The organism is Actinoallomurus sp. NPDC052274, from assembly GCF_040679475.1.
GTDB classification, from domain to species: Bacteria; Actinomycetota; Actinomycetes; order Streptosporangiales; family Streptosporangiaceae; genus Actinoallomurus; species Actinoallomurus liliacearum.
The window spans coordinates 1-56354 of sequence record NZ_JBFAUT010000021.1; the positions used below are offsets into that span (position 1 = coordinate 1).

53 protein-coding genes and 1 pseudogene (1 of these 54 running past the window's edge) are annotated in these 56354 nt (G+C 69.9%); 30 read left to right on the top strand and 24 right to left on the bottom strand.

All coding sequences use genetic code 11. The annotated features are described in order from the left end of the window. The first annotated feature begins 91 nt into the window (after window positions 1–91). The 9 genes from AB0K82_RS19365 to AB0K82_RS19405 all read left to right on the top strand — a co-directional run bounded on the left by AB0K82_RS19365 (window position 92) and on the right by AB0K82_RS19405 (window position 10302). Window positions 92–913 carry a sugar ABC transporter permease gene (locus AB0K82_RS19365; RefSeq protein WP_364398808.1) on the top strand — a complete coding sequence of 274 codons (822 nt, stop codon included), beginning with the start codon at window positions 92–94 and terminating at the stop codon, window positions 911–913. Between the two features lie 4 nt (window positions 914–917). Then, window positions 918–1805, top strand: coding sequence for a carbohydrate ABC transporter permease (locus AB0K82_RS19370; RefSeq protein WP_364398607.1), 888 nt, complete (start codon window positions 918–920; stop codon window positions 1803–1805). A 10-nt stretch (window positions 1806–1815) separates the two neighbouring features. Further along, window positions 1816–3237, top strand: a complete 1422-nt coding sequence (locus AB0K82_RS19375) for a glycoside hydrolase (protein ID WP_364398609.1) — start codon at window positions 1816–1818, stop codon at window positions 3235–3237. Then, a complete protein-coding gene (locus tag AB0K82_RS19380) occupies window positions 3237–4310 on the top strand; it encodes a Gfo/Idh/MocA family oxidoreductase (protein ID WP_364398810.1) in 1074 nt (357 codons plus the stop codon). Before AB0K82_RS19375 ends, AB0K82_RS19380 begins: the two co-directional genes overlap by 1 nt. Then, on the top strand, window positions 4307–5176 hold the full coding sequence (locus AB0K82_RS19385; protein ID WP_364398611.1) for a PmoA family protein: 870 nt from the start codon (window positions 4307–4309) through the stop codon (window positions 5174–5176). Before AB0K82_RS19380 ends, AB0K82_RS19385 begins: the two co-directional genes overlap by 4 nt. Beyond that, on the top strand, window positions 5170–5871 hold the full coding sequence (locus tag AB0K82_RS19390; RefSeq protein ID WP_364398613.1) for a cupin: 702 nt from the start codon (window positions 5170–5172) through the stop codon (window positions 5869–5871). The genes AB0K82_RS19385 and AB0K82_RS19390 overlap by 7 nt, the downstream gene beginning before the upstream one ends. 689 nt (window positions 5872–6560) lie before the next feature. Beyond that, on the top strand, window positions 6561–7457 hold the full coding sequence (locus AB0K82_RS19395; RefSeq protein WP_364398615.1) for a hypothetical protein: 897 nt from the start codon (window positions 6561–6563) through the stop codon (window positions 7455–7457). A 276-nt stretch (window positions 7458–7733) separates the two neighbouring features. Beyond that, window positions 7734–8777, top strand: a complete 1044-nt coding sequence (locus AB0K82_RS19400) for a lytic polysaccharide monooxygenase (RefSeq protein ID WP_364398617.1) — start codon at window positions 7734–7736, stop codon at window positions 8775–8777. Window positions 8778–8904: 127 nt separating this feature from the next. Beyond that, window positions 8905–10302, top strand: coding sequence for an endo-1,4-beta-xylanase (locus AB0K82_RS19405; protein ID WP_364398618.1), 1398 nt, complete (start codon window positions 8905–8907; stop codon window positions 10300–10302). A 131-nt stretch (window positions 10303–10433) separates the two neighbouring features. Here AB0K82_RS19405 and AB0K82_RS19410 read toward each other — a convergent pair whose 3' ends face one another. Beyond that, window positions 10434–10628 (bottom strand): hypothetical protein, encoded by a 195-nt coding sequence (locus AB0K82_RS19410; RefSeq protein ID WP_364398817.1) that lies wholly within the window; start codon window positions 10626–10628, stop codon window positions 10434–10436. Between AB0K82_RS19410 and AB0K82_RS19415 the strand changes: the two genes are divergently transcribed. Genes AB0K82_RS19415 through AB0K82_RS19425 form a run of 3 tightly spaced genes read left to right on the top strand, consistent with a single transcriptional unit; the run spans window position 10540 to window position 13606 of the window. Next, the gene (locus AB0K82_RS19415; RefSeq protein WP_364398811.1) at window positions 10540–10902 is read left to right on the top strand and encodes an AMP-binding protein; all 363 of its coding nucleotides are present in this window, start codon (window positions 10540–10542) and stop codon (window positions 10900–10902) included. The two genes, AB0K82_RS19410 and AB0K82_RS19415, sit on opposite strands and share 89 nt — an antisense overlap. Then, complete coding sequence (locus AB0K82_RS19420) at window positions 10899–12107, top strand: AMP-binding protein (RefSeq protein WP_364398620.1); 1209 nt, start codon at window positions 10899–10901, stop codon at window positions 12105–12107. Before AB0K82_RS19415 ends, AB0K82_RS19420 begins: the two co-directional genes overlap by 4 nt. A 50-nt stretch (window positions 12108–12157) precedes the next feature. After that, window positions 12158–13606, top strand: a complete 1449-nt coding sequence (locus AB0K82_RS19425) for a hypothetical protein (protein WP_364398622.1) — start codon at window positions 12158–12160, stop codon at window positions 13604–13606. 219 nt (window positions 13607–13825) lie between these two features. On the opposite strand, the gene AB0K82_RS19430 is transcribed toward AB0K82_RS19425, so the two are convergent. From AB0K82_RS19430 to AB0K82_RS19440, 3 genes are all read right to left on the bottom strand, one after another. After that, entirely contained in the window at window positions 13826–15838 is a 2013-nt protein-coding gene (locus AB0K82_RS19430; protein ID WP_364398623.1) for a hypothetical protein, read from the bottom strand. A gap of 88 nt (window positions 15839–15926) precedes the next feature. Continuing rightward, window positions 15927–17123, bottom strand: coding sequence for a HAMP domain-containing sensor histidine kinase (locus AB0K82_RS19435; RefSeq protein ID WP_364398624.1), 1197 nt, complete (start codon window positions 17121–17123; stop codon window positions 15927–15929). 8 nt (window positions 17124–17131) lie between these two features. Then, window positions 17132–17785, bottom strand: coding sequence for a response regulator transcription factor (locus AB0K82_RS19440; RefSeq protein WP_364398626.1), 654 nt, complete (start codon window positions 17783–17785; stop codon window positions 17132–17134). Between the two features lie 188 nt (window positions 17786–17973). Between AB0K82_RS19440 and AB0K82_RS19445 the strand changes: the two genes are divergently transcribed. From AB0K82_RS19445 to AB0K82_RS19465, 5 genes are all read left to right on the top strand, one after another. Continuing rightward, on the top strand, window positions 17974–18537 hold the full coding sequence (locus AB0K82_RS19445; RefSeq protein WP_364398627.1) for a hypothetical protein: 564 nt from the start codon (window positions 17974–17976) through the stop codon (window positions 18535–18537). Then, window positions 18534–19844 carry a peptidoglycan-binding protein gene (locus AB0K82_RS19450; protein ID WP_364398629.1) on the top strand — a complete coding sequence of 437 codons (1311 nt, stop codon included), beginning with the start codon at window positions 18534–18536 and terminating at the stop codon, window positions 19842–19844. The genes AB0K82_RS19445 and AB0K82_RS19450 overlap by 4 nt, the downstream gene beginning before the upstream one ends. Continuing rightward, entirely contained in the window at window positions 19841–20611 is a 771-nt protein-coding gene (locus AB0K82_RS19455; protein ID WP_364398631.1) for an ABC transporter ATP-binding protein, read from the top strand. Before AB0K82_RS19450 ends, AB0K82_RS19455 begins: the two co-directional genes overlap by 4 nt. After that, complete coding sequence (locus AB0K82_RS19460; protein WP_364398632.1) at window positions 20608–21834, top strand: ABC transporter permease; 1227 nt, start codon at window positions 20608–20610, stop codon at window positions 21832–21834. The genes AB0K82_RS19455 and AB0K82_RS19460 overlap by 4 nt, the downstream gene beginning before the upstream one ends. Window positions 21835–21974: 140 nt before the next feature. Next, window positions 21975–22454, top strand: a complete 480-nt coding sequence (locus tag AB0K82_RS19465) for an RICIN domain-containing protein (RefSeq protein WP_364398634.1) — start codon at window positions 21975–21977, stop codon at window positions 22452–22454. A 60-nt stretch (window positions 22455–22514) separates the two neighbouring features. Here AB0K82_RS19465 and AB0K82_RS19470 read toward each other — a convergent pair whose 3' ends face one another. Continuing rightward, window positions 22515–24827, bottom strand: coding sequence for a xyloglucanase (locus AB0K82_RS19470; protein ID WP_364398636.1), 2313 nt, complete (start codon window positions 24825–24827; stop codon window positions 22515–22517). A gap of 225 nt (window positions 24828–25052) precedes the next feature. Continuing rightward, window positions 25053–25640, bottom strand: a complete 588-nt coding sequence (locus AB0K82_RS19475) for an SLATT domain-containing protein (RefSeq protein WP_364398637.1) — start codon at window positions 25638–25640, stop codon at window positions 25053–25055. Window positions 25641–25789: 149 nt separating this feature from the next. Between AB0K82_RS19475 and AB0K82_RS19480 the strand changes: the two genes are divergently transcribed. Continuing rightward, a complete protein-coding gene (locus AB0K82_RS19480; protein WP_364398639.1) occupies window positions 25790–26212 on the top strand; it encodes an SDR family oxidoreductase in 423 nt (140 codons plus the stop codon). On the opposite strand, the gene AB0K82_RS19485 is transcribed toward AB0K82_RS19480, so the two are convergent. From AB0K82_RS19485 to AB0K82_RS19495, 3 genes are all read right to left on the bottom strand, one after another. Continuing rightward, the gene (locus AB0K82_RS19485; protein ID WP_364398641.1) at window positions 26181–27341 is read right to left on the bottom strand and encodes a glycosyltransferase family 4 protein; all 1161 of its coding nucleotides are present in this window, start codon (window positions 27339–27341) and stop codon (window positions 26181–26183) included. The two genes, AB0K82_RS19480 and AB0K82_RS19485, sit on opposite strands and share 32 nt — an antisense overlap. Beyond that, the gene (locus AB0K82_RS19490; RefSeq protein ID WP_364398642.1) at window positions 27338–28075 is read right to left on the bottom strand and encodes a hypothetical protein; all 738 of its coding nucleotides are present in this window, start codon (window positions 28073–28075) and stop codon (window positions 27338–27340) included. The genes AB0K82_RS19485 and AB0K82_RS19490 overlap by 4 nt, the downstream gene beginning before the upstream one ends. A 145-nt stretch (window positions 28076–28220) precedes the next feature. Further along, the gene (locus tag AB0K82_RS19495) at window positions 28221–28670 is read right to left on the bottom strand and encodes a GNAT family N-acetyltransferase (RefSeq protein ID WP_364398644.1); all 450 of its coding nucleotides are present in this window, start codon (window positions 28668–28670) and stop codon (window positions 28221–28223) included. A gap of 92 nt (window positions 28671–28762) precedes the next feature. On the opposite strand from AB0K82_RS19495, the gene AB0K82_RS19500 reads away from it, so the two are divergent. From AB0K82_RS19500 to AB0K82_RS19510, 3 genes are all read left to right on the top strand, one after another. Then, on the top strand, window positions 28763–29002 hold the full coding sequence (locus AB0K82_RS19500; RefSeq protein WP_364398646.1) for a hypothetical protein: 240 nt from the start codon (window positions 28763–28765) through the stop codon (window positions 29000–29002). 328 nt (window positions 29003–29330) lie between these two features. Further along, window positions 29331–29588, top strand: coding sequence for a WhiB family transcriptional regulator (locus AB0K82_RS19505; RefSeq protein WP_364398647.1), 258 nt, complete (start codon window positions 29331–29333; stop codon window positions 29586–29588). A 78-nt stretch (window positions 29589–29666) separates the two neighbouring features. Next, on the top strand, window positions 29667–30290 hold the full coding sequence (locus AB0K82_RS19510; RefSeq protein WP_364398649.1) for a rhomboid family intramembrane serine protease: 624 nt from the start codon (window positions 29667–29669) through the stop codon (window positions 30288–30290). A 77-nt stretch (window positions 30291–30367) separates the two neighbouring features. Here AB0K82_RS19510 and AB0K82_RS19515 read toward each other — a convergent pair whose 3' ends face one another. After that, window positions 30368–31102, bottom strand: coding sequence for an SDR family oxidoreductase (locus AB0K82_RS19515; RefSeq protein ID WP_364398650.1), 735 nt, complete (start codon window positions 31100–31102; stop codon window positions 30368–30370). Between the two features lie 15 nt (window positions 31103–31117). Next, on the bottom strand, window positions 31118–32608 hold the full coding sequence (locus AB0K82_RS19520; RefSeq protein WP_364398652.1) for a hypothetical protein: 1491 nt from the start codon (window positions 32606–32608) through the stop codon (window positions 31118–31120). 226 nt (window positions 32609–32834) lie between these two features. On the opposite strand from AB0K82_RS19520, the gene AB0K82_RS19525 reads away from it, so the two are divergent. Then, the gene (locus AB0K82_RS19525) at window positions 32835–34667 is read left to right on the top strand and encodes an acyl-CoA dehydrogenase (RefSeq protein ID WP_364398654.1); all 1833 of its coding nucleotides are present in this window, start codon (window positions 32835–32837) and stop codon (window positions 34665–34667) included. Window positions 34668–35247: 580 nt separating this feature from the next. Here the strand turns inward: AB0K82_RS19525 and AB0K82_RS19530 are convergent. Continuing rightward, window positions 35248–35586 (bottom strand): hypothetical protein, encoded by a 339-nt coding sequence (locus AB0K82_RS19530; protein ID WP_364398656.1) that lies wholly within the window; start codon window positions 35584–35586, stop codon window positions 35248–35250. 186 nt (window positions 35587–35772) lie between these two features. Between AB0K82_RS19530 and AB0K82_RS19535 the strand changes: the two genes are divergently transcribed. From AB0K82_RS19535 to AB0K82_RS19555, 5 genes and pseudogenes are all read left to right on the top strand, one after another. Then, window positions 35773–37068, top strand: coding sequence for a helix-turn-helix transcriptional regulator (locus AB0K82_RS19535; RefSeq protein ID WP_364398657.1), 1296 nt, complete (start codon window positions 35773–35775; stop codon window positions 37066–37068). Between the two features lie 17 nt (window positions 37069–37085). Beyond that, window positions 37086–37694: a 2'-5' RNA ligase family protein gene (locus AB0K82_RS19540; protein ID WP_364398812.1), complete on the top strand. Its 609-nt coding sequence runs from the start codon at window positions 37086–37088 to the stop codon at window positions 37692–37694. A gap of 42 nt (window positions 37695–37736) precedes the next feature. Next, window positions 37737–38270, top strand: a pseudogene (locus AB0K82_RS19545) (zinc-binding dehydrogenase); the annotation flags it as partial. A gap of 213 nt (window positions 38271–38483) precedes the next feature. Beyond that, window positions 38484–38762, top strand: a complete 279-nt coding sequence (locus AB0K82_RS19550) for a DUF6210 family protein (protein ID WP_364398659.1) — start codon at window positions 38484–38486, stop codon at window positions 38760–38762. A 147-nt stretch (window positions 38763–38909) separates the two neighbouring features. After that, window positions 38910–40265, top strand: a complete 1356-nt coding sequence (locus tag AB0K82_RS19555; RefSeq protein WP_364398661.1) for a cytochrome P450 — start codon at window positions 38910–38912, stop codon at window positions 40263–40265. Window positions 40266–40289: 24 nt separating this feature from the next. Here the strand turns inward: AB0K82_RS19555 and AB0K82_RS19560 are convergent, their stop codons facing one another. From AB0K82_RS19560 to AB0K82_RS19575, 4 genes are all read right to left on the bottom strand, one after another. Then, entirely contained in the window at window positions 40290–41384 is a 1095-nt protein-coding gene (locus tag AB0K82_RS19560) for an ABC transporter ATP-binding protein (RefSeq protein WP_364398662.1), read from the bottom strand. After that, window positions 41381–42205, bottom strand: coding sequence for a carbohydrate ABC transporter permease (locus AB0K82_RS19565; RefSeq protein WP_364398664.1), 825 nt, complete (start codon window positions 42203–42205; stop codon window positions 41381–41383). Before AB0K82_RS19565 ends, AB0K82_RS19560 begins: the two co-directional genes overlap by 4 nt. Window positions 42206–42269: 64 nt before the next feature. Next, window positions 42270–43139 (bottom strand): sugar ABC transporter permease, encoded by an 870-nt coding sequence (locus AB0K82_RS19570; RefSeq protein WP_364398665.1) that lies wholly within the window; start codon window positions 43137–43139, stop codon window positions 42270–42272. Then, a complete protein-coding gene (locus AB0K82_RS19575; protein WP_364398667.1) occupies window positions 43117–44493 on the bottom strand; it encodes an extracellular solute-binding protein in 1377 nt (458 codons plus the stop codon). The genes AB0K82_RS19570 and AB0K82_RS19575 overlap by 23 nt, the downstream gene beginning before the upstream one ends. A gap of 180 nt (window positions 44494–44673) precedes the next feature. Between AB0K82_RS19575 and AB0K82_RS19580 the strand changes: the two genes are divergently transcribed. Next, window positions 44674–45504, top strand: coding sequence for an endo alpha-1,4 polygalactosaminidase (locus tag AB0K82_RS19580; protein ID WP_364398668.1), 831 nt, complete (start codon window positions 44674–44676; stop codon window positions 45502–45504). A 339-nt stretch (window positions 45505–45843) separates the two neighbouring features. Here the strand turns inward: AB0K82_RS19580 and AB0K82_RS19585 are convergent, their stop codons facing one another. After that, window positions 45844–46032, bottom strand: coding sequence for a hypothetical protein (locus AB0K82_RS19585; RefSeq protein ID WP_364398669.1), 189 nt, complete (start codon window positions 46030–46032; stop codon window positions 45844–45846). Window positions 46033–46129: 97 nt separating this feature from the next. Next, window positions 46130–46585 (bottom strand): hypothetical protein, encoded by a 456-nt coding sequence (locus tag AB0K82_RS19590; protein ID WP_364398671.1) that lies wholly within the window; start codon window positions 46583–46585, stop codon window positions 46130–46132. Between the two features lie 381 nt (window positions 46586–46966). On the opposite strand from AB0K82_RS19590, the gene AB0K82_RS19595 reads away from it, so the two are divergent. Continuing rightward, window positions 46967–48403: an alpha/beta fold hydrolase gene (locus tag AB0K82_RS19595; protein ID WP_364398814.1), complete on the top strand. Its 1437-nt coding sequence runs from the start codon at window positions 46967–46969 to the stop codon at window positions 48401–48403. A 225-nt stretch (window positions 48404–48628) separates the two neighbouring features. On the opposite strand, the gene AB0K82_RS19600 is transcribed toward AB0K82_RS19595, so the two are convergent. Further along, window positions 48629–49825 (bottom strand): histidine kinase, encoded by a 1197-nt coding sequence (locus tag AB0K82_RS19600; RefSeq protein ID WP_364398672.1) that lies wholly within the window; start codon window positions 49823–49825, stop codon window positions 48629–48631. Window positions 49826–49953: 128 nt separating this feature from the next. Between AB0K82_RS19600 and AB0K82_RS19605 the strand changes: the two genes are divergently transcribed. Then, window positions 49954–50811: an endo alpha-1,4 polygalactosaminidase gene (locus AB0K82_RS19605; RefSeq protein ID WP_364398674.1), complete on the top strand. Its 858-nt coding sequence runs from the start codon at window positions 49954–49956 to the stop codon at window positions 50809–50811. A gap of 58 nt (window positions 50812–50869) precedes the next feature. On the opposite strand, the gene AB0K82_RS19610 is transcribed toward AB0K82_RS19605, so the two are convergent. The 5 genes from AB0K82_RS19610 to AB0K82_RS19630 form a co-directional block, all read right to left on the bottom strand. Beyond that, window positions 50870–52264 (bottom strand): dihydrolipoamide acetyltransferase family protein, encoded by a 1395-nt coding sequence (locus AB0K82_RS19610; protein ID WP_364398675.1) that lies wholly within the window; start codon window positions 52262–52264, stop codon window positions 50870–50872. 2 nt (window positions 52265–52266) lie between these two features. Further along, window positions 52267–53244: an alpha-ketoacid dehydrogenase subunit beta gene (locus AB0K82_RS19615; protein WP_364398677.1), complete on the bottom strand. Its 978-nt coding sequence runs from the start codon at window positions 53242–53244 to the stop codon at window positions 52267–52269. A 48-nt stretch (window positions 53245–53292) separates the two neighbouring features. Then, complete coding sequence (gene pdhA / locus AB0K82_RS19620; protein WP_364398679.1) at window positions 53293–54414, bottom strand: pyruvate dehydrogenase (acetyl-transferring) E1 component subunit alpha; 1122 nt, start codon at window positions 54412–54414, stop codon at window positions 53293–53295. A gap of 218 nt (window positions 54415–54632) precedes the next feature. Further along, window positions 54633–56243 (bottom strand): hypothetical protein, encoded by a 1611-nt coding sequence (locus tag AB0K82_RS19625; protein WP_364398681.1) that lies wholly within the window; start codon window positions 56241–56243, stop codon window positions 54633–54635. A 67-nt stretch (window positions 56244–56310) separates the two neighbouring features. Then, window positions 56311–56354, bottom strand: the 3' end of a protein-coding gene (locus tag AB0K82_RS19630; RefSeq protein ID WP_364398683.1) for a DNA-binding protein. It continues 370 nt past the right edge of the window; 44 of the gene's 414 nt are visible here — the last part of the coding sequence; the start codon falls outside the window, past its right edge; its stop codon occupies window positions 56311–56313.

A 56354-nucleotide genomic window follows, 5' to 3' on the forward strand; every position in this document is an offset into this window, starting at 1 on the left:
GGGGGGGCGGCGGCCGTCGGCCGCCGCCGGCGCGGACCGGGCGGCGCGGCCGGGCGCCGTGTGGATCCTCCCCGCCGCGCTGTTCTTCGGCGTGTTCGCGGGGGTGCCCCTGCTCCTGACGGCCGTGCTGTCCTTCACCGACTGGAACGGCCTCGGCACGCCGAACTTCAACGGCCTGGCCAACTGGAGCCGCGCGCTGTCGGACAGCGCGATCTGGGAGTCGATGCGGATCAGCCTGGTCTTCATGGTGCTGTGCTGGGTGGTGCAGACCCCGCTCGCCCTGCTGATCGGCGTCTGGGCGGCGGGCCGGGAGCTGAACCGCGCGGTGCTGTCCTCGATCTTCTTCCTGCCGCTGCTGATGTCGACCGCCGCGATCGCCATCACCTGGCGGGTGCTGCTCGACCCGAACTTCGGGCTCGCCGCGAAGGTCGGCCCCTGGATCGGATTCCCGGACGGGAACATCGCCGGCGACCAGCACGGCGCCCTGGGCGCCGTGGTCGTCGTCATCGCCTGGCAGTTCGTGCCGTTCCACTCGCTGATGTACCAGGCCGCGGCGCGGCAGATCCCGAAGATGCTGTACGACGCCGCGCTCATCGACGGCGCGGGCCGGTTCCAGCAGTTCTGGCACATCACGCTGCCGCAGCTCCGGAACACCGTCATCACCTCGTCGGTGCTGATGCTGGTCGGGTCGCTGACCTACTTCGAGACCATCCTGATCGTCACCAACGGCGGGCCGGGCACCGCCACGATGGTCCTGCCGCAGCGCATGTACAACAGCGCCTTCCAGAGCTTCCAGATGGGGTACGCGAGCGTGATCGCGCTGGTCCTGGCCGCGCTCGGCACCGCGCTGTCGCTGCTCATCGTCCGCTTCTCCGGTTACGGGAAGATGCGCAGCACCCTGGAGGGGATCTGACGCCATGACGGCACTCCGGGAAGAGACGTCGGTGCCGGTCGCGCGCCACCGGCGCGGCGACCGGCCACGGCGGAGGCGGCAGCGGCCGAACTGGGGCGCCGGACTGGCGGCGCTCGCCTGGCTCGTGTTCGTGGGCGTCCCGATCTACCTGATGATCAAGGACAGCATCCAGCCGACGGACGGCTACCTCGACGGCGGCCCGCTGTCCCTGCCGCACAAGCTGACCTTGGGCAACTTCGCCGAGGTCTTCCGCAGCGGGTACACCCGCTACCTGGTCAACACGGCGATCGTCACCGTGGGCAGCGTCGCGCTGACCGTGCTGCTCGCCTTCCCCGCGGCGTACGCGATCGTGCGGTCGCGCAGCCGGGTCGTGTCCGGGACGTTCCGGATCTTCCTGGCCGGACTCGCGGTGCCCGCGCAGGCCACGATCATCCCCGTCTACCTGATGATCACCCGGATGCACCTGTACGACTCGCTGACGGCGATCATCCTGCCGACCGTGGCGTTCGGCCTGCCGCTCAGCGTGCTGGTGCTGTCGTCGGCGCTGCGGGACGTCCCCCGCGAGCTGTACGAGGCGATGACCATCGACGGCGGCGGGTCGTTCCGGCTGATGTGGAGCCTGGCGCTGCCGCTCAGCCGCGCGTCGCTGACCACGGTCGCCGTCTACAGCGCGCTGAACGCCTGGAACGGCTTCCTGTTCCCGCTGATCCTCACCCAGTCTCCCGAGCAGCGGGTCCAGACGCTCGGCCTGTGGAACTTCCAGAACCAGTTCGGCTCGAACGTGCCCGGCCTGATGGCGGCCGTGCTGCTGTCGGCCCTCCCCGTGTTCGTCGTCTACCTGTTCGCGCGCCGCTGGCTCATCGCGGGCCTGGCCGGCGCGGGCGGAAAGTAGCGGATCCCCCATGCGTCCCCTCACGCGTCCCTCTGGGCGCAGATCACTCGCCCTCGCCCTCACTGTGGCGACCGCGTGCTCCCTGGGCGTGCCCGCGCGCGCCCAGGAACCACCCCGCGGCCGCGTCGACTTCCGCGCGAACCTGCAGCCCATCGACGGGTTCGGGTTCTCCGAGGCGTTCCAGCGGGCCGCCGTGATCCACGGGCTGAACGGGCTGTCGGCGCCGAAGCAGAAGGAGGTCGTCGACCTGCTGTTCGGCCGGCGCGCCGGCGCGGGCGCGTCCATCCTGCGGCTCGGCATCGGCTCGTCCGCCGACAAGGTGTACGACCACATGCCGTCCATCGAGCCCGCCGACCCGGGCGGGCCGACCGCACCGCCGAAGTACGTCTGGGACGGCGACGACGGCGGCCAGGTCTGGCTGGCGACACAGGCGAAGGCGTACGGCGTGCGGCGGTTCTACGCCGACGCGTGGAGCGCCCCGGGCTTCATGAAGACCAACGGCACCGACGCGAACGGCGGCACCCTCTGCGGCCTGCAAGGCACCGACTGCGCGAGCGGCGACTGGCGGAAGGCGTACGCGAACTACCTCGTCCAGTACGCGAGGTTTTACCGCCGTGAGGGCATCCGGATCACCGACCTGGGCTTCACCAACGAGCCGGACATCACCGTCTCGTACGCCTCGATGAACTTCACCCCGGCCCAGGCCGTCGAGTTCGTCAAGGTGCTGGGCCCGCTGGCGAAGAAGGCCGGGCTGAAGCTGTCCTGCTGCGACCACACGGGCTGGGACGGGCAAAAGGACTACACCCGGGCCATCGAGGCCGACCCGCGGGCGGCGAAGTGGGTCACGACCGTCACCGGCCACGCCTACTCCAGCCCGGTCACCTCGCCGCAGCCGACCCGGAAGCGCACCTGGATGTCGGAGTGGGGACCGGGCGGCAGCACCTGGAACGAGAACTGGGACGACGGCACCGAGTCCTCCGGCTTCGCGGTCGCGGAGAACATCCACCGCACCATGACGGACGGGAGCGCCGGCGCGTACGTCTACTGGCTCGCCGCCTCCATCGGGGCGACCCGCGCGCTGATCCAGCTCGACGGCGACGCCTACCACGTGTCCAAGCGGTTCTGGGCGTTCGCGGCGTACAGCCGGTTCATCCGGCCGGGCGCGACCCGCGTCGCGGTGAGCGCCGCCGACCCGGCGCTGGAGATCTCGGCCTACCGGAACGCCGACGGCACCAAGGTCGTCGAGATCCTCAACACCGGCACCACCGCGGCGACGACGGACCTGGCCCTCGGCTCCCCGGCCGGGCACGCCCAGGCGTACCTGACCGACGCCGACCACTCGGTGACCCCCGTCGCCGCCGCGCGCGTCCACGGCCGTGACCTGTCGGTCGACCTCGCCCCCCGCTCGCTGACCACGGTCGTCCTGCGGTGATCCGGGCCGCGATCGTCGGTACGGGCGGGATCGCGGGCATCTGCCATCTGCCCGCGCTGCGGGCGGAGGCGCACCGCGTCCGGGTCGTGGCCGCCGTCGACGTCGACGCCGAGCGCGCGAAGGACTTCTGCGCCGCGCACGACATCCCCGCGGCGTACACCGACCTGGGGGAGATGCTCGCCGAGGCCCGCCCCGACCTGGTGCACGTCTGCACGCCGCCGCACGTGCACGCCGCCCAGGTCAGGGCATGCCTGGAAGCGGGCGCGTGGGTGCTGTGCGAGAAACCGCCGGCCCTCTCGCTCGCCGAGTACGACGCCATGACGGCCGCCGAGCGCGACGACGGCCCGTACGCGGCCGTCGTCTACCAGCACCGGTTCGGCTCCGGCGCCCGCCACCTGCGCCGACTCGTCACCGACGGGGAGCTGGGCCGGCCCCTGGTCGCGGTCTGCCTGACCACCTGGCACCGCGACCAGGCCTACTTCAACGTCCCCTGGCGCGGCCGGTGGGACACCGAGGGCGGCGGCCCGACCATGGGCCACGGCATCCACCAGATGGACCTGCTGCTGGCGACGCTCGGCGACTGGGCCGAGGTCCGTGCCATGGCGGGCCGCCTCGCCCGGGACGTCGCCACCGAGGACGTGTCCGTGGCCTCGGTCCGCTTCGAGAACGGCGCGCTCGCGTCGGTGGTCAACAGCGTGCTGTCGCCGCGCGAGGAGAGCCGGCTGCGGTTCGACTTCACCGAGGCGACGGTGGAGCTGTCGCACCTGTACGGCTACGCGAACGCGGACTGGACCTACACCCCCGCGCCGCACGTCACCGACGAGGCGCGCGTCGCCGCCTGGCGGACCCAGGACCAGGACCTGCCGAGCTCGCACGCCGCGCTGCTGGCCGACCTGCTCGACGCGTACGAACGCGGCGACCGGCCGCAGACGAGCGGCGCGGGCGGCCGGCAGACCCTCGAACTCATCGCCGCGCTGTACAAGTCGGCGCTCACCGGCCGTCCCGTACGCCGGGGCGACATCGACGGCACGGACCCCTTCTACCGGGAGATGAACGGCGGGATGGACCTGTGAGGATCGAGCACATCGGCGACCACACGCTCGCCGTGCACGCGCGGGACGTGGAGCTGTTCCGGTACGTCTACCGGCCGACCACGCCGGCGTTCGAGGGCCCGAAGCCGTACCTGCATCCGGTCCGTACGCTCGCCGGGGACGTCGTCACCGCGTACCGGCCGCACGATCACCGCTGGCACAAGGGCGTGCAGCTGACCGCGTCGCACCTGTCGGGGGAGAACTTCTGGGGCGGCGGCAGCTACGTCCGCGACCAAGGCTACGTCGACCTGCCGAACGTCGGCGTCATGCGGCACGAGGAGTTCACCGAGGTCGGCGCGGGACGGATCGCCGAGCGCCTCACCTGGCACACCCGGGCGGGCGAGCACTGGGTCGACGAGCGGCGCGCGCTGACCGTGCGCGACGTCACCGGCGACTCGTGGGCGCTGGAGTTCGCGACCGCGCTGACCAACGTACGGGGGGAGGCGCTCGTCTTCGGCAGCCCGACCACGAACGGCCGGCCGGCCGCCGGGTACAGCGGGCTGTTCTGGCGAGGGCCGCGCGCGTTCACCGACGGAGAGATCATCGCGGCGGACGGGCAGGGCGGCCCGGAGCTGATGGGCCGGCCCGCGGCGTGGCTCGCGTACGTCGGCCGGCACGACGAGGTGGACCGCGCCTCCACGCTGATGTTCTTCGACGACCCCGAGTACGGCAGCGACTGGTTCGTCCGGAACACGCCGTTCCCGGCGGTCAACCCCTCGCTCGCCTTCGCCGAGGAGTTCGCGCTGCCGCCCGGCGAGACGCTGCGCCTGCGGTACCGGATCGTCGTCGCCGACGGCGCGTGGGACCGCGCCCGCCTGGACGCCTACGCCAAGGACCACCCGTGTTGAGCCCGCTGCCCGGCGCGGTCGGGATCTCCGGGCTGCGCGTGTACGACTGGCCGACGGCCGACGGCCTGTGCGGCGGCTCGCCGCACGTCCACCTGACCTGCGCGGAGGCGTACGTCGTCGTCGTGGGCCGGGGCAGCGTGCAGACGCTGACCTGCGACGGTTTCGCCGAGACGCCGCTGACCCCCGGTACCGTCGCCTGGTTCACGCCCGGGACCGTGCACCGGCTCGTCAACGGCGACGGCGGGCTGCACATCGTCGTCGTCATGCAGAACAGCGGACTGCCCGAGGCGGGCGACGCCGTCTTCACCTTCCCACCGGAGACCCTGAACGACCCGGAGGCGTACGGGCGGGCGGCGGCCCTGGACCCCGGCGCGCGGGAGCACACCGCCCGCGGCCGTCGCGACCTGGCCCTGGCGGGCTTCACCGCGTTGCGCGCCCGGTTGGACGCCGGCGACCCGACGGCGCTGCACGACTTCTACCGGTCGGCCGTACGGCTCAAGGCGCACCTGTTCCCCGAGTGGGAGAAGCGCTGGCAGGCCGGCGCGTTCGCCGAGGCGCTGCGGACCGGTGCGCAGTTGAGCCGCCTGGGCGCGGGCGACATCGGCCCCCTGACGGAGGCCGCCGTCCACCGCCTCGACCCGCCGCCCGAGCGCGCGTTCGGCATGTGCGGCCGCCTCGACACGTACGTGCCCTGACCCTGCCCGGCCGGTCAGGGCCGGGTCTGCGGGTGGCAGGGGACGAGGTCCTGGACGAGGTGATCGGACCGGCGATGCCGCCGACCACCTTCAGGCGTCGCGGACGTGCAGGAGCAGGCCGCCGACCACGAGCGACACGGCGGCCCACCCGGCGGTCACGCCGAGGCCGGCCCAGGGCACCATTTGGTGATGAGCGACCGCCGCGTTGTGGCGTGATCGGTTCGTTCGGCATGGGCGGGGGCCCGTCCGCCCATGCCCTGCTGTGTTGCGAGAGGGTGGGCAAAGGTTGGCAGCATGCGTACGGGATGTCGCGAGTATGGGGCGCGAGACCACCGACGTGGTGGGGGCTCGTACCAACAATCTGCGGGACGTGTCGGTGAGTATCCCCAAGGGGCAGCTCGTCGCCTTCACCGGAGTGAGCGGCAGCGGCCAGACCTCGCTGGCCATCGACACCCTGCACAACGAGGCCCAACTGCGGTATCTGGAGGGGCTTTCGCCGTTCGTACGGCAGTACATCACCCAGCGCAATCGCCCGAAGGTCGACCGCATCCTGGGACTCGGCGCGACACTCGCAGTCGACCAGCGTCGTCTGAACCGCAACCCCCCGCTCCACGGTCGCGACGATCACCGGCATCGATGGGCACCTGGGACTGCTGTACTCGCGCCTTCCGGGAATCGGCGCAGGCCCGGTGGCGGAGAGCGGAGACGGGCATCTGACGACCGCTCACTTCGACCGCAATACGCCGGAAGGGGGCTGTGCGGACTGCCACGGGGTGGGCGGACGCTGGCAGGCGCAAGAGGACCTGGTCATCACCCACCCGGAGCTTCCGCTCTTCGAGGGGGCTTCACCCTGGTATGCGAAGTGGCGGTCGGGGGAGCACGCGTTCGTACCGGCACTCGCCGAAAAGCGGGGCGTGGACCTCGGCCGGCCGTGGCAGTCGCTGCCTGAGGAGTTCCGTCACTGCGTGCTGTACGGCACGGGTGAGGAGAAGATCGAGGCGACCGTCGACATGCCGAACAAGAATGAGACGGCCCTGATGACCTACACCTCGAGCCAGCCGCTGCGGGGCGCGCTCGCCGAGGTGGAGCGGGTGTTCATGAACGCCCAGACCTCCAGTGCCAAGCAGCGTTACCTGCCGTACATGCGCAAGCAGCCCTGCGTCACCTGCGGCGGCAGCGGGTACGACCAGGTGGCCAGGTCCGTGCGGATCGGCGGGCTGACGTTCCCCGACCTGCTCGAGGTGGAAGTACGGGAAGTGCGCAGCTGGGCGAAACGTGTGGTGAATGACCTGGGCGCCCGGCAGCGCGAGGTGGGTGAGCCACTACTGCAGGACCTGAGCCGCAGGCTCGGAGTCCTTGACCGGCTCGGCCTGGCCCATCTCCAGCTATCCCGGAGCGCGGCGACGCTGTCCGGGGGTGAGTTGCAGCGGACCCGGCTCGCCGCGCAGCTCAGCACCGAGCTGAGTGGCATCATCTTCGTCCTGGACGAGCCCGGGACCGGGCTGCATCCGGCGGACAAGGCGCACCTGCTCGACATCGCCCTGGAAGTGCGTGCGGCCGGCAACACCGCCGCCGGCTGTCGCTGACAGCGGGCGCCATGTCGCAGGCGTACATCGTACGCTGTTAAGCGACGTCCGGGAGGCGTCCGACGTCTGTAACCCCTTGCTTTCAGCTGCTTTCACGCCCGCTCTTCTCACCGGCGGAAGAACCCGCAGGTCGGCTCGGTATGCCCGGCCTCCGGAGCGGCCGTCGTTGACCCCGCCGAGACGGCGGTCCGATCCTGACAAGGCGCTCCCACCGCGCCCGAACTCCCTGCGGGTCCGCATGCCCGGCCCGCGGGCGGATCGAAGGGAAACGGTGTCGTGAGAAAGCGACGGAGAAGCGCGCTCGCCGCGGCCCTCGGAATGGTGTCGATCCTGGTGATGAGCGTGTTCACGGGGACCCCGGCGTGGGCCCACGGGGCGTTCATGCAGCCGGGCAGCCGTACGTTCCTGTGCTGGAAGGACGGCCTCACCTCCACTGGAGAGATCAAGCCGCAGAACCCGGCGTGCGCGGCGGCGGTCGCACAGAGCGGGACCAACTCGCTCTACAACTGGTTCTCCGTGCTCCGGTCCGACGGCGCCGGCCGTACGCGGGGCTTCATCCCCGACGGGCAGCTGTGCAGCGGCGGGAACCCGAACTACACCGGCTTCGACCTGCCGAACGCGAACTGGCCGGTCACGCACCTGACCAGCGGCGCGAACTTCCAGTTCCGTTACAACAAGTGGGCGGCGCACCCCGGCTCGTTCTACCTGTACGTCACCAAGGATGGCTGGGACCCGACCAAGCCGCTCACCTGGGACGAGATGGAGACCACTCCGTTCCTCGTCGCGGACCACCCGGCCGACACCGGCCCGGTCGGCAGCGTCGACGGCTACTACTACTGGTCCGGCAACCTGCCGGCCAACAAGACCGGCCGCCACATCATCTACTCGGTCTGGAGTCGCTCCGACAGCACCGAGACGTTCTACGGCTGCTCCGACGTGGTCTTCGACGGCGGCAACGGTGAGGTCACCGGCGTCGGCGACAGCAGCGGCGGCGGCACCGGCGGTGGCGGTGGAACCCCGAGCACGCCGTGCACCGCGACGTTCAAGACGACCGGTAGCTGGTCGGGCGGCTTCCAGGGCGAGGTCACGGTGAGCAACCCCGGGACCACGGCCCTCAACGGCTGGACCGTGAGCTGGATGCCGTCCAGCGGCCAGACCATCAACAGCGTGTGGAACGGCACGCTCACCCTCAGCGGGGACATGGCGACCGTACGGAACGCCGACTGGAACCGCACCGTGAACGGCGGCGCGTCGACCAGCTTCGGATTCGTCGCCAACGGCTCGCCGGGCGCGTCGATGATCACCTGTTCGAGCCCCTGACCCACCCGTCCGGCGCGGCGACCGCGTCGGCCTCTGACCCACCGACCCGGCGCGGGGGAGCCCCGCTCTCCCCCGCGCCTCGTCATGGGCACGGAACATCTCACGCACACCCCTGGAGGAACTCAGCATGTCCTCGCCACTCCGGCCGAGACTCGCGGCCGTCCTGGCGCTGGCACTCGGCGTTCTCCTGGCGCTCACCGCCGTGGTGATGCGCCCCGCGTCCGCCGCGTCAACGCTCGACCAGCTCGCCAAGGCCAAGGGCAGGTACTTCGGCTCGGCGACCGACAACCCCGAGCTGTCCAACAGCGCCTACACGGCGATCCTGGGCGGCGGCGAATTCGGGGCGACCACCCCGGGCAACTCGATGAAGTGGGACACCACCGAGCCTTCGAGGGGATCGTTCAACTTCAGCGGAGGCGACACCATCGTCTCCTTCGCTAAGAGCCACAACATGATCGTCCGCGGTCACAACCTCGTCTGGCACAGCCAACTGCCGAGCTGGGTGTCGAGCCTGCCGAGCAACCAGGTGCAGGCCGCCATGGAGAACCACATCACCACCGAGGTGACCCACTACAAGGGCCAGCTCTACGCCTGGGACGTGGTCAACGAGCCGTTCAACGAGGACGGCACCCTTCGCGCGGACGCCTTCTACAACGCGATGGGCAGCGGCTACATCGCCGACGCGCTCCGCACGGCGCACGCCGCAGACCCCAACGCCAAGCTCTACCTGAACGACTACAACATCGAGGGCACCGGCGCGAAGAGCGACGGCATGTACAACCTCGTCAAGTCGCTCAAGCAGCAGGGCGTGCCGATCGACGGCGTCGGCTTCGAGAGCCACTTGGCGGTCCAATATGGATTTCCTGCGAACATGCAGCAGAACCTGCAGCGCTTCGCCGACCTCGGCGTCGACGTCGCCGTCACCGAGCTCGACGTGCGGATGCAGCTCCCCGCCGACACCACCAAGGTCAACACTCAGGCGCAGTACTACACGAACGTCGTGAAGGCGTGCCTCGCCGTGACCCGCTGCGTCGGCATCACGATCTGGGACTACACCGACAAGTACTCCTGGATCCCCGGCACCTTCAGCGGTGAGGGCTCGGCCCTGCCCTGGGACGAGAACCTCAACAAGAAGCCGCAGATCTACGGCGCGATCAGCACCGCGCTCGGTGGCACGGACGACGGCGGCGGCACGCCGACGCCCACACCGACGCCTGGTAGCTGCAAGGTCGCCTACTCGGCCAACGACTGGGGGACCGGCTTCACCGCGAACATCACGATCACCAACGGCAGCTCGGCGATCAACGGCTGGACGCTGAAGTTCTCCTACGCCGGCAACCAGCAGCTCTCCCAGGGCTGGAGCGGTACCTGGTCGCAGTCGGGCAACACCGTCACCGTGATCAACGCGAGCTGGAACGGCAGCCTCGCCGCGGGCGCGTCCACCTCGGTCGGCGCGAACTTCACCTACAGCGGCTCCAACACGGCGCCCGGCTCGTTCTCCCTGAACGGCACGGCCTGTAGCTGAGGGCCGGCCCACCGCCACCCGGGGGCCCCGCGTGCGGAGGACCGAGGCCCCCGGGTGATCCATGGCGCCGAGCGCACCGCACGCCACGGTCGTCACCACGAACGTCGCGCGGACGCCCGGCCCGCGTCGTCTCAGCGGTGGTGCGGTAGGGCGGCGATGCCGTCGAGCAGGCGGTCCAGCGCGAACTCGAACCGGGTGCCGAGGTCCGGGGCGGTGAGGTCGCCGGCCAGCGCGACGATGTGCGGGAACTCCCCGGCGGGCAGCGCGGCGAGCCGGTCGCGCAGGTCCGAGCAGCCCGTCCCGGTACGGGCCCAGGAGGGCGACATCGCCCGCATCCTCTACACCGGCGGCACCACCGGCCGACCGAAAGGCGTGCCCACCACGTTCGCGGGCCTCGGAGCGTCCACGAAGGCGTGGGCCGCGTCGGCGGGTTCCACCGGATCGATGCCGGAGGGCACCCGGTTCCTGCTGGCGACGCCGTTCGCCCACGGCTCCGGTGACGCCGCGCTGAACATGCTGTGCCTCGGGGTCACGGTGGAGATCCTGGACGGGTTCGACCCGGCTTCGTCGCCGCGCTGCGGTCCGCTCCGGCGGCGATGACCTACCTGTACCCCTCATGGCTGTACCGCCTGCTCGACCACGCCGAGGCGACCGGCGCCGACCTGACCCCCTTGAAGTTCGTCATGTACGGCAGCTCTCCCGTCGCCCCCGCCCGGCTGCGCCAGGCGCTGGAACGGTTCGGCCCCGGACTCATGCAGACGTACGCGACCACCGAGGCGCCGGCCATCGCGACGCTGCAACCGGCCGACCACGCCGCCGCCCTCGCAGGCCGTCCCGAACTCCTCGCCTCGGTCGGCCACCCGATGCCGGGCGTCACCGTCACGCTGCGGCGCACCGACGGCACGACCGCGTCGCCCGGTGAGATCGGGGAGGTCTGCGTCCAGGGGCCGGGCGTGCTGACCGAGTACTGGAACCGCCCGGACGACCTCGGCCGGACCGTACTGCCGGACGGCCGGCTGCGCACCGGCGACCTCGGCCGATTCGACGAGGACGGCTACCTCTACCTGGTGGGCCGGCTGAAGGACATGCTCATCGTTGACGGCTACAACCACTACGCCGGCCCGATCGAGGACGTGCTCACCGAGCATCCCGCGGTCCGGGAGGCCGCCGTGGTCGGCGTGCCGGACGAATGTACGGGCGAGGCCGTCCACGCCTTCGTGACGATCCGGCCGCCCGGGATCACCCCGGACGCCCTCCGCTCCTGGGCGGCGGATCGCCTGACCGCCGACGCGGTCCCCGTCACGATCAAGACCTGGTGTACGGGCCGAACCAGATCGGCGTCCCCGGGAACCTCCGGCTCAGGACGGCCAGCGCGTCGGCGTTCACGGACGATCGTCCGGCACTTCGAGTCGCTCGCCGAGGTACGTCGTGATCTCGGCGGCTGCTCCGGCCGGATCCTCGACGGCATGACGTACCTTTTCGCTGCGACGCCACACGAAGGCGTCATCCTCGATGCCGATCCAGATCCGGTCGCCGGTAAGAGAGGCGCGGACCGACAAGGCCGGCCGGGCATCGCTCAAACCGAGATGCAGTCCGGATCCAGCGAGGGCCTGGCACAGGTCGGTCAGTGCGCGGATCTTTCGCTCGCTGTCCATCTGACTCCCTTCTCGAATGCGGAATCGACGCTTTCCACGATTCGGCATCGAGCATCGAGAAATGGCCTCAGATCCGGCGCGGCAGGTGCGGTCCTGTGCGGATCGGTGTGTTCGGTGTGCTTCCGGTTCCGGCATAACCTAAGTGGTTAGAGTTGTTGCCCATTGTTCCCTTACGGCACTCTCCCCCGGGTGGACACCTCATGACGGCCATCGCCAACGAGAGAAACGGCAGAGCCGGCGTGCCGAATGAAAAGTTGAAGGAGCTACTCGAAGAGGTCGGGTGGCGTCCGGAAAGCCTTGCGCGCCGCGTCAATGCAGCAATATTCGCTATTCGCCGAGAAAACCGCCAAATCCACCATAAGACCCCGTATCGTTGGTTGAACCGGGGCGAGGTCCCTCATGCGCCGGTCCCCGAGGTCGTTGTATGGCTTCTTGCCGACGCCACCGGGCGTGACCTGACCTTCGATCAGGTGTGGCCTGGTAGCGCACCCCGTTCTTCGCTGCTCTTGCCCGCCGACCACCGCCTCGATCTACCCTGGGATGCGGGCGGATTGCTGCGTCTCCTGGAGGAGTGGTCGCATCCGATGCTGACCCGGCGGACGTTCATGGTGGTCTCCGGTACGACGCTGACACGCCATGCGTGGCAGTGGTCCCAAGCGCCGGTCCCGGTCCTCGCTTCGGCCGCGCGGGAGGGGGATCGCGTCACCGAGCCGATGCTCGAACTCGTCGAGGACATCGCCGCGCGATGCCGCCGACTGGATGAACGGCACGGCGCCGCGGGTGCCGCCTTCGTCGCCGACCAGTTCGCCTGCGTGTCGCGGTTACTACGGCGGTCCCGATACGACGCGCGAACGGGCCGTCGCCTCACCTCGGCTCTTGCCCAACTTGCCCAGACCTCCGGTTTCATGGCGTTCGACTCCGCCCGGGACGGCGAGGCACAGCGTTGGTACCTGACCGGTCTTCGTGCGGCGCACGCCGCCGGTGACCGCGCGCTGGCCGCGAGCGTCCTGGGCCTGATGAGCAATCAGGCGATGGAGATTGGCGAAACGGGGGACGCGCTGCAACTCGCCACGGCCGCGCAGGAGGCGGCCTCGCAGGGGCCGTCGACGGTGCGGGCGCTCATCGCCGCGCGCAGCGGTCTCGCCAGCGCGGCGGCCGGGGATCTGGCGACCTTCCAGCGATTGCGGGCGCAGACGCTGGACCTGCTCGAGCGCGCGCAGGACCGTGGGGAGGCCGCTCCGGACTGGGCCGGTTACGTCACCCGGACCGAACTCGACGCCATCGCCGGGCGAGGCATGGTCGTCCTGGCAGGACAGATGCTCACGCATCGGAGCCGTCTGCTGGCGGAGGCCGAAGACCTGCTGCGCGGCCGGGCGCGGACCGATCCGTCCGGCGAGCCACAGCGGTCGGCGTTCCGGCACGGCGCGTGGCTCGGGCTGGCCCATGCCCAGGCCGGCGACCTGGACCAGGCCGTGGCGGCGGCGCGCCGTGCCGTCGACCGGCTGCCCGGTGTCACCTCGGCGCGCAGCGTCGGCCTCCTCCAGCGGCTCGGCCGTGAACTGGCGCACGCACGCCGATCGCCTGAGGTGAAGAGCCTCCTCCGCGACCTCGAACGAAGACTGCCGCACGCGGAACCGCCGGGCGTGTGACCGTACACAGCCGTGCGAAAGGCTCGGCGATCGGCGTCCCGGTGGGGCGATTCGCCCCGGTTCGTCAGTCGGCGGCTTGGCTTTTGCCGAGCTTTTCGCACGGCGGTCAGTGCTGGGGACGGGTGAACGAACTCGCACCTTCGGCCGAGCGTGAGAACGCGCCTTCTTCCGGCCCCGACGGGGCGGAAGAAGGCGCGTGGTCGCGTTGGCGGGGCGGGTCTACCAGTGCGGGACCTCCTTCTGGGTCCAGCGCAGGGTCTTCCTGTCGACGATGTCGATCTTCTTGCCGACGATCGAGGGGGCCTCGTCGAAGGAGCACCGGTCGCCCGAGTTCACGTCCTTGCACTCCACCTTGTTGCCGTAGGCGACCAGGAAGGGGTCGCCGGAGTGGGTGACGGCCTTCACGGTCACCTTCACCTTCGACGTGCCCTTGGCGTGGTCGGTGTCGATGGAGACGACGGTGGGAGGCAGGAGCTTCTCCCAGTCGAAGGTCGCGTCGGCCTTCGAGTACTTCCACTGCGGGTCGAGGAATTCCTTCCTCAGGTGCGCGACCGCCGCCGGGTCCTCGATGAAGTAGCCGTCGTCCTGTAGGAAGGCCGGGTAGGCGTTCTTCGAGCCGAGGTAGAAGACGCGGTCGTCGACCACGATCAGCTTGGTGTGCTGGGCGTAGGTGCAGGCCTCCTTCGGGTCGTCGCAGTTGATGACCTTGCCCTCGTCGTTCTTCTCCTTGCCCTCCCAGCGGGGCTTGTCGCTGCTGCGCAGTGAGGCGTACTGGAAGGTGTCCTGCATGACCTGGTCGGCCTTCTTGTCACCGCCCGCCTGCAGCGCGATCCGCTTGCGCAGCAAGTCCGAGAGCTGCCGCATGTTCTTCATGGTGGAGTAGGCGTCCTCGTTGCCGGGCGTGGAGATGACGATGCGGACCTTGACCCCGTGGATCATCTTGGCGGCGACGTTGTCGAGCAGCCGCAGGTCGGCCAGTGGCTGGACGGCCTTGATGGGGCCGCCGATGCTCGCGCACCAGCCGTAGAGGTCCTGCTGGGAGAACACGATCGACTTGGTGGCGGTGGCCACCATCTCGCGCAGCGCGGTCTCCTCCGGGTTGACGGTCTGGTAGTCCCGGTCGAGGTTGACCACGTCCTTGTCGGCGAAGCTCAGCCTGCACTTGGCGTCGTCGGGCTGCTTGAGGTCGGGCAGCTTGTAGGTGGAGGAGTCGTCCTTGCGCTGGATGCCGACGCCGAGCCCGCCGACCTCCAGCATGTCGAGGTCGCCGGCCTTGGCCGCGGCGGGCGGGTGCAGGGTCGAGATGCAGCCTCCGCCCGACGGGTACACCCATGATCCGGTGGTGGCCGCCCAGTTCCACTTGTTGCGGTTGGCGCAGGTCCAGTCCCAGAGCCGGTTGATGTAGCCGGTCGCCGACGCGGCCGCGGGGCCTCGGACGGCCATCATCATGTCGGTGACGGGCTTCGGGGTCTGGACGTAGTTGTTGGTGTAGGTGTTGACGCCGCCGGTGATGACGGTCCTCCCGTCGACCACGAACAGCTTGGAGTGGTTCCAGGAGGGCGTGTAGCCGCCGATCGGAACGCCGGGCGTTCCCGAGTAGGAGGTGGTCATCGTCGCCACGTTGAAGGTGATGTTGCGGGCCGCGGCGCCGATGGTCTTCTTCGCGGCGTCGATCCAGTCGTCGCCGTTCACCGTGGCGGGCAGTACCGGCGCGCCCAGCAGCATCCTGAAGGTGATCTTGTGCTTCTCGGCCGCCTTCTTCAGCCCGGCGACGATGGCGTCGCGGAAGTAGCCGTCCGGGAACGTACGGCACGGTGAGGGCAGCGGCAGGACCAGCTTCTCCGGGCAGCCGAGCGAGGTGATGTCGACGGTGCTGGTCGCCTCGCCGATATTGGTGGTGATCTTGTTCAGCAGCCGCTTGGTGCCCGGCCGGTCGGCGGGCGGGCAGGGGTCGTGTCCCCAGCACTGCGGTGTCTGCAGCAGCCAGTCCCCGGCCGAGTCGTCCAGCCGGTTGCCGCTGCTGCGTTCCCAGACCTGGTGTTCCAGGCCCGGCGACACGTGCCGGACCGCCCTCTCGACCTGGTCGAGGTAGGGCGTCGGCGACGCCGCGGCCGAGGCCGCGTCGTGGGTTGCCGCCGGCGAGGAGACGGCGGCGGTGAACGCCGTCGCCGTCGGCCAGGAGATGGCGGCGGTGAACGCCGTCACCGCCGCCGCGGTGATGATCGTCTTCATATCCGCCACTCAACCCAGCGAGACCGCCCGCCCGGTCGTCAGCCACACCCCGCCGGGGTAAAGCGATGATCCAGAAAGCACAGGGCGCTCACGGGAACCGCACCTCGACGTCCAGGCCGCCTTCCGGGCGGGCGTGCGCCGTGACGGTGGCGTCGTGCGCGGCGGCGATGGCGCGCACGATCGACAGGCCCAGGCCGTGGCCGCCGTCGTCGCGGGCGGTACGGCCGGCGAGGCGCTGGAACGGCTCGAACAGGTCCGCCACGCGATCCGGCGGGATCACCGGCCCGGTGTTGCGCACGGACAGGACCGCGCGTCCGGCCTCGGTCGTCGTACCGACCTCCACGCTGCCGCCGGGAACGTTGTAGCGGACCGCGTTGTCGAGGAGGTTCGCCACGAGGCGCTCGGCCAGGGCCGGATCGCCGGCGGCCGGCGCGGGAGGCGTCCGCGCCTCGACGCGGAGCCCGAGCCGGTCGACCTGCGGCCGGGGGGCGAGGAGCGCCTGATCGGTGAGCTCGGCCAGGTCGAAGCGCTCGCGGCGCTCCAGCCCGCGTTCGCCCGTCGCCAGGGTGAGGAGCGCCTCCAGCAGGCGTTCCTGCTGCTCACTGATGGCGAGCACACGCTCCGACGTCGCCCGGAAGGACGCGAGCGTGGCGGTGCGGTCGGTGAGCGTCTCCTCCAGCAGCGCGTGCTCCAGGGTGAGCGGGGTGCGCAGCTCGTGCGCGGCGTTGGCGACGAACCGCTTGTGCGCGCCCAGTGCCGTCTCCAGCCGGCCGAGGAGGCCGTCGACGGTGTCTGCCAGGTCCTTGAGCTCGTCCCGTGGGCCTGCGACGGCCAGCCGTTCGTGCACGTTGCGCGCGGAGATCCGCCGGATCGTGGAGGTCATCGTCCGCAGCGGGCGCAGCACCCGCCCGGCGACCAGCCAGCCCAGCACGACCGACACCATCATCATGATCGCCAGTGCGATGCCGGACTGCACCAGCAGGGCGTGCATCTGGGCCGCGTGCTGCCGGGTCACCTCGGCGTCCAACTGGGCGTTGAGGCGCTGCAGGTCGGGTGGAAGGGACGGCTTCGTGAAGACCCTGTCGCCCGAGACGACCGGCCCGATCCGGCCGGTCCGGTAGAGGACCCGCCGCGGCCCCGTGGCGTGGCGGACGAGCAGGTAGGTGATCGCGAGCAGGATGGCGCCGGAGACGGCGAACAGCACGCCGTACAGGGCGGTGAGCCGCAGGCGTACGGTCCGCGGCCGCAGACCGGCCGGGACCCGGGGATGAAACAGCGTGCGCATTGGGGCCTTCAGATCCGGTACCCGCCCCGGGGGACGGTCTCGATCACGGGTGGGGAGCCGAGCTTGGACCGCAGGCGGTTGATCGTCGCCTTGACCGTCGTGGTGAACGGGTCGGCCGCCTCGTCCCAGACCCGATCCAGCAGTTCCTCGGCGGAGACGACCCGGCCCCGTGCTCCGAGCAGGTACTCCAGCACCGCGAACTCCTTGGGGCTGAGGGCCAGGCGCGCGCCCGCGCGGAAGGCGGTCCGCTGCGCGGGGTCGAGCCGTACGTCGCCGCGCGCGAGGACCGGCGGCAGGGCGGGCTGCGCTCGGCGGGCGAGCGCGCGGACCCGTGCGACCAGCTCCGCGTAGGCGAACGGTTTGGGCAGGTAGTCGTCGGCGCCGAGGCTGAGCCCCTCCACCCGGTCCGCGATCGTGGCCGACGCGGTCAGCATCAGGATCCGGGTGTGCGGTCCCTTCGCGGTCAGGGCGGCGCAGACCTCGTCACCGTGGACCTCGGGGAGGTCCCGGTCGAGCACGACGACGTCGTAGTCGGTCAGCGACGTGCGGTCGAGGGCGTCCTGCCCGCCGTAGGACACGTCGACCGCCATCCCCTCACGGCGCAGCACCCGCGCCACCGAGTCCGCGAGTTCGACCTGGTCCTCCACCACCAGCACTCTCATCCGCGTACGCCTCGTGGGCCGGTCAGGGCGGTCTGGTCCATGCCGTCAGGATGCCCGACGACCGGTCACAGGCCGGTCACAACGGCTCGCACCGTGCTGTGACCGGCGGATCCGTACAACTGGCCTCGCAACGAACGCCGCCGGGCCACGACGGTCCGACGGCGTCGATCTCGCAGAGAGGCCGAGACATGAACGACGCAGCCGGCATGCGCACCACCCCGACCACGTCGCGACGGACGCGACGCGGCCGGCCGCTCGCCGCAGTACTCCTGATCACCGGGCTGGCCCTCACGGCCTGCGGGGGCGGCTCCGGCGGTTCCGCCGGCGCTTCGAGCTCCGCGGCGGCCGGCTCCGGCGGCAGCGCCGGGAAGGGCGCGGACTCGGGGAAGGCGGTCAAGTACGCCGAGTGCATGCGCAAGAACGGCGTGCCCGACTTCCCCGACCCGCAGGACGGCAAGATCCAGATGAAGGCTGGACCCGGCAGTGACATGAATCCCAACTCGCCGCAGTTCAAGGCCGCCGACCAGAAGTGCAAGGCGTACGCGCCGAGCGGCACCGGGATGGGCGCCCAGGACAACACCGCGATGCTGAAGTTCGCCGAGTGCATGCGCAAGAACGGCGTGCCGAACTTCCCGGATCCGGAGGGCGGGAAGATGATCATCGCCAAGGGCAAGGGGATCGATCCCGGCTCGCCGCAGTTCCAGGCGGCCCAGAAGACCTGCCAGAAACTGCTGCCCGGCGGTCTTCAGTGAGCGTGGAGCGGCCCGGCAGCACACGCGTCCCCGAGCCGGACACGGCGCCCCCCGGCGACGCGTCCCCGCCCGATGACGAACCCGGACGGGACCTGACGCGCTCCGCCGCCACCGTGCCCGATCGGACGGCCGAACGGGAGGCGGGGACCTCCACCGGGACGGCGGGAATTCCCGACGCCGGAACGCCCGGGCGGACGAGGCCGCGCAGGCGGCGGCGCCGGCTCGCGCGCGTCGGCGGCGTCATCGTCGTCCTGGCGGTCGCGGCGGGCATCGTGATCGTCACCGCCGATCCGTTCGGTGACCGGAAGAAGGCGCCCGGACCGACGACCGGCGGCGAGTCCCTCGCGTCCGTTCGGAGGGGCCCGCTGTCGTCACAGGTCGACCAGAGCGGAACCCTCTCGTACGTCGCGCGGGCCGACGGGACGCCGTACTCGGTCGTCAACCACGCGAACGGCGTCTACACCTGGGTGCCGCGCGCGGGTGACGAGATCAAGTGCGGGAAGGTCCTCTATTGGATCGGCAGCACACCGGTGCCGCTGCTGTGCGGCACGTGGCCCGCCTACCGCGACCTGTCCGAGGGCGACAGCGGCAAGGACGTGCGGGAGCTCAACCGCAACCTGGTCAAGCTCGGCTACGCCGACGACGCGGACCTGGACCCGGACTCGAAGTACTTCGGCTCGGCCACCGCCACGGCGCTCGAGAAGCTGCAGGACGAGATCGGCGCGGAGGAGACCGGGTCACTGAAGCTGGGCTCCGCCGTGTTCCTGCCCGGCCCGCTCCGGATCACCAAGGCGGCGGCGCAGTTCGGCGCGAACGCGCGGCCGGGGGAGCCGGTCGCGCAGGCGACCTCGACCGACCGCCAGGTGACCGTGAACCTGGACGCGTCGCAGCAGTCCCAGGTCAAGGTCGGGGACAAGGTGGAGATCACCCTGCCGGACAACCGTACGACCGCCGGGAAGGTCAGGCGCATCGGCGCGGTCGCGACCTCGTCCTCCGATCAGAAGGGCTCGTCCAGCGCGACGATCCCGGTGTACGTCACGCTCACGCACCCGAAGGAGGCGGGCCGCCTCGACCAGGCGCCCGTTCGCGTGCAGATCACCACCGGCGGCGTCAAGGACGCGCTGATCGTGCCGGTCACGGCGCTGATCGGCCAGGCCGGTGGCGGGTACTCGGTGGAGAAGATCGACGCGCGGGGCGCGCACAGCGTCGTACCGGTCACGCTGGGGCTGTTCGACAACGCCGACGGCCTGGTGCAGGTGTCGGGGAACCTCGCCCCGGGCGACCGAGTGGTGGTGCCCGCGACATGAGCGTCACGCGAGTGGCCCTGGAACTGGAGGCGGTGACCAAGGTCTACGGCGAGCGGTCGCCCGTCCTGGCGCTCCGGGGCGTGACCTTCGGCGTCCGCAAGGGCGAACTGGTGGCGATCGTCGGACCATCCGGATCGGGGAAGACGACATTGCTGCACGTCATGGGCACGCTGGAGCGGCCCACCGGGGGCACGGTCCGGATCGACGGGGTCGACATCGACCGGCTCGACGACCGCGGCCTGTCGGCGCTGCGGGCCCGCAGCATCGGGTTCGTCTTCCAGCAGTTCTTCCTGGCCGAGCACTCGACCGTGCTGGACAACGTCGCCGACGGGTTGCTGTACGCCGGCGTCGAGGTCCGCGAGCGGCGGCGGAGGGCCCTGGCGGCGCTCGAACGCGTCGGCCTGGCCGACCGGGCGTCCGCCCGGCCGACCCAGATGTCGGGCGGGCAACGCCAGCGCGTGGCGATCGCCCGGGCGCTCGTCGGGCGGCCGGCGATCGTGCTCGCGGACGAGCCGACCGGCAACCTCGACAGCGTCACCGGTGCCGCGATCATCGAGCTGCTGCACGAGCTCAACGCCGAAGGCGCGACGATCGTCGTGATCACGCATGACGCCGAGCTGGCCGCCGGGCTGCCCCGGCAGGTGCACGTACGCGACGGGCGGATCGTCTCGGACAGCGCCCACGACCCGGACCGGCCCGGCGACCGGGCGGGGCAGGACACCGGCGCGCGCGTGCCCGTCGGAGCGGAGCAGGAGGATCGCTCATGACGACGCTGGTCCCCGCCCGGCTGCGGGCGGGCGACCGGGCGCGGGTGGCGAGCGTCGGACTGCGGGCCCGGCGGCTGCGGTCGGCGCTGTCGGCGCTCGGGATCGCGATCGGCACGGCCGCGATCGTCGCGGTGCTGGGGCTCTCGTCGTCGTCCCAGGCCGGGCTGCTCAACGAGATCGATCGTCTCGGCACCAACCTGCTCACCGCCGACAGCGGGCAGAGCTTCAGCGGGGACGCGGCCCAACTGCCGCTCGAGGCGCCCGCCAGGATCTCGCGGCTGAAGGCCGTCGAGCAGGTGGCCGACACCGCCACCGTCACGACCGCGAACGTGTACCGCAGTCCGCTGATCCCCCCGGTCAGCACCAACGCGCTGAAGGTCAGGGCGGCCGGTCTCAACCTGCTGCCGGTGGTCGCCACCGGCGTCGCCCAAGGCCGCTGGCTGAACTCCGCGACCGCCACGAAGCCCGTCGTGGTGCTCGGCGCGGTCGCCGCGCAGCGGCTCGGGATCGGCAGGGTCCGCCCGGGGCAGCGCGTCTGGCTCGGCGGCCAGTGGTTCTACGTCGGCGGGATCCTCCGGCCGGCGGTGCTGGCACCGGAGATCGATACCAGCGCCCTGGTCGGTTATCCGGCCGCGCAGCGCTATCTGAACTACACGAGCGTCGTCCACGGCACGGTGACGCCGGGACCGCCGAGCACCATCTACGTCCGTTGCCGGACGGGTCAGGTCAACGCGGTGCACGAGGTGCTGGCGCAGACGGCCGACCCCGAGTCGCCGAACGAGGTCGACGTGAGCCGGCCCTCCGACGCGCTCACCGCCCGCGCCGCCGCGAGCGGCGCGTTCAACAGCCTGTTCCTGGGACTCGGCGTCGTCGCGTTGATCGTCGGTGCGGTCGGGGTGGCCAACATCATGATCATCTCGGTGCTCGAACGCCGCTCGGAGATCGGTCTGCGCCGCGCGCTCGGCGCGACCCGGGGCCAGATCCGCGGCCAGTTCATGTCCGAGGCGATCGTGCTGGCCTTCCTGGGCGGGGCCGTCGGCGTGACGGCCGGCGTGCTCGCCACCGTCGTCTACGCCACGACTAAGCACTGGGCGGTGGTCGTCCCCGTGGAGGCATGGACGGGCGGCATCGGCTCCGCGATCCTGATCGGTGCCCTCGCCGGCCTGCTCCCGGCCCTCCGTGCCTCGCGCATGGCCCCGACGGAGGCCCTGCGAACCGTCTGACGAGATCACGGAGTACGGAGGCGTCCGGCCGCCGCATCGTCGGCCGGACGCCCCCGTCGTGATCGCAAGTTCATGATCTGGACGGAGAGAAGATGCTATTCGGTCAGGTCGATTTTCGTGATCAACCACAGACTCCTCGCATGAAGAACCCCTTCTCCGCCAGGCGGTTCGCCGCCGGGGCGGCCATCGCCGCAGCCGCCGTGACGAGTGTCGCGACCCCGGCGCACGCCGACACGTTCTGGACGTTCAAGAACCGGCAGACGGGCAAGTGCCTGACCTTCGGCACGTCCAGTGTGTGGGCCGCCTCCTGCAACGGCTCCACCAACCAGCAGTGGGACTGGGTGCCCAGCAACTACGACAACAACTTCAGCCTGCTCCGGGCGCGGGGCACCGACCAGTGCCTGCGCACCGACCGGAAGACCTCGAAGAACTCCACCTGGCTGAGCACCTGCGACCGCAACGCCTGGGGCGAGCTGTTCAGCTACCAGTACTCCACGCAGGCGTTTATCACCGCGGATTACTACTACGTGACGCAGGACCCCGGCAGCTCACAGGGCGTCTACACCGAGTCGCCCGGCCCCAGCGGCTACTACAGCTACTGGTACGGCAGCCACACCTGATCCGGACTCGCCGAGGACCGCCGTGGCGCGCAGCACCGGCGATCCTCGGCGAGCGGCTCGCTACCCGCCGGTGCGGTCGCCGTACATGACGCCGCGGCCGTTGGTGGCGACGTAGACGCGGCCGTAGACGCGCGGGTCGCCGGTGATGGCGGCGCCGATGTTGCCCCACTGGTGCGCGTCGTCGTTGATCCGCACCCAGGTGGCCCCGGAGTCGTCGGACCGGAAGACGCCGCGTACGCCGCCCACCTTGGCGATGACGTACAACGCCGGGTACGTCTTGCCGGTCGCGGCCTTGCCGAAGCCGACGTTGTCGGCCTCCTGGACGTTCGACAGCTTCGTGAACGTCGCCCCGGAGTCGGTCGAGTGCCACAGGCCGTACGTCGAGCCGGAGGCGCCGCCGGCCAGCCAGAGGTCGCCCTCGTGGCCCGCGACCGCCTTGACGTGGCCGGAGGACGGCAGGCCGGTCGCTGCGGTGGCCGTGAAGGTCGCGCCGCCGTCCGTGCTCACGTAGAGGCGTCCGCCGGACAGGCCGTAGAACTTCTTCGGGTTCACCCGGTCGGCGGCGACCCGCGCGCCGGACGGGATGCCGGACGAGGCGGTCCAGGAGTTGCCGAAGCCGACGGAGTAGTACACGCCCGTGCCGTCGGGGCTCCACACGAAGCGGGACCCGTCCGCGGCCGCCGCGACCGTGCCGCCGCCGGTCACGCCCGGTGGCTCACTGCCCTGCCACCAGTCGGCGCCGCCGTCGGTGGAGAAGCCGATCCGGTTGACGTTCGGGCTGGCCGACTTGTCGACGTTTCCGACGCGGACCATCCAGGCGGGGTTCGTCTCGGCGTAGTCGAGGCTCGTCGTCGTGGTCAGGTTCGGCTGGGTGAACATCATCGACGGGATCGCGTCGAGGTTGGTGTGGCGGAAGCCGCCGATGTCACCGAGGGCCGACAGCAGGTGCGCGTCGCCGGACGGCGGGCTGATCAGGTCGTTGACCGCGGTCTCCTCCAGGCCCTTGACCATCGGCTTCAGCGCTATCTGCCCACCGGAGTCCCAGTTCGTCAGGTTCGTCGTGCCGTAGATCGTGGCACCCGTCCCGTACATCATCCGCGCGGAGTCGAACGGGTCGATCTCCAGCGCCTCGGTCATCCAGCCGAGCTTGGGCGTCACCTCGGGCGGCGACGGGTTGGCGCCGAACGTCAGCCACGGCACCGAGGAGACGTCCAGCGTGTAGCGGAACGTACGGTTCGGGTAGCTGCTCCAGTCCCAGGCGCGGGTCCAGGTGGCGCCGCTGTCGGTGCTGCGCCAGATCATCGTGTCCGGCCACCAGGAGCTGTACCCGGTCACCATGAGGGTGCCGGGGTGCTGCCGGTCGACGCTCAGCCCGCTGTAGCCGTAGTAGTTGTCGCCGCTGGACGCCGGGATCGGGCTGATGTCGGTCCACGCGCCGGTCGCGGTGTCGTAGCGCCACACCTGGCCCTTCGACCCGTCGTACGGGCCGCCCTTGTCGCTGGTCGCGAGGTAGAGGTAGCCGTTGGTCGTGTCGAGGACGCCCTTGTGCGCGAGGTACCCGGTCGGCTGGCCGGCGAGGCGCTGCCAGGTGGAGCCGCCGTCGGTGGAGCGGTACACGGTGTTCTGCGGGTCCGCGACGCCCACGTAGATGGTCTTCGTGGCGTTCCCGGAGGTGCCCGTGCGCTTGTCGAACGTCACCCACACGACGCCCTGGTCGTCGCTGAGGTAGCCGGAGGAGTCGCTCGGGTCCTGCTTGTACGTCCCAGGGTTCGGGAAGCTCGTCACCTTCGCCCAGGTGGCGCCGTAGTCGGTGCTGCGCCACAGGCCGTTGCCGCTCGGCGCGCCGAGGTAGAGGACGCCGTCCTTGTTCGGGTCGATGGCCAGGCGTTCGCCCATGCCCCGGCCGGGCATGTTGCCGCCCAGCTTGAACGGCAGCGGTGTGGCGGTCCAGCTGTCGCCCTTGTTCGTGGACCGCAGGATGGCGCCGTTGTTCGGGTCCCAGCCGTTGGTGTACATGCCGGCGGCCACGTACACGCGGTTCGGGTCGACGGGGTCGGTCGCCAGGCTCGCGGCGCCCATCCACCCCCAGTTCGTGAAGCCGATCGAGTCCAGCAGCGGCGTCCAGGAACTCGTCGACTGGTTCCAGCGGTACACGCCGCCGATGTCGGTGCGGGCGTAGATCAGGTTGGCCTGCGACTGGTTGAACACGATGCTCGGCACGAACCCGCCGCCGCCGATCTGGACGTTGCGCCAGGTGTACGACTCCGCGGCGGAGGCCGCGCCGCCGACGGCGACCTGACCGGCGAGGCCCGCCAGGACCATGATCGCGGCGACCAGCGCGGCCGTGAGCGCGCCGACCGGATTTCTGCGCATTGACGGACTCCTCTCTCGGCAGCGCCACCGGTGGGAGGGACAGAGGCTGCCGATCGAGGATGACGCTCACCCCGGCGCGCCGAGACCGTCAACGATTCGACGTGCCGTTCGACCGTCTTTCACGGATCGCCCCCGCGACCAGCGGAGACGGCGGTGAGAGCGGCCGCGCGGAGCACGCCGTTCGACCACGCTCAGGCTGCTGCGGAGGAGGCTGCCCGACCACGCTCAGGCCGGCTGGTCGGCGGCCCGCCGTGGGGTCTGGAACACGCGCACGATGTCGCTCATGCGCTCGGTCATGACCTCCTCGGCCCGCTCGACGTACCGGTTGCGCTCGGCGCGGTGCTGGGCCCACGCGGGGGCGGGAGGGGCGTTGCGGACGACCGCGTGCCAGCGGCCGGTGAGCTCGTCGAGCACCTGCCGCGCCTGCATGAAGGCGTGGCCGGGCAGGTCGACCTCGCGGGACTGCCGCGCGGCCGTCTCCACCGACCGGTACGCCTTGGCCGCCTCGGCCGCCTGGTTCTCCTTGCGACCGGGCGCGACCATGCTGACGACCGTGGCGAGCAGCGCGGCGCCCAGCGCCAGGCCGCCCGCGATCAGGGGGAAGCGGTCGCCGGCCAGGACGAGGCTGCCGGCCACCCCGGCGGCCAGGACGGCGGTGGATCCGAGCCACAGGTTGAGGACCCGCCAGATCTTCACCGTCTCGGCCTGGGCGCGCGCCGAGTGCGAGCAGTGCTCCTCGATCCGGTACAGCTCGGCGGCGACCGTCACGCGCCACGCGGGCTCGGCTCCGCCGAAGAGTTCGTTGTCGACCATGGCGTTTCCCCTCGAATACTCGCCGATGATGACGCAGATGATTCAGCGGGTCGTGGCGTGAACGGAGGGCGCACGACGGAAAACGGGAACGCCGTTGACCGAGGCATGGAACGCGCGCCGCGGCACGTACGGCGGCCGGTGAGCCCGCGGTGAGCGCCCGCTCGCTGCTGAACGACGGCGGCCGCATCGTCAACATGGGGTCGACGGCCAGCCGCTTCGCGGTCACCATCCAGATCGGCTACACGATCACCAAGGCCGCGCTGGAGTCGATGGCCCCGTCGCTGGCCAACGAACTCGGCAGGCGCGGCATCACCGTGAACACCGTCGCTCCCGGCGCGGTACGGACCGATATGACCGTCGGCTACACCTGCATTCCCGAGTTCGTCGCCGGACTCGAGGCGATCACCGCGCTCGGCCGGCTCGGTGAGCCCCGCGCGGCCAGGCCGCCCTGGTCGGCGACGCCGCGTACTGCCCGTCCCCCCTGTCGGGCATGGCCTCGAAGATGGCCCGCAAGGCCGCCGAGGGCATCGCGCTGCGCGACTACGCGGCCCGCTCGTGACGCAGGGCGGTGAACACATCGTCCCAGCGGTCGGCGACCTCGGAGATCCGGTAGCGCTCCGCGGTCCGCCGGCCGTTCTCGGCGAGCCGTCGCATCTTCTCCGGATCGTCCATGAGGGACAGCAGGGCGTCGGCGAACGCGTCGATGTCGCCGTCGGGAACCAGAACGCCGTCTTCGCCGGACGTGATGATCTCCCGGGGACCCTGCGGGCAGTCGAAGGACACCACCGGCACCCCGGCCGCGAACGCCTCCACGATCGTCATGCCGAACCCCTCGAACCGCGAGGTGATGACGTGGATCGACGCCTTGGCCAGCTCGCCCTCGATGTCGCTGGTCGGTCCCATGAAGGCGACGTTGTTGTGCAGGCCCAGGCGGCGGGCCTGCCTGCTCAGCTTGTCGGCGTGCGTGCCGTTGCCGTAAATGCGCAGCTTCCAGTCGGGGCGCTTCTCGATGACCTTGGCGAACGCGCCCAGCAGCCGGTCGTACCCCTTGACCTTGACGAGCCGGCCGGCGGCGAGGACGACGGGGTTCTCCAGCCGGGACTGCGGGCGCGGCTCCTCGGGCAGCCCGTTGCCGATCGTGTGCACCTGGGTCGGGTGACCGTCGAGCATCCGCGCGTACTCGGCGTGGTCCGCGTCGGTCAGCGTGATGACCGCGTCCAGCTTCGGATACCAGGTGCGGATCTCTTCGAGGATGCCGGGCTTGTGCGCGCCGAAGTGCAGGTGCTCCTGGCCGATGAGGGTGACCCCGTCACGGGCCAGCCGCGCGGCGGCGATGTTGAGCCCGGCCCGGGTGGTGATCAGGACGTCGGTCCGCAGGGCGGCGAGGTACCGCTGCAGCGCCCGGTCGCTCTCGGCGTTGAAGTTGTCGTACGCGCGCTCATCGGGGTGCATCAGCGTGCTGGGCTTCTTGATCCGGGAGGAGAACCCGACCCGCCACCACTTCTTGGAATCCGGCCGGAGATCGACCAGGCTGGACAGCGTCACCCGGTCGGAGTGCGGCAGGAACGGCTTGTCCCGGTGCCGGAAGACGCTGACGACCTCGACCTCGTGGCGCCTGGCCAGTTCGTCCGCCAGGTTCAACGTCGCGCGGACCGTGCCGCCCATGCCATAGGCGTTCATGATGAGGATGGAGATCTTCATGACGCCTCCGCGTTCGCGACGACCGTGGTGGCGATCGCGAGGTGGTCCTTGTCGGTGTAGTAGGCACGGATTCGTACGCGGTCGATGTCCCGTACGACATGCCGCGCCGGGAACCGGACCTTGTTCTTCTTGTCCGGGATGTCGTCGAGCAGGGTGGCGACGTTGAGAGCACCGATCCGCAGGTCCCAGAAGCCGCGCTCGGTCTCCACCGCGAAGGGGGCGTTCGGCAGTTCGGCGTGCCAGCGGTCCCCGGTGACCGTCACCGTGCCGGTGACCTCCTGGGCGGTCTTGCGCCGGGCGGCGACGATCTCGTCCGCGGTGGGCGTGGCGCCGTACGCGAGGAACCCTTCGAGCGTCAGCTTGTCCTCACCGGGGTGGACGGCGGTGACCTCGGCGTACGGCCCGACCGACCGCACGTCGACGCGCAGGCCGCCCGAGGGGGCGCGGAAGGCCCGCAGCGCCCGGGTGCGGCTCCGTCGCGCGTACTCCACCAGGCCGTCGAGCGAGAAGCCCGGGTCGGTCGTGATCACCTCGCCCTCGGCCGCGTGCACCGACCAGGTACCGGCGGCGAGGTCCAGCCGTGACAGGTCGGCGGCCGCATCGTCGAGGCGGACCGTGTGCGCGGCGTCCTCCCGGCGGAGCGTGAGTGTCGTCTCGTCGGCCGGGGGCTCGGCCCAGCGGATTCGAAGGACATCGTCTGCGTCGAGCCGGGCCGACGCGGCGAGTGCGACCATCGCTGGGGGGGATCCCTTCGATCTACCTTAGTGTCCGGACATGTAACCAACACCCGGGTAAACGCCGGGCTAAGCGCTTGCTGCGCATGCGCGGATGATTAGCTGTCAGGACGCCCAGAAGTCGATCAAGGTTTACCGAACGGTGTCAGAGCGGCCGTTTCATTCCCTCGTGGGTCGCTTCGAAACCGAGGGACTCGTAGAAGCGGATGGCGTCCGTGCGGCGCTTGTCCGAGGTCAACTGGACGAGGCCGCAGCCCCGCCGCCGCGCCTCGTCGATCGCCCAGTCGATCAACCGGTGACCGAGGCCGCGGCCCCGGTGGGCGCTGCCGACGCGGACCGCCTCGATCTGGGCGCGTTCGGTGCCCATCCGGCTGAGCCCGGGGATGAAGGTGAGCTGCAGCGTGCCGGCGACCTCGCCGTCGACCTCGGCCACGATCAGGCGGTTGCGCGGGTCGGCGTCGATGTGGGCGAAGGCGGCCCAGTAGGCGTCGATGTCGCCCTCCCGGCCCGCGCCGATCGCGTCGTCGGCGAGCAGCGCGACGATCGCCGGCACGTCGTCTCTGGTGGCGTCGCGGAAGGTCACATCGGTGGGCACGGTCCAAAACTTTAGCGAGAATTGACACGACTAGGCGTAGTACTACAGTTGGTAGTACTACGATTCGTCAATAGCGCGCTTCAGGAGGCGGCGTGACCGCACCGTCGACGATGGATGCTCCCGCCCGGCTCCTGGACCGCCACTGCCAGGAGCTGGTCGAGGACGAGCTCACCCGGTTGGCCCGCCGCGTCCCCTCGCTCGCGGAGGACCACCTCGGCGCCGTCGAGACCGCGCTCCGGCAGATCATCGATCGGCTGCTGCCGGTCCGGAGACGCGCCGAGGCGCGCCCTGAGACCGTCGCAGCGTTGTTCGACCTGGAGGCATCGTATTGACTTCGCTCCCAGCCGAAGCAGGGAGATTCAACCCTCACGGGTTGAGCTTTCTGCTTCACGGCCCGTTGCCGACCCGGAACACCGGCGAGGGACGGAGTGCCGCCCATCGGTCTTACACAAGCTCCACAGACCTGACTTCCCGCCAGCCCAGCGGTAGGCCCGGCGGGCTTGGTTCTCGCCCGCCAGGCAGAAGTCACGCTAACACTCAGCTACGGGCTTGGCGGAAGGTCACGGAAATCCGCCGAGGCGGATTTCCGGTCTCTGCCCTGTCCCGCAGGGGGCCGGTTCCTCTCCCGCCCGAAGGCGGGGGTCTCTTCGGAGGTATCTGATGATCGAACACTGGACGGATCTCGCGGCCTGCCAAAGCGCCGACCCCGAGCTGTTCTTCCCGGTCAGCACCAGCGGCCCGGCCCTGGACCAGGTGGCCGAGGCCAAGCAGGTGTGCGCGAGCTGTCCCGTGGCGTCGGACTGCCTCGCCTGGGCGCTGCGCGCGGGCGAGTCGGCCGGCATCTGGGGCGGGACCACCCCGGACGAGCGCCGCTACCTGCGCCTGAAGCCGCTGCCCGCCGCGCCCGCCTGGCACTGAGGCGTACGCCCGCGGTTCTGCGGCGTGCGCCCGTGGTTTCTTATTTCACCCCGACGGTCCGCGACGTACGGTTGCGCTATGGCCGACCCCTCGATCACCGCGCGGTCCCCCCGCGACGGACTCGCCCACCACGCCTCGCGCGCGGTCGGCGCGCTGATCATCACCGTTCTGCTGCTCGGCGCCTGCTGGGCGGTGGAGGTCGCGAACTACGGCGGTGACCTCACCCGGGAGTACGGCATCCAGCCGCACAACGTGCACTCCCTGTGGCACATCTTCACGGCGCCGTTCCTGCACGCCAACCTCGACCACATCATGGCCAACTCGGTACCGCTGGCGATCTTCGGCTTCCTGACGGCACTGCGCGGCCTGGGCCGCTTCATCGCCGTCAGCGTGATCGTCATGGTCGTCAGCGGTCTCGGCGTGTGGTTCCTGGCCGCCTCGAACGTCGTGACCGTCGGCGCGAGCGGCCTGATCTTCGGCTACTTCGGCTACCTGCTGGCGCGCGGCTTCTTCGAACGCCGCGTCCTGGACATCCTCCTCGGCGTCGTCATCGCCCTGGTGTACGGCACGATGATCTTCGGCGTGCTGCCCGGGCAGCCGGGCATCTCCTGGCAGGCGCACCTGTTCGGGCTGATCGGCGGCATCCTCGCCGCCCGCCTGACCCGCCGCCGCACCGCCCCGCCGGCGCTGCCGTCCGCCTGACCCGCCGGCGTACCCGCTCGCCGTCGTACCGGCCCGTGGCGCTGCCGCGGGCCGGACCCCGACCGGCCCAGGCAGGGTCAGCCGCGCACGCTGACGTCGGTGACGGTCGCGTCGCGCGGGGTGGCCAGCGCGTTGACGATCACCGTGGCGACGGTCCGGGCCGACATGTAGTCCGCCGGGTCGTACGCCTCGCCCTCCTGGTCGCGGACCTTGCGCTGCATCTCACTCGCCGTACGGCCCGGGTAGACCGACGTGACCCGGATCTCCGGCTCCTCGTCGCGGAGCGCGTCGGCGAGGGCCCGCAGCGCGTGCTTGCTCGCGGCGTACGCGCCCCACCCGCCCCGGGCGCGCAGCCCCGAGCCGGAGTTGACGAAGACGACGTGGCCGCGCGCCGCGCGCAGCAGCGGCAGCAGCAGGCGGGTCAGCTCGGCGGGGGCGGCCGCGTTCACCAGGAGCTGCTCGACCCAGGTGCCCGGCGGCGCCTCCGCGACGGTGCCCAGCTCGACCACGCCCGCACTGTGGACGACACCGTCCAGCGGCGGGAGTCCGGCGGCCGCGAGCGACGCCTCGATCCGCCGGGGGTCGGACAGGTCCAGCGCCAGGATCCGGACGCGGTGCTCGGCCGTCGGGTGGGCCGTCGGCTCGACGGCCAGCGGGGTCGGGTGGCCGAGCCGTGTGACGATCTCCTCCAGCCGCTCGGCGGAGCGTCCGACGAGGATGAGCGAGTGCCCGGCGTCGTACAGCAGCTCGGCGACGGCCGAGCCGATGCCGCCCGTGGCCCCGGTGATCAGGTAGGTTCCCACGAACCTCATTCTTCCCCGTGATCCTCAGGAGGGACGCAGCACCCGGGCGACGCCGGAGATCAGCGCGGTGGCCAGGATCCAGCCGGTGCCGGTCAGGGACCAGGCGAGCCAGCGGGACCACCCGACCGGGTCCCAGGCGGTGCGCTGCCCGAACGTCTCGATCGGCAGCATCAGGTCGAGCGTGTAGATCAGCGCGTGGAAGTGCGGTCGCTCGTCCGGCTGCTTGATCGTACGCGGGTGGTCGATGCTGAACACGGTGGTGCCGACGGCGACGAGCACGGCCAGCCACACGGCGGCGATCCAGGGCCGGTAGCCGTACCCGACCGTCCAGTCGAGCAGGACGCCCCACGCGCGGCCGATCGGCCCGAGGTGCCGTCGGCGGGCCCGCTGCTTGGCGAGCTGGCACTTGCGGGCCAGGTCCTCCCGGCCGATCCGGCGCAGCCAGGCGGCGAGCTGCTCGTACGGCTGCGGGCGGAACCCATGGGGATCCCGGGAGACCCAGTCGAGCCGCTGACCCTCCTCCGGATCCCCGCGCAGCGTCTCGTACACCAGGCCGTTGAGCCGTAGTTGTTCGGGCCAGACGTCGGGCCGGTCCAGGATGACGTCGATGCGCGAGTACCCGAGCGTGACCTCGCCCTGGATCGGCTCGCGGGGGACGAGGATCAGTTCCTTGACGTCGGCGTGGCTCAGGTGGAGGGCGCGCCGGCCGGGAGCGCGGATCGCGCCCTGGTCGAACGAGAGCGTGCCGTCGATCCGAGCGCCGCGCAGGCGCACCGGGCCCTCGGCGGTGAAGCCGGCGCTGCACTCCATGCGGTCCTGGACGATCATGTTGTCGCCGTCCATGGCGCAGGCGCCGTCGCGCAGCGTCGTCCCGTACATGAACAGGCCGCCCGTCATGCGGGAGCCGGTGAGGCGCACCTCGCCGATGATGTCGGAGTTGCGGATGTACGCGCCGGCGTCGACCGTGAGCAGGCCCGCGTACAGCGCGTATCCGCCGGGGTTGCGCAGGCGCACGTTGTTCATCCGGAATCCGCCGGACAGGGCCGCCCGGGTCAGCCGTACCTCGCCCTCGATCAGCGACTCGGACAGGCTCAGGTAGCCCTCCGCCTGAAGTCCGCCGCCGTCGAACCCGGGGAACGCGCAGCCGCTCAGGCGCATCTGCCGGGCACGGGCGTTGGAGAAGTCCGGTCGCTCCTCGAGGACGCAGCGCTCGAGACGGAGCTCACAGCCGACCGCGCCGCCGGAGACGTTCAGCACGCCGGTGATTCGCGCGCCGCGCAGGCGTACGGCGGGCACGTGGCCGGGCGCGGGCTCGCACGCCCCGAGCAGCAGCGCGGAGATCACCTCGGCCCGGATCGTACGGTCCGGGGAGCCGGTGGCGGGCGGCCGTTCGTCGCCGAACGACACGAGCGCGCCCGTCCGGTACGCGTCCCAGAGCCGCCGTTCGGAGCGGGTCAGCCGCAGTCGTCGCTCACCGTCCCGCCATGCGCGGACGGCGTTCCACCGATCGGCCACAGACGGTCATCGTAGGTCCTATTGATCACCAAGGCTGCGGCGAATGTCATACATCGCCCGGCGGGGAAGGGGCCGGGCTCAGGCAAGCCGCGATCGCCCGTTCGCCGCCGAACGCCCATATTCCGGTACACAGTTGTCTGTTCAGTTACTCACGGGTAGCATCATGTGTTACTGACTGGTACGTAACCCGGGTGCGATCCGCCCGCCCGAGAGCAACGGGGTGTTCATGGGCCACTACAAGAGCAACCTGCGTGACATCGAGTTCAACCTCTTCGAGGTCCTCGGCCGTCAGGAGATCCTGGGCACCGGGCCGTTCGGCGAGGTCGACGAGGACACCGCGCGCAGCGTCCTGGACGAGGTGAACCGTCTCGCCACCGGCGTGCTCGCCGAGTCCTTCGAGGACGCGGACCGGCACCCGCCCGTGTTCGACCCCGAGACGCACTCGGTCACGATGCCCGAGAGCTTCAAGAAGTCCTTCCGGGCCTACTTCAACGACGCCGAGTGGTGGCGCCTCGAGCTGCCGACCGAACTCGGCGGCATGAACGCCCCCCGCAGCCTGCACTGGGCCGTCGCGGAGCTCATCCTCGGCGCGAACCCGGCCATCTGGATGTTCTCCAGCGGCCCGAGCTTCGCCCAGCTCCTGTGGCGCATCGGCACGCCGGAGCAGAAGAGGCTCGCCGAGATGGCGGTCGAGAAGCACTGGGGCTCGACCATGGTGCTGACCGAGCCCGACGCGGGCTCCGACGTCGGCGCCGGCCGTACGAAGGCGGTCCAGCAGCCCGACGGCACCTGGCACATCGAGGGCGTCAAACGCTTCATCACCAGCGCCGAGCACGACATGGCCGACAACATCCTGCACTACGTGCTGGCCCGCCCCGAGGGCGCCAAGCCGGGCACCAAGGGCCTGTCGATGTTCATCGTGCCGAAGTACCTCGTCGACACCGAGACCGGTGAGCTCGGCGAGCGCAACGGCGTCTACGTCACCAACGTCGAGAAGAAGATGGGCCTCAAGGTCTCCACGACCTGCGAGCTCACCTTCGGCGAGAAGCACCCGGCCATCGGCTACCTCGTGGGCGACGTCCACGAGGGCATCAAGCAGATGTTCCTGATCATCGAGCAGGCCCGCATGATGGTCGGCACGAAGGCGATCTCGACGCTGTCCACCGGCTACCTCAACGCGCTGGACTACGCCAAGGAGCGCGTCCAGGGCGCCGACCTGACCAAGATGGCCGACAAGGCCGCGCCGCGCGTCACCATCACCCACCACCCCGACGTACGCCGCCTGCTCATGCTGCAGAAGGCCTACGCCGAGGGCATGCGGGCGCTCGTCCTCTACACGGCGACGTACCAGGACAAGGCGCAGCTCGCCGAGGCCGCCGGCGAGCCGGACAAGCTCGCCGAGAAGGTCAACGACCTGCTGCTGCCCATCGTCAAGGGCGTCGGCTCCGAGCGGGCGTACGAGGTGCTGACCCAGTCGCTGCAGACCCTCGGCGGCTCCGGATTCCTGCAGGACTACCCGATCGAGCAGTACATCCGGGACGCCAAGATCGACTCTCTGTACGAGGGCACCACGGCGATCCAGGGCATGGACTTCTTCTTCCGCAAGATCCTGCGGGACAACGGCGAGGCGCTGCAGCACCTCGCCGGGCAGATCAAGGAGTTCGTGGAGAGCGAGGCGGGCAACGGCCGGCTCAAGAAGGAGCGGGCCCTGCTCGGCAAGGCCCTCGAGGACGCCCAGGGCATCCTCAACCCGATGATCGGCTGGGCGCTCGGCTCGATGGAGCGGCCGGAGGAGATCTACAAGGTCGGCCTCAACACGACCCGCCTCCTCATGGCCCTCGGCGACGTCGTCATCGCCTGGCTGCTCTGCCGCCAGGCGGAGGTCGCGCTCACCAAGCTGGGCGGCGAGGTCTCCGAGGCCGACAAGGCGTTCTACACCGGCAAGATCGCGGCCACCCAGTTCTTCTGCGCGACCCAGCTGCCGAAGCTCGCCGCCGAGCGCGCGATCACCGAGGCCACCACGGCCGACCTGATGGACCTCCCCGAAGAGGCATTCTGACCAGACCACCTGACGTGCGCTCAAGAGGTTCCGCCGCCGGCCCGCCGCCGGCGGGACCTCCGCGCGTTGTACGGAGCGACCGGTCACCGCTGCGGATGGGGCGAAATGGGGAAACCGCATATGCCGGGTCCGTCCGAACGTCCAGTCCGGACGAAACACTCGGCATACCCAGGCCCAGCCCACGGACAGAAGCCGCACAATGCGCATCCGACGCCTGTACCCGAGCTGGCCGACCTGCCCGGGCACCGGACGGTGCAGAAGGCCGTCGCCCAAGCGGATGTGATCCCTGGCGATCGGTGACGGTAGGCCGCAGCAGACACCAGGGATCAAGGTCTCCGCGCTCCCAGTGCATCGCGTAATGCGATCGCTGTGGGCGCGACCTCGATCTGCTGCCGGCCTCGCACCGCTATCCAGGTGGATTTCCACGGATCGAACAGGATGCCCCACCGGGGGAACTCGGCCCTCAGCCGTGTCAGCCACACCCCTGGGTCGGGACCGTACGGTGTTGGGCGCGGGTTGACTTGATCGACGCGGGTGTCGGGTCCTTGAACGCCACGAGGGCCGTGACTCCAGGGGCCGGTCATGGCCGGCGATCGTGTTGCCCGTCGACGCGCAGAACCTTGGTGATCAGGGAGGCTGCGCGATCGAGCTCATCGGCCGGGCACATGTACTCGGTCTCCAGCGGTGCGTCGCGGGTGGGGCCGGTCCAGCACCGGTACCAGTGCAGCGACCCGCCGTCCGGCGCGATGGCCACGTACTGCGACAGGCCCGGGTTCATGACCTGCCCGCGCGGGTCATCGGTCGCCGACGCTGAGGGGTTCCACGCCACCAGCGCACTGGTCCCCACCCGCACCGCCAGGCCCTGGCTCTGTAGAGCCTCGGCGAGCTCATCGAGCCGTGCCCGGATCACCCGTTCCATTCGGTCCACCTCTGGTCGTGAATCCGTCGTCGAATCGGTCACTGTGGCGACCTCCCTGCCTTCGCTCGCGTAGCCGTCCGCTGACTTTCAGTGAAAACGATGTGTCTTGGCGAGCGGCAGGGGACAATGCGGGAACAAGGCAGAACACGCCCCCGGTGTTCCGGGACGTCAGCAGAGGTACTGGATATGTCCGCCGACACTCGCCGGCTGCACGCCGAGCGCATCCGTGCCGAACGCAAGGCTCGGGGCTGGGACAAACCGGAGATGGCGCGCCAGCTCGCGCGGGCTGCCGGGGACACCCGCGGCTCACTTCCTGATCACGAGTGCCTCCTCACCTATGTGAAGCGCTGGGAGCGTGGCGTCGTCGGCATCTCCGAGCGCTATCGGCTGCTCTACTGCCGCGCGTTCGGCATGTCCGAAGGGGACCTCTTTCCCGAACCGGCGAACATTTCGGAAGAACAACTGTCCTCGGCCGATATAGGAAAGCCGGTAATATCTGAAACGATCGAGTTTGCAGCCTGGCTTGAGCAGTCGAACGTGGGCGACACCACTATCGAAATACTGCGCGAAAACTCTCGACTGCTCTCTTACGAGTACCCTCGGCGCCCACCTCTCGATGTCATGGCCGATGCTGAACTGCTGCAGCGCGATGTCGTGGCCATTCTGCGGGCCGGCCGGCAGAAAATCAGTCAGACGAAGATGCTTCTCGGGGTGTCTGCGGAACTACTTGCCCTGCTGACGCTGCTCGCCGGCGATGTCGGCCGCTATCGTCTCGCCAGGGCTTACGGTCGCACCGCTTGGACCTGCGCGCAGGAGGCGGATTCGGATCCCGCTCGGGCCCTCGTCTTAATTGCTCAATCCAAGACGGCGTGTTGGGAGAATGAGTTCGCCGAAGCCACGAACCTCGCGGGCAGGGGGCTGCAGCTCAGTCCGGCCGGACCTCAAAAAGTTCTGTTGGCTGTCTCGAAGGCCACGGCCTTGAAGTCGCTCGGAGATTTGGAAAATGCTCAATGCGCCCTCGTCGCCGCGGACGGCGCCCGGGATGAGATCTCGTATCCCGACGAAAACGCCACTGCATGGTCGTGCCCCCGCGCACGACAAGCCACTTATGCGTTGCAGGTTCACCTCGGTGCCCGTAACCCTGATGCGATGCTGCGCGCCGCACAGGCTGCTGATGCCGCGTGGGCGTACGGAGATCCCTGGGTCTACGGCACTTGGGCACAAGTCAGGATCGGCGCCGCACTCGCTCATGTGCTGAATGGCGACCCAGAAGGTGCGGAGGCGGAGCTTGCTCCCGTACTTGAGATCGGTCCGTCCTTTCGGGTCGCCACGATCAGTGGTCGGCTGAAGGCGGCAGAGCGAGGGCTCGAAGACCGTCGTTATCGAGCGAGCGAGACGGCCAGGACTCTACGAGAGCGAATTCGAATCTTTCGCGCGGAGTCGTTGGATGCCAGGGAAGGCCTTACTCGGGAGGTTCGTTGAGTCCTCTGCCGGATAGGATGACAAATCATTGGTGGTGGCGCCCTGGCGTACGCCCGGGGCGCAGACTTTACGTGTGGCATATCTTGTTCGATGATCGCCCGGAAGTCGAAAGGGTAGTCGAGGAGTGTCGAGACCGTCTCGCTGTACTTCCGGGGCTGGATCTCGTGCCGACATCATGGCTCCACATGACGACACAGATCGTTGGCTTCGCGGATGAAATCAGTGAGGCGGAGCTGCACGACATGATCACTGCTGTTTCGGGTCGCATGCGATCGGTAGCGCCGACGAACGTCAGTCTTGGGCGTCCGTTGTTCCACAGCGAGGCGCTGGTCCTGGGCGTCGTTCCACGGGACGGTCTGGACGGGATTCGATCAGGGATCAGGCGGGCGGTCGCCATGACCGTACGTGCCAATCGGCTCGCTGACGACCCGGACTGGGTGCCACATCTTTCCGTCGCCTACAGCAACTCGGACACTTCAGCGGAACCGGTGATCAGCGCCATGCAGTCTCCACCGGCGCCGGTCGACGTACGGATCGACGCAATCAATCTCGTCAGTCAGGAACGCGTGGGCCACTCTTACGTCTGGGATCGCATCGCGACCGTTCAGCTCGGACCTGTCCGCTAAAGCTCAGCGGCCGCCGCCCGAACGCGTTGCGGGACGCTCGCGGTCCAACTGGCCCGCGAGTTCGGCGCGTCCCGCGTCATAGCGACCGCCTCGACCGCCGGCAAGCGGGCTCTCGCGCTGGAACCCGGCGCCGACGCCGCGGTGGACAGCGACCCCGACGGCTATCCCGAACGCGTCCGGGAGGCGAACGACGGCCGACCGGTGGACATCGTCCTCGACGCCAACGGTAGACCCGCCATCGCCGCCGGCCTAGAAGCCCTCGCCCAGTTCCGCCGCCTGGTGAGCTACGGCGACGCCTCCCGCAAGGGCCGCCCGCCCATCGACCCCGGAGTGCTCGCCGAACGCAACCTGACGGTGGCGGCGTTCTGGCTGTGCGCCGCACTCACCCTGCCAGGCGCCTACCACGATCCACTCCGGGAACTGCTCGCCCTGACCGCACAGGGCCGGCTCCGTCCGGTCGTAGGCTCCGAATATCCCCTGAGCGAAACCTGCCGGGCATTCGAGGCGAAGCCGCACACGCCGGGGCTGCTCGAACGTTCAGTCCGGCCGAAAGACTCGGTATGCGCGCGCCCATAGCGCCGGGCAGAAGCCACATAATGCACATCCGCCGCCCGGTCGCCGAGCTTTCGGTACGCAGAGTCCTGTCCGGGGTCGAACGGCGCCGAGGAAGTAGCCGCCCGATCCTGGGGATCGACGTGGAAGTCCGGGCTTTGGCGGTGCGCCGCGGCCTCGGGGATGCTCAGAACGGCCAGAGAGGCCGGCGAGTGACTGGCGGCCGTGGGCAATGTCATGAGTCGTCCCGTGCCCAGCCGTAGCGGGACTCGTAGTCGTCCTTTCATTCCCGACCTCTGGCCGGTGGCTGAGGCCGACCTTGGACCTCGTGAGTGCTCTTCACCTCGGCGTGCTCATACCTATCGGCCGTCGTACTACGCCGCCGGTTCGGCGAGTTCGGCGAGGACCTCGGTCAGCGAAGCCGACGACGTGCGGATCTCCGAGGCCGACGAGGCGTGGGTCCCGGTCCGTACGCCGGACGGTCCCGGAATCCTGGTCTGGTGCAACTCCGACTGAGTGTCGGCGGGGACCGAAACCCGCGCCCAAAATCGGTCATCTCACTGGAATCTGGGAATCACCGGCTGTAGCCTTTCGGCTCCTTGGCGCTGCCCGCGACCTCCTCTGCGGCAGAGGCTCCCCCAACCGCCCCTAAAAGGAGCCCAAGTGACCTCCGATCAGTTCGCCACCGGACCTTCCTCGGGATGCCCCGCCCACTCCGGCCGGCTGCCGCTGTACGGGCCGGAATTCGCCGCCGATCCCCACGGCACCTACGCCGCCCTGCGCCGGCACGGAGGCGCCGCGCCGGTCGAGCTGGCGCCCGGCGTGCCCGGCACGCTCGTCATCGGCTACCAGGCCGCGCTCGACGTCCTGCGCGACCCGATCAGGTTCCCCAAGGACCCCCGCCGCTGGCAGGCGAACGTCGCGCCCGACTGCCCGCTGCTGCCGATGATGGGCTACCGGCCGAACGCCCTGTTCACCGACGGCGCCGTCCACACCCGGCTGCGGTCGGCGGTGACGGCGAGTCTGGCGCAGGTGGACTCCAATGTTCTGCGCGGTTGGGTCGAGACCACTGCCGATTCCCTCATCGCACGACTCGCGCACGTCGGTCAGATGGACCTGATCAGCGAGTACGCCCGCGTCCTGCCGCTCCTGGTGTTCAACTCGATGTTCGGCTGCCCGTCGGTGATCGGGGATCGGCTGGTCGAGGGAATGAGCGGGATCTTCGAAGGCATCGACGCCGAGAAGTTCAACCTGATCCTGGGCGAGGCCGTCATGGAGCTGGTGGCGTACAAACGCGCCAACCCGGGTCCCGACGTGACCTCCTGGCTGATGGCCCACCCGGCGGAGCTGACGGACGAGGAGATGCTGAGCCAGCTCGTCACGCTCATGGGCGCCGGGACCGAGCCCGTGCAGAACCTGATCGCGAACACCATGTTGCTGCTGCTGTCCGACGAGCGCTTCGCGGACGGCCTGTCGGGGGGCAGCCTGTCCATCGAGGACGCGCTGGACGAGGTGCTGTGGACGGACCCGCCCATCGCGAACTACGCGGCCACCTACCCGCCGAAGGAAACGGACCTCGACGGCGCTTGGCTGCCCGCCGACCAGCCGGTCGTCGTCAGCTTCGCCGCCGCGAACACCGACCCGTCGCTGACGTCGGACGTACGGGCGGGCAACCGGGCGCACCTGGCGTGGGGCGCGGGGCCGCACACCTGCCCGGCGCAGAGCCAAGGACGTCTCATCGCCTCGGCCGCGATCGAGAAGCTCCTCGACAAGCTTCCCGGCATGCGACTCGCGGTTCCCGCCGACGGGCTGCAGTGGCGACCGGGGATGTTCCACCGTGCGCTGACGGCGCTCCCGGTCCGCTTCCCGCCCGTGTCGGTGCCCGCTCCCGTACCCGTGGCGACGGAGAAGCCCCCGGTCCCCCCGGCGCCGCTCGCCATGCCGGAGCGGCCGGGCTCCCCGGACACGGAGCGGCCCCGCTGGTGGCGCACCCTGGTCGGCTGGTGGCGCGGCCAGTGAGACGCGGAGGACCCGGCGGAGGGCTCAGGAGTCGTCGATGAGGTCGCCGTCGTCGGCGCGGTAGAGGAGGGTGCGGCCGGGCCGCGGGGCGACGCGGATGGTGGCGCCGATCGCCGGTTCGCGGTCCTCGGGGACGGTGAGCTGGACGTTCGGGCCCGAGGTCGCCAGTGTCACCAGGGACGTCGTGCCGAGGTTCTCGACGATCTCCACCTGGCCCTCGATGCCGTCCTCGGCCTCCTGGACGTACTCGGGCCGGAACCCGGCGATGACCTTGTCGCCGGGACCGACCAGCCCGGTGGCCTCCTCGGGGACCGGCAGCCGCAGGCCCGCGACGTCGATCTCGTCGGTCCACGAACTCGTCGGATCGCCGTCTCCGGGCACGCATTCGCCCTCGAGGAGGTTCATCGGGGTCGAGCCGATGAAGCCGGCGACGAAGATGTTCGCGGGTCGCTGGAAGACCTCGCGAGGGGTGCCGATCTGGCGGACGCGCCCGTCCTCCATGACGGCGATGCGGTCGGCGAGCGCGAGGGCCTCAGCCTGGTCGTGGGTGACGAAGACGGTGGTGACGCCGAGGTCGTGCTGCAGCTTCTTCAGGAACGTCCGGGCCTCCAGTCGGAGCCGGGCGTCGAGGTTGGACAGCGGCTCGTCCAGCAGGAAGACGGTGGGCCGGGCGGCCATCGCCCGCGCCAGCGCGACGCGCTGCTGCTGCCCGCCGGACAACTGCGCCGGACGGCGATCGAGGTACGGGCCGAGGGACAGCCCGGCGGCGGTGTCGGCGGCCTTCGCCCGGCGTTCGGCGCGCGGCACCTTCTTCAGCCGGAGCGGGTAGGCGATGTTGTCGGCCACGGTCATGTGCGGGAACAGCGCGTAGTCCTGGAACACCATGGCCACGTCCCGGTCGCCGGGCGCCAGGCGGGTGACGTCGCGCTCGCCGATCCGTACGGTGCCGGACGTGGCCGTCTCGAGCCCGGCGATCGTACGGAGCAGGGTCGTCTTGCCACAGCCGGACGGGCCGAGCAGCGCGAAGAACTCCCCGTCCGCGATCTCCAGTGAGAGGTCGTCCAGCGCGCGTACGTCGCCGTCGTAGACCTTCGTCACCGCCTCCAGTGCGACTCTCAACCTTTGATCCCTCCGTGGAAACGGAAGCCGTAGCGGCGGCTGACGAACAGGAACATGCCGACCACTGGAATGGAGTAGAGCAGCGAGAACGTCGAGATCAGCGCGAGGTCCGGCTGGCCACCCTCGGTGTAGAAGGTGTTGAGGGTGACGGCGGCGGGCTGCTTCTCCGGGCTGCGGTACAGCAGGAACGGCATGAGGAAGTTGCCCCAGACGTTCACCACCGCCCAGACGGCGATGGTGGCGAGGCCGGGCCGTACGTTCGGCAGCACGACGTGGCCGAAGACCTGCAGCGAGTTCGCGCCGAAGACCCGCGCCGACTCTTCATGCGAGCGGGGCATCGTGTCCATGAAGTCCTTCAGGATGAAGATGGCGGCCGGCAGCAGGCCGCCGGTCAGCACGAGGATCACGCCGAGGTCCTGGTCGAGCAGGTGAAGCCGGAACATCAGCTGGAAGATCGGCACCATCGCGGCGGTCCCGGTGATCACCGAGGACAGCAGCAGGAGCAGGTAGAGGATCGCGTCTCGGCCGGGCACGCGCACCTTGCTCAGGGCGTACGCGGCGAGCGCGGCGGCGGCGACGGTGAGCAGCATCGTCCACAGCGACAGCACGGCCGAGTTGTACAGCGAGGGCAGCGCGTTCGGGTCGTCGCCGAGCGCCCGGAAGTTGGCGAGCGTGAAGTCCGGCCACCGCACCGCGAACGTCGGATGCCGCGTGAACGGCGCGGTGACCAGCCACAGCATCGGCAGCGCGAAGAACGCCGTGACCAGGGAGACGAGCACGTAGAACCCGATCCGCCGCAGCACCGTCCGTACGGCCGTCATGGATCCTCCTTCGTCGGAGGAGTGACCGGAGGGGCTGTGCTGTCGATTCCCTCGCTTCGCTCGGTCATGGGCGCCTCCGGAGGATCCGCACGTACGCCAGCGCCAGCACGAGGTTGATCAGCAGCATGATCAGGGAGATGGCGCTGGCGAAGCCGAGCCGCTCGCCCGGCAGCGCGGTGAGGTAGATGTACACCGGCAGTACCGCGGACGCGCCGTGCGGCTCGCCCTTGGTGATGAGGTACGGCGTGAAGTCGTTGAACGTCCACAGACTGATCAGCAGCGTGTTGGTCAGAATGTGGCCGCGGATGTTCGGCAGGACGACGTCGCGCAACTGGTGCCATCCCCGGGCGCCCGCCAGCCGGGCGGACTCCAGTTGGCTCGGCGGCACGTTCGACAGCGCGGCCGAGAACAGCATCATCGAGAACGCCGTGCCCCGCCACGTGTTGAACACGATGAGCGCGCCCATCGGATGCTCGAACCACCAGTCGTGGCCCGGCGTATGCAGGATGGCGTTGAGCGTGCCGCCCTGGTCCTTCAGGAACGCGATCCACAGCCAGGCCACCACCACGCCCGGCAGGATCCAGGCGAGCAGCACGACCGTCTCGACCGTCGCCCGCACCCACGCCCTGGTCGCACGCAACGACCACGCCAGGAGGAAGCCGAGGACGTTCTGCCCGACGACGGCCGAGCCGAAGACGAACAGCAGCGTACGGCCGAGGGCGTCGCGGAAGTCCTTGTCGCCGAGCGCCCGCGTGTAGTTGTCCGTGCCGACGATCCGCGGGTGCGCGGCCGCCGTCCCGGTGAGCCGGTAGTCCGTCAGCCCCAGGTAGAGGGTCCACAACGCCGGCAGGATGAGGAACACCGTGATGAGCAGCAGGGCCGGGAGGACGAACGCCAGGCCGGCCCGCCGCTCAGCCGGTGCTGACGCTGCCACGGCCACCGACGGCCTGCTCGAGGTTCCGTTCGTACGCCTTCGCCGCCGCGTCGACGCTCCCGCCCGCCACCACGTCGCCGGTCGCCTTCTGCAGGGCCGTGGAGACCTGCGGGTACGCGGCGAGGCCGGGGCGTACGACGGTGATCGGCAGCACCTTGGTCGAGATGAAGTTCAGCAGCGGATCGCTCGCGAGCGTCTCGGTGTTCACGTCGGTGCGCGGGCTGATGCCGACCGCCGTGCGGCGCACCTCCTCCTTGACCGCGTCGTGGGACTGCATGAAGGTCAGCAGGTCCCAGACCAGCGCGGCGTTCTTCGTGTGCGGATTGATCACCCAGCCGCTGCCGCCGGACAGGCTGACGAAGTCCTGGCCGCGCACGCCGCCGCCGGGCCGCACGGCGGGGATCAGCGCGTACCCGACCGTCTGGTCCCGATCCTTCATCGGCGCCACCTCGGCGTTCGGGCCGACGACCTCACGCCAGAAGTAGTCGCTCTCCAGCAGCATGCCGACCTTCCCCTGGGCGAACCGCTGGAACGACTCGTCCCGGCCCTGCGGGTTCTGCTGCAGCCGCGGGTCGCCGAGTCCGCTGGAGTACACCTTCTTGTAGACGTCGAGGACGTCGCGGATCTGCGGGGTGTTCCCGAGCCACCGGCCGTTCTCGTAGATCTGGTGGCCGGTGCCGGCGAGCAGCGGCAGCACGCCCTGCATGGACGTGGCCTCCGACATCGCGGTGCCGGCGTTGAGCTGGATCGGTGTGACGCCCTTGACGCCCTTGAGCCGCCGGCCCGCGGCGAGGACGTCGTCCCAGCTCTTCGGCTGCCAGTCGGCGGGGAGCCCGGCCTGCTGGAACAGCTTCCGGTTGTAGAAGATCACGCGGCCGTCGGTGCCGCTCGGCAGGCCGTACCGCTTGCCGTCGAAGGCCATGATGTTCTGCACCGGCCCGGGGATCTGGGCGAAGCCGTCCCACTGGTTCGCGGCGGCGCCGACGGTCTGGTCGAGCGGCTTGATGTATCCCGCCTGGGCGAACTCACCGACCCAGATGCCGTCGATCTGCAGCAGGTCCGCGCCGCCGCCCGACTTCAGGTCGAGCGCCGTCTTCTCCTTGTACGGAGCGTCGTCCACGCCCGTCCCCAGGTAGCGGACGGTGACCTTCTTCCCCTTGCTCTTCTCGTACGCGGTGAACTTCGGGATGACGTAGTCGGTGACCCACGCGGCGCCGGCGGCGTTCTTGCCGCCCTTGACGCCGTTGGCGCTGATCCGGATCGTGGTCCCGCCGCCCCCGCTCGCCCCGCCCGAGCATCCGGCCACGATGAGGCCGGTCGCCATGACGGCCGCCGCCGCTCGCGTGATCTTCATGCCGCGCCTCCCAGGCAGGCTTTTCACGCTCTTTACTGAGATGTCGAAGGATTTCCACGATCACGGCGGCTCCACACCTGTAACCCAGGTCACAATTCGGGCTCAACCGGGCGCGAGTCAAGATCATCACTTGTCCCGAAATGCTGACGTTCCGGCGGCGTCCAGCTAGCTTGCTCACCTATGGCACTGAAATACGCGATCCTCGCGCTGTCCCTCGCCGCCGTCGCCGGCTGCGGCAGTTCGGGCGGCGCCCGCGACGTGGCCGCCCACGAGACGGCATCGGCGAAGGCGCAGGCGGCCTCGGCCTCCTGGTGGAAGCCGAAGACCGGCGTGAGCTGGCAGTGGCAGCTCAGCGGCAAGATCGACACGTCGGTGAACGCGAGCGTCTACGACGTCGACATGTTCGACACGCCCAAGTCGACGGTGACCGCGCTGCACGCCAAGGGCCGTAAGGTCATCTGCTACATCGACATCGGCGCGGCGGAGCAGGGCCGGCCCGACTACGCCAAGTTCCCCAAGTCCGTCCTCGGCAACAAGGTCGACGGCTGGCCGCAGGAGCGCTGGGTCGACATCCGGAAGATCGACGTGATCCAGCCGATCTGGGCGGCGCGTCTGGACCAGTGCAAGGCCAAGGGCTTCGACGGCGTCGAACCGGACCTGGCCGACGCGTACGCGAACAAGTCCGGCTTCCCGGTGACGGCGAAGCAGCAGCTCGCGTTCAACCGCATGCTGGCGAGCGTCGCCCACCAGAAGGGCCTCGCCGTCGGGCTGAAGAACGACCTCGACCAGATCCCGGCCCTGGTGAAGGACTTCGACTTCGCGGTGAACGAGCAGTGCGCCGAGTACGACGAGTGCTCCGCCCTCAAGCCGTTCATCACGGCGGGCAAGCCCGTCTTCCACGCCGAGTACGACCTGCCGCTGAGCAAGTTCTGCGCCGAGTCCAAGCGCCTGAAGCTCAGCTCCATCCGCAAGACCCTCGACCTCACCGCCAAGCGCCAGACCTGCCCCTGACCGACGCCCTGCCGGCCATACGTCCGTGAAGCTCGGGGAACAGGCCCCGGATGCGGATTATGCGGCTTTTCCTCGGAGTCTGTGCCCGCTTTCACCGAGCCTTTCGTCGCTGCAGGCGGACGCCGACGGCATCAAGGTGAGCGAACTCGCTGCACTACGGATGGACTCCAAGGAAGGCTGCGGGCCTTCCAGCCGCCGGGACTCACGTCTCGGCGGCTTCTCCATCTCGCGGCGCTCCGCCGACCGCCAGGTACGGAGACCTTGATCGCTGGCATCTGCTGCGTCCTATGGTCACCGATAACCAGGGATCACACGCTCGGGCGGCTGCGTCCCTAAGCTTCATCGGACGGGTCCGAGCTCAACGGTCGCGATGCGGTCCCAGACGTAAGAGTGGCCCACGCGCTCCTGGCTGACCAGATTGATCGCGTCGATCCGGACGTCGACCGGGGTCGGCGGGGACTGCATAGCCCTGATCACCGGTTCCGCTGGAGCCTCCGAGTTGCTGTAGGCGACGGAAAGACGGCTCATGGACGTCGCCGCTGTTCGATGGGCGCGGTCTGCGGCGTCATGCTCATCCCGGTGGCGACGACGGCAAGGGTGTCGACAGCGCTGCTGCGACGCGCGATCAGTTGTTCGGTTGAGGATGGATTTCAGGGCGGTAAGCGTAGACCGTGGTCCCCTGCTCCAGGACGTACCAGTCGGTCGTGCAGAGCGTATTGGTCTTGGACTCCTGACCGCTGGGCCACCACGAGGCGGTCAGGGTCGCCGGCGTGCGCGAAGGGGCGGCTCGGTGGCAGGCTGTGAGCGCTTTGGGATCGTCGAGGGTGAAGCGAAGTATGCGCTCCGAGCCGGTGGTGCGGATGGCCTCGGAGACCGAGCGCGCCTGGTCCGGTACCCAGCTCGGCAGTTGGGTCTGTCGATCGCTCTTGCCGGCCGTGGCCGTCGTATAGGAGACGGTCTTGACGTGTCCGTTCGTTTTCTCCTTGACGCCTTCGGAAAGACCGCAGCCGGTGAGGGCGGTTGCGGCCGCAGCCCCAATGGCCAGTGCGGCCGCCCAGCGGGCCGCCTTGTTCTCGTCCATGCCCTGAGTGAACCGTTCCCGGGCGCCTGCGGGCGTCCGTCACGCGGCTATTGTCGATCAGCCGGCGGGTGGACGGGCGCATGCGCTTCAAGTCGCACGCGCCCCCAATCTTCCATCCCAGGCGGTTGACCGGGGCCGGTTCGCACAATCCAAGGCACCGGGACTGGTCCTGATCATGGCCTCGTCCGGCGCTCTTCCGGCTGTTCCGTCCGCCCACAGGATGATCAGCCAATGCGACTGAGGTCGCATGAGGCCAGGGGGAAAGAGCCGTCTTCACGGTGACGTAGGCGCTGAACGCCATTCATTAGCTTTGGGGATTTCCGCGACTACTAGGAGACGTCAATGCTCAACCGGGCAATTCTGATGGCGGGGGCCTGCCTGATGCTGGCCCCTTCGATCGCCGCGTGCGGGGATGGAGCCGTTCGGGCAGAATCGGCGGGTGCCGCCGTACAGTCAAAGATCGTGTGGCGGCAATGCTCAGGTGGCCAGGGCGACGTGCAGTGCGGGACCGTCAGCGTGCCGCTGGACTGGAGCAGGCCGCGTGGACGCCGGATCCAGATCGCGATCGTCCGCCGGGCGGTCACGCAGCCGTCGCGACGGTTCGGCACTCTGGTCTTCCTCCCCGGTGGTCCCGGACAGTCGGGAGTGGACACGGTCGCGGGTCAGCCCGGTTTCGGGGGCCTGGAGAAAAGGTTCGACATCGTCAGTCTGGATCCGAGAGGCGTTGGCAAGAGCAGCCCGCTCACCTGCCCGACCCGCCAGGTCATGACGGCCGTCGGGAACCGCCTGCCGCGTACCGACCGGGAGTTGGCGACGCTGCGGGAGCGCAACCGCGCGCTGGCCGACGCCTGTCGGAAGGCCACGGGGCCGGTGTTCGACCACCTGGACACGGCGAGCGCCGCACGAGATGTGGACGCGGTGCGCACGGCGCTGGGAGAGCGGAAAATCAGCCTGTACGGGCACTCCTACGGCACGCTGCTCGGTCAGCAGTACGCCGCGATGTTCGGCGCGCACGTCCGGGCGGCGGTGCTGGACGGAATCATGGATCACAGCGCCCCGCGTCGCCGGTTCGCGGTGACGGCCGCCAACGCATTCGACGAATCCTTCGACCAGTTCGCTCGCTGGTGTGCCCGCACGAGTTCCTGCGCTCTCCATGGCAGTAGGCCGGCCGATGTCTACCGCCGGGTGGTGGCGAAGGCGCAGAACGGCGAACTGACCGGTACGGACGAATCCGGTTTCACATGGACGCCGTTCACCGTGGCCGGCGAAGTCGATGCCATGCTGTGGACGCCGTCCTGGTCGGCCGCGGCCAGCTTCCTGAAGACCCTGGACGCGGGGAAACCGTGGCCGTCCGACTCCGAGGGTGAGCTCCCGGCCACGATCAACTACGCCGATCCGATCGTCTGTCAGGACTTCGCGATGGGATATCCGAACGGGTCCGCCCTCCGTGGCGATCTCAAGACCTCTGCGATCGCAGCGCCGCTGGTGGGGTACTCGCCCAACGCCATGAAGTCGATCCTCACCTGCCAGGGCTGGCCCACCCCGGTGCGCAATCCCCAATCCAAGGCGACCAGCACCACGGCCGCCCCCACGCTCCTCGTGGAGAGCCGGTATGACAACGCGACCCCGGCGGCCTGGTCGCGCCAGGTCGCGCGACAACTGGGCCCCAAGGCCAGGTTGGTCATCCTGCGTGACTGGACGCACGGAATGAAGGTCTTCACCCCAGGGTGTGAGAGCAAGATGATCAACGACTACCTCGATGGTCTCCGGCTTCCCGACGCCGCTGTCCGCTGTGGCTCCACACCTCCGACCTCCTGAGCGGGGGTTAAGGCCCGGGCGAGCGTCGGAACCCGATCCGGCGCTAAGCCCTCCCCCGGGTTCGGCGGCCGCGTGCCTGAGTAAGCGGGCCGGAGACGATGGGTTAACGTAACGTCCCATTCCGGCCACCGCCACGGGTGCCGCGCGGCTGCCTGAACACGACCCCTCATCTGCGTGGGTCGATCCGTACGAGCTCCTGGTCGTCGACGAACAGCACCCTGATGGTCAGGCCTTGATCTGCTCTTTCACCGGCAGCCGCGCGACGACCTCGAAGCCGCCGCCCGGCGCCGGCTCGGCTCTCACCTGCCCGCCGTAAACGGCGGCGCGCTCGCGCATGCCGACCAGACCGTGGCCGCGTCCGTCGGAGAACGTGGCGCCTCGCCCGTCGTCGCGTATTCGTACCTCGATCGCCTGATCACCGTAGTGGAGTGCGACGTGCGCGGTGGCCGCCGGACCGGCGTGCTTCATGACGTTCGTGAGCGCCTCCTGCACGATCCGGTAGACGGCGAGCCCCAGCCCCGCGGTCAGCGGCACGGACTCGCCGCTGACCGCGAGCTCGACCGCGAGCCCGGCGGTACGTATCTGCTGGACAAGATCGGGGAGCTGGTCGACGCCCGGCTGTGGCACGAGCGTGGACTGGCCGTCGCTCTCGCGGAGCACCCCGAGCATGCGGCGTGTCTCCATGAGCGCCTGCCGACCCGTGGCGCCGATCGCCTGTATCGCCTTCTTGGTCCCCGTGGTGTCGGTGTCGACGGCGTACGATGCGCCGTCGGCCTGGATCACCATCACACTGATGCTGTGCGCGATGACGTCGTGCATCTCGCGGGCGATCCGGGCGCGTTCGTCGGCGGCGGCCGCTTCGGCCTTCGCGTCGCGCTCACGCTCGAGGCGCTCGGCGCGTTCTTCCAGGCCAAGGACGTACTTGCGCCGGGTGCTGACGTACAGCCCGAACAGCCAGATGGCCCCGATCATGACCGATCGGTGGCTCGCCGAGCTCCACTGAGCCTGGGGCGGGACCTGCTTCACCGCCCGCCAGACCGTCAGGACCATGCCGATCTCGGCGAACAACAACGCGGCAAGCGCCCACCGGAGGACGCACTGCGCCGCGATGGTGTACAGGGCGACGGGCACCGCCAAGTCGTACAGGGCGACATTGATGTCCGCGAGCCACTGGACGAGCGCCACCAGCGCGATGAATGCGAATACCGCCCGCGGCCACCGGCGCCGCCAGATCAGCGGCAGGCACATCACGACGGCCAGCGTGCCGTGGGCCGGGAGCGGGACCTCGCGAGGCAGGCCGTTCGGCATCAAGGTGACGTACCGGCCCCGCGAGAGCAGCGAGACCACGCAGAGCGCCAACGTCGGCATGAGGTCGACGAGCCACTGGTGCCGTCTCAGCCAGGCGAACAGTCGGGGGAGCATTGCTCTCAGCGTACTGATCGCTGGGTCTGCGCGCGTCAAATCCCAGGCGGTGGCGCGGCCGATCGCCGATGCGCGGCGAAGAGGCGCAAGTACCCCGACGGTCCGGGGGCCGGGTAACTTGATCATTCATGGTGCAACGGCGTTATCGGCGTTATGGGTACGTCCCGGTCGTGTTGGCCCTCGCCGCGCTCGCGGGCTGCGGCGGCTCGGGAGGCGGCGCGCGGGACACGGCGGCGCATGCCACGGCGTCGGCACACGCCACGACGCCGACGCGGGCGACCTCCTGGTGGCGGCCGAAGTCCGGCGTCAGCTGGCAGTGGCAGCTCAGCGGGAAGATCGATACGTCGGTCAAGGCGAGCGTCTACGACGTCGACATGTTCGAGACGCCGAAGGCGACGGTGACCGCGCTGCACCGCCAGGGGCGCAAGGTCATCTGCTACGTCAGCGCCGGCTCGGTGGAGGAGGGACGGCCGGACTACGCGTCCTTCCCCAAGTCGGTCATCGGCAAGAAGCTCGACGGCTGGCCGAAGGAGCGCTGGCTCGACGTCCGCAAGATCGACGTGCTGCAGAAGATCTGGGCCAATCGCCTGGACCGGTGCAAGGCGAAGGGCTTCGACGGCGTCGAGCCGGACAACGTGGACGCCTACCAGAACGACTCCGGCTTCCCTCTGACCGCTAAGCAGCAGCTGGCGTTCGACCGGATGCTGGCGAGCGTCGCCCACCAGAAGGGGCTCGCGGTGGGCCTGAAGAACGACCTGGACCAGATCCCCTCCCTGGTCAAGGACTTCGACTTCGCTGTGAACGAGCAGTGCGCCGAGTACAAGGAGTGCGCGACGCTCAAGCCGTTCATCAACGCGGGCAAGCCTGTCTTCCACGCCGAGTACAACCTGCCGCTCAGCAAGTTCTGCCCCGAGTCCAAGCGCCTGCGCCTCAGCTCGATCAAGAAGACCCTCGACCTCACCGCCAAGCGCCAGACCTGCCCTTGATTCACGAAGTGATCCGCCGGTAGGGCTCCGGGCCGATGCGGTCCGGAGCCCCTCTCGGTCAGGACCAGGCGAGCATGCGCATGGGGTCCTCGAGCATGGCGCCGACCTCGCGGAGGACGGCGGAGCCGAGCTCGCCGTCGACGATGCGGTGGTCGAACGACAGTGCCAGCGTCGTCACCTTGCGGACCTTGATCTCGCCCTCGTGCACCCAGGGCATGTCCCGGATCTGGCCGACGGCCAGGATGGCCGACTCGCCGGGGGGCAGGATCGGGGTGCCCGCGTCGATGCCGAAGACGCCGACGTTCGTGATCGTGATCGTGCCGTCGGACAGGTCGGCCGGGGTGGACTTGCCGGCCCGCGCCGTGGCGGCGAGGTCGGCGAGTGCCCGGGCCAGGTCCGGCAGCGACAGGTCGTGGGCGTCCCGGACCTTCGGCACGATCAGCCCGCGCTCGGTCGCGGCGGCGATGCCCAGGTTCACGTAGTGCTTGACCACGATCTCCTGCGCGTCCTCGTCCCACGCCGAGTTGACCAGCGGGTTGCGCCGGACCGCCAGCAGCAGCGCCTTGGCGACCAGCAGCAGCGGCGAGACCTTGACGCCCTCGAAGTCGGGCAGCTCGCGCAGCCGCTTGACGGCGTTCATGGTCTCGGTCACGTCGACCTGCAGCCACTCGGTGACGTGCGGCGCGGTGAACGCCGACTGCACCATGGCCGCCGCCGTGTGCTTGCGCACCCCGCGGATCGGGATGCGCTCCTCCCGTCGCTCGCCCGCCGTACGGACCGGGGCCGCGGGGGCCTCGGCGGCCTGGCGGACGTCGTCCCGGGTGATCGACCCCTGCGGGCCGCTGCCGGTGACGCCGCTCAGGTCGACGCCCAGGTCCTTGGCCAGCTTGCGGACCGGAGGCTTGGCCAGCACCGCCACCCGCGACCCGGCGGGCCGGGCGGCGGGAACGGGCTGCGCCGGTGCGGCGGGCGCGCTCGCCGGAGCGGTCGCGGCGGGGGCGGGCGCGGGCGGGGCGCCGGAGGCCGCGGCCTTGCGGGGGCGGCGCTTGGTCGAGCCGGCCTTCACGCCGTAGCCGACCAGCACCGGGACGCGCTTCTGCTCCGGGGCGGACGGGTCGACCGCCGGGGCGGGGCTGCCCTCCATGCCCGGCTCCCGCGCGCCCTCGGCGGCGGGGGCGGGCGTGGCCCCCTCCGCGGCCGGGACGTCGCCGCCGACCGCGACCGAGATGATCGGGACGCCGACGTCGACCGTCGTGCCCTCCTCGACGAGGAGCTCGGCGACCGTGCCCTCGTACGGGCAGGGCAGCTCGACGACGGCCTTGGCCGTCTCGATCTCCACGATCGTCTGGTTGACCTCGACGGCGTCGCCGGGGTGTACGTGCCACTTGACGATGTCGGCCTCGGTCAGGCCCTCGCCGACATCCGGCAGCTTGAACTGTTTCAGCTCGCCCATGCTCACCACGCGAAGGTCCGGTCGACGGCGTCGAGGACGCGGTCGAGGTCGGGCAGGTAGTGGTCCTCGAGACGGGACGGCGGGTACGGCGTGGAGAAGCCGCCGACCCGCAGCACCGGTGCCTCCAGGTGGTAGAAGCACTTCTCGGTGATCCGGGCGGCGAGCTCGCCGCCGTACCCGTTGAAGATCGGCGCCTCGTGCACGACGACGCACCGGCCGGTCCGGCGTACGGACCGCAGGATCGTCTCCTCGTCGAGCGGGTTGAGCGAGCGGACGTCGATGACCTCGATCGAGTGCTGCTCGTCGGCCTGCGCGGCCTCGAGGGAGGTCTTGACCATCGGCCCGTACGCGAGCACGGTCACGTCCTCGCCGGGGCGCGCGACGACGGCCTTGTCGAACGGCGCGGCCTTGGACAGGTCGCGGTCGACGGGGGCCTTGTCCCAGTAGCGGCGCTTCGGCTCGAAGAAGATCACCGGGTCGGGGCACTCGATGGCCTGCTGGATCATCGTGTACGCGTCGGACGGGTTCGAGCACGCGACGACGCGCAGGCCGCCGGTGTGGGTGAAGTACGCCTCCGGCGACTCGCTGTGGTGCTCGACCGCGCCGATGCCGCCGCCGCACGGGATGCGGATGACGACCGGTAGTTCGAGCGTGCCGAGCGACCGCATCCGCATCTTGGCGAGCTGCGTGGTGATCTGGTTGAACGCCGGGAACACGAACCCGTCGAACTGGATCTCGCACACCGGCCGATAGCCGCGCAGCGCGAGGCCGATGGCCGTGCCGACGATGCCGGACTCGGCCAGCGGCGTGTCGATGACGCGCGCCTCGCCGAAGTCCTTCTGCAGACCATCGGTCACCCGGAAGACACCGCCGAGCTTGCCGACGTCCTCACCCATGATGAGGACCTTCGGGTCGTTCTCCATGGCCTTGCGAAGGCCCTCGTTCATAGCCCTGGAAAGAGTCAGCGTCTCAGCGCTCACCGTCGCACTCCCCTCCGCGCGTACCCCCGGCCTGAGTCGGCCGCCCCCTCATCGGGACACATCCTCGAACGTCGCCAGGTACGAGGTGAACTGGCCACGTTCTTCCGCGAGCAGCGAGTGCTCGGTCGCATAGACGTTCTCCCAGATCGCCGTCGGCTCCGGGTCGGGCAATTCTAGACACCGTTTCCGCAGGTCCGAGCCGAGCTCTTTGGCCTCGGCGTCGATCGCGTCGAAAAACGCGCGGTCGGCCAGCTGGTTCTTCACGAGGTAGGCCTTGAGGCGCTCGATCGGGTCCTTCAGCTTCCACGACTCGAGTTCGGCCTGGAGCCGGTAGCGCGTCGGGTCGTCCGTGGTGGTGTGCGCGCCCATCCGGTAGGTGAACGCCTCGATGAGCGTCGGGCCCTGGCCGCTGCGGGCGTTCTCGAGGGCCTTCTGGGTGACGGCGTGCACGGCGAAGACGTCGTTTCCGTCGACGCGGATGCCGGGGAAGCCGAAGCCCTCGGCGCGGCGGTACAGCGGAATGCGGGACTGCTTCTCCAGCGGCTCGGAGATGGCCCACTGGTTGTTCTGGCAGAAGAAGACGATCGGGGCGTTCTGCGCCGCCGACCAGACGAACGCCTCATTGACGTCGCCCTGGCTGGTCGCGCCGTCGCCGAAGTAGACGATGGCGGCGTTCTCGGCGCCGTCGCGCTGGATGCCCATGGCGTAGCCGGTGGCGTGCAGCGTGTGGCTGCCGATGACGATCGTGTAGAGGTGGAAGTTGTGCTCCTTCGGGTCCCACCCGGCGTGGTTCACGCCACGGAAGAGACCCAGGAGGTCGAGCGGGTCGACGCCCCGGCACCAGGCCACACCGTGCTCCCGGTAGCTGGGGAACGCCATGTCGTCCGGCCGCAGGGCGTGCGCCGAGCCGATCTGCGCGGCCTCCTGGCCGAGCAGCGAGGCCCAGATGCCCAGCTCGCCCTGGCGGGTCAGCGCGACGGCCTCGGTGTCGATCCGGCGGACGATCACCAGGTCGCGATACAGACCCTTGATCTCGTCGGGGGTCAGGTTCACGTCGTAGTCGGGGTGCTCGACGCGCTCGCCCTCAGGGGTGAGCAACTGGACGAGTTCCGATGGGGGAGACTGTGCGTCGGTGCCCAGGGGCGCACCGCGCGCGGCGTCGACGATCACGTGCCACTCCTCGTGCGTTCAGGGCCGTTCGCGGGATCGCCGCGGTCGGCCTGGTTGCGCGTCGCCCTTCCCGCGGATCCCGGCGAGTACGGGAGACGTAGTCGTCATCGTGACAGAGGCCACGTACCCGGGCGCAAGCCTTTGCTCCTACGGAAACGTACCCGGAAGGTTGTGCCCTGCCACCAACGCGAATCACGCGCTGATTCGGTAGGAGTGGATCACTCTCGGGACAGTACGCGGGTCGCGCCGGCGGCGACGGTCAAGCCGAGGATGAAGCCCGCGGCGACGAGCGCGTCGGATATCCACAGGTAGATGCCGTGGGGGGCGAACTCCCCCTCCTGGCCCAGCGAGCCGACCGGTAGCAGCAGGTCCAGGGTGTACAGGAACGGGTTGAACTGCGTGTTGTGCCCCGGTTCCTGGATCAGCGGCCGGTGCTGGAAGACCACGGTGCCGAACGCCAGCAGCGCCACCAGCCACGCGGCCGCCAGGAAGGGCCGGTAGCCGTAGCCGACGGTCCAGTCCTGGGCGTATCCCCAGATCCGGCGCGGCACCGGCTGGGTGTTCCGGCGTGCTCGCTGCTTGGCCAGCAGGACGGAGCGCCGCTCGCCGTCGTGCCCGAGGACCCGGTAGGTCTCCGCGAGCTTCTCGTACGGCTGTGGGATGTAGCCGTCGGTGTCGCGGGCCACCCACTTGAGCCGCTCCTTGGCGGTCAGCGGCGGGTCGATCATCTCGTACGTCAGGCCGTCGAGCTGGTACCTCGGCGCCCAGGACAGTGGGTCGTCGCGCAGCAGCTTGATCCGCGCGTAGCTCAGGTCGACGACGCCCTTGACCGGCTCGGCGGCCCGCAGCATCACCTCTTCGGCCTGGGCCCGCTGGAGGTTCAGGGCGACCCCGGCCGGGTTGGACAGCCGCCCGCCGCGCAGGTTGAACAGGCCGCCGATCCGCGCGCCCGCCAGGCTGACCACGCCCTCGGAACGGAAGCCGTCCGAGCAGTAGATGTCGGTCTCGATGCCCATGTCGTCGCAGTTCAGCGCGGTACGGCCCGGGTTGGAGACGGTCGCGCCGACCATCGAGAGGTAGCCGCCGATGCGCGCGCCGCGCAGCCGGATCTCCCCTTCAGCGCTGAACCCGCCGTCGCAGAACATGTTGGCCGCGACCGCGAGCCGGCTGGCGTACAGCGCCTGGCCCTTCGGGTTGCGCAGCCGCGCGCCGCGCAGGTTGAGCAGGCCGCCGATGTGCGCGCCCGGCAGCCGCACCTCGCCCTCGGCGGTGAAGCCCTGGTCGCAGTAGACGTTGTTGTCGACGATGAGGCGGTCGGCGAGCAGCGGCGAGTCACCGCCCGGGTGGGACAGGTAGGCGCCGGTCAGGTTCAGGATGCCGGTGATGTGGGCGCTGTCGAGCCACACGCCGCCGTACACGTGGCTGCCCTCCAGCCACAGGTGCCCGTCGATGCGCACGCCCGAGGCGACCAGGCCGGGCAGCCGGCAGCGCATGAGGTGGACGCTGCGCAGCCGCGCCCAGTACAGGTGCGGCGCGTCGGTGAGCTGGCAGCCGGTGAGCGCGAGCGGGACGGTGACGTGGGCGTGCCCGAGGTTGAGCGTGCCCGTGATCCGCGCGCCGGTCAGGCGTACGGCGGCGACCTGGCCGGGCTCGTTCTCCCGCGCGCCCAGCAGCAGCGCGGAGATCACCTCGGCGCGGATGGTGCGCTCGGGGCCCCAGGCGTTCGTGGCGTCGAAGTCCTGGTCACCGCCGGACAGGTCCACCGTCTCACCGCGCGGGAACGCGTCCCAGAGCACCCGCTCGGGCTTGGTCAGGTCATCGATCAACATCCACGGCTCCGGGGTGACGACAGAACCTTCATGTATAGCGCGTCGGCGACCCGACCGGTGTGATCGCTTACACGGACACGAGACGCACCCGATCACCGCAGAGCTTCGTCA

Bases quoted from the DNA above. Each gene is read 5' to 3' on its own strand.
- AB0K82_RS19405 (WP_364398618.1), top strand. From the start codon at position 8,905: ATGTCCTCGCCACTCCGGCCGAGACTCGCGGCCGTCCTGGCGCTGGCA.
- AB0K82_RS19420 (WP_364398620.1), top strand. From the start codon at position 10,899: ATGACCTACCTGTACCCCTCATGGCTGTACCGCCTGCTCGACCACGCC.
- AB0K82_RS19550 (WP_364398659.1), top strand. From the start codon at position 38,484: ATGAGTCGTCCCGTGCCCAGCCGTAGCGGGACTCGTAGTCGTCCTTTC.
- AB0K82_RS19440 (WP_364398626.1), bottom strand. From the start codon at position 17,785: ATGAGAGTGCTGGTGGTGGAGGACCAGGTCGAACTCGCGGACTCGGTG.
- AB0K82_RS19605 (WP_364398674.1), top strand. From the start codon at position 49,954: ATGGTGCAACGGCGTTATCGGCGTTATGGGTACGTCCCGGTCGTGTTG.
- AB0K82_RS19525 (WP_364398654.1), top strand. From the start codon at position 32,835: ATGGGCCACTACAAGAGCAACCTGCGTGACATCGAGTTCAACCTCTTC.
- AB0K82_RS19435 (WP_364398624.1), bottom strand. From the start codon at position 17,123: ATGCGCACGCTGTTTCATCCCCGGGTCCCGGCCGGTCTGCGGCCGCGG.
- AB0K82_RS19600 (WP_364398672.1), bottom strand. From the start codon at position 49,825: ATGCTCCCCCGACTGTTCGCCTGGCTGAGACGGCACCAGTGGCTCGTC.
- AB0K82_RS19565 (WP_364398664.1), bottom strand. From the start codon at position 42,205: ATGACGGCCGTACGGACGGTGCTGCGGCGGATCGGGTTCTACGTGCTC.
- AB0K82_RS19595 (WP_364398814.1), top strand. From the start codon at position 46,967: ATGCTGGCCCCTTCGATCGCCGCGTGCGGGGATGGAGCCGTTCGGGCA.
- AB0K82_RS19370 (WP_364398607.1), top strand. From the start codon at position 918: ATGACGGCACTCCGGGAAGAGACGTCGGTGCCGGTCGCGCGCCACCGG.
- AB0K82_RS19590 (WP_364398671.1), bottom strand. From the start codon at position 46,585: ATGGACGAGAACAAGGCGGCCCGCTGGGCGGCCGCACTGGCCATTGGG.
- AB0K82_RS19410 (WP_364398817.1), bottom strand. From the start codon at position 10,628: ATGTCGCCCTCCTGGGCCCGTACCGGGACGGGCTGCTCGGACCTGCGC.
- AB0K82_RS19510 (WP_364398649.1), top strand. From the start codon at position 29,667: ATGGCCGACCCCTCGATCACCGCGCGGTCCCCCCGCGACGGACTCGCC.
- AB0K82_RS19625 (WP_364398681.1), bottom strand. From the start codon at position 56,243: ATGTTGATCGATGACCTGACCAAGCCCGAGCGGGTGCTCTGGGACGCG.
- AB0K82_RS19425 (WP_364398622.1), top strand. From the start codon at position 12,158: ATGACGGCCATCGCCAACGAGAGAAACGGCAGAGCCGGCGTGCCGAAT.
- AB0K82_RS19375 (WP_364398609.1), top strand. From the start codon at position 1,816: ATGCGTCCCCTCACGCGTCCCTCTGGGCGCAGATCACTCGCCCTCGCC.
- AB0K82_RS19465 (WP_364398634.1), top strand. From the start codon at position 21,975: ATGAAGAACCCCTTCTCCGCCAGGCGGTTCGCCGCCGGGGCGGCCATC.
- AB0K82_RS19575 (WP_364398667.1), bottom strand. From the start codon at position 44,493: ATGAAGATCACGCGAGCGGCGGCGGCCGTCATGGCGACCGGCCTCATC.
- AB0K82_RS19580 (WP_364398668.1), top strand. From the start codon at position 44,674: ATGGCACTGAAATACGCGATCCTCGCGCTGTCCCTCGCCGCCGTCGCC.
- AB0K82_RS19430 (WP_364398623.1), bottom strand. From the start codon at position 15,838: ATGAAGACGATCATCACCGCGGCGGCGGTGACGGCGTTCACCGCCGCC.
- AB0K82_RS19610 (WP_364398675.1), bottom strand. From the start codon at position 52,264: ATGGGCGAGCTGAAACAGTTCAAGCTGCCGGATGTCGGCGAGGGCCTG.
- AB0K82_RS19490 (WP_364398642.1), bottom strand. From the start codon at position 28,075: ATGGTCGCACTCGCCGCGTCGGCCCGGCTCGACGCAGACGATGTCCTT.
- AB0K82_RS19485 (WP_364398641.1), bottom strand. From the start codon at position 27,341: ATGAAGATCTCCATCCTCATCATGAACGCCTATGGCATGGGCGGCACG.
- AB0K82_RS19515 (WP_364398650.1), bottom strand. From the start codon at position 31,102: ATGAGGTTCGTGGGAACCTACCTGATCACCGGGGCCACGGGCGGCATC.
- AB0K82_RS19475 (WP_364398637.1), bottom strand. From the start codon at position 25,640: ATGGTCGACAACGAACTCTTCGGCGGAGCCGAGCCCGCGTGGCGCGTG.
- AB0K82_RS19455 (WP_364398631.1), top strand. From the start codon at position 19,841: ATGAGCGTCACGCGAGTGGCCCTGGAACTGGAGGCGGTGACCAAGGTC.
- AB0K82_RS19585 (WP_364398669.1), bottom strand. From the start codon at position 46,032: ATGAGCCGTCTTTCCGTCGCCTACAGCAACTCGGAGGCTCCAGCGGAA.
- AB0K82_RS19530 (WP_364398656.1), bottom strand. From the start codon at position 35,586: ATGGAACGGGTGATCCGGGCACGGCTCGATGAGCTCGCCGAGGCTCTA.
- AB0K82_RS19540 (WP_364398812.1), top strand. From the start codon at position 37,086: ATGACAAATCATTGGTGGTGGCGCCCTGGCGTACGCCCGGGGCGCAGA.
- AB0K82_RS19460 (WP_364398632.1), top strand. From the start codon at position 20,608: ATGACGACGCTGGTCCCCGCCCGGCTGCGGGCGGGCGACCGGGCGCGG.
- AB0K82_RS19445 (WP_364398627.1), top strand. From the start codon at position 17,974: ATGAACGACGCAGCCGGCATGCGCACCACCCCGACCACGTCGCGACGG.
- AB0K82_RS19535 (WP_364398657.1), top strand. From the start codon at position 35,773: ATGTCCGCCGACACTCGCCGGCTGCACGCCGAGCGCATCCGTGCCGAA.
- AB0K82_RS19505 (WP_364398647.1), top strand. From the start codon at position 29,331: ATGATCGAACACTGGACGGATCTCGCGGCCTGCCAAAGCGCCGACCCC.
- AB0K82_RS19470 (WP_364398636.1), bottom strand. From the start codon at position 24,827: ATGCGCAGAAATCCGGTCGGCGCGCTCACGGCCGCGCTGGTCGCCGCG.
- AB0K82_RS19415 (WP_364398811.1), top strand. From the start codon at position 10,540: ATGTGCGGGAACTCCCCGGCGGGCAGCGCGGCGAGCCGGTCGCGCAGG.